Here is a 55939-nt window from a genome sequence, read left to right on the forward strand (position 1 = left end):
AGAGCTGGCCGTACCCAGTATCGACAGCCCCGAGTACCAGCGGCCCTATGTGGCTGTCTGGGTGGAAGATGCCCGGCAGCAGCCGGTACGTACCCTGGAACTGTGGCGAGAGCAGGACGACTGGCTCAAGGATCTGCGCCGTTTTTGGCGCAAAGTCGGGCGGCGCGACAGCCAGGTGGTGGATGCCGTCACCTCGGCCACCCGTCTGCCCGGCACTTACCAACTGCATTGGGACGGCAAAGACGACCAGGGCCAGGCCCTGGCGGACGGCAACTATGTCCTGCACCTGGAAGCGGCCCGGGAACACGGCGGCCGCAGCCACCTGAGCCAGCCCCTGCACTTTGACGGTAAAGCCTTCACCTTGACCCTGGCTGCCGAACCCGAATTGGGGCCTGTCACCCTTTCTTATCCTGCAAGGAGCCACTGAGATGAAACTGCGTCACCTGATCGCCTCCCTGGCACTGGTCAGCGCCACGGCCAGCGCCCATACCATCTGGGTCCAACCCAGCCAGTACACCCTGTCCAGCAACAACACCTGGATTGAAGTGGAAGTGTCGGCCGGTAACATGACCTTCGTGGTGGACAAGCCGGTCAGCGCCAACAACCTCAAGCTGTTTGGCCCCGACGGCAAAGCGCGGGACATCGCCTCAAGGCATCAGGGCAAGCGCCAATCCCTGGCCGAGGCCCTGCTCAAGGAAGACGGTACCTACCGTCTGGAGCTGTCGGGCGCTCCCCGTTATATGACCTTCTACAAGGAAAAGGGCGAGCAGAAACGGCTGTTCGCGGACAAGGTGGCCGCCAAAGGCCAGCTACCCAAAGACGCCACTGAGGTGCGGTCGTTGATGGTCAACGGCAAGTCCCTGGCCTTTGTGACCGTCAATGGTCCAAGCGACGCAGCCTTGGCCACCACCGGTCATGGCCTGGAAGTGACTCTGGGCACCCATCCGGCCGACCTGGTGGAAAAGGAGCCTGTGACCTTCACTTTCACTCTGGACGGCAAACCGGCCAAGGGCCTTGAAGTGACTATGTCCCGAGGCGGCGAGCTGTACCGCAACGAGCCGGGCCGCCAGCACCTCACTACCAATGATCAGGGCCAGCTGACCCTGACTCCGGCCGTTGCCGGCCGCTACCTTTTGGAAACCGGTCTGGCAAGCCAAGCCGACGGCGTCAAGGCCGACCAACGCCGTGACAACCTGACCCTGACCTTCGAAGTGGGTTTGCAATAAGGCAGATAAAAAAGGCGCCTAAGGGCGCCTTTTTTATCTGCTGAGCCTGGCCTATCTAAGGCCCAGTGCCGTGCCTGTTGCTCGATTATGCCAGGCAGGCCGTTCGCTCATGCTTCGTTATCCAACCGGCGAGCAGGGCCAGCAGCAAAGCGCCGAGGGACAGCAGGGCACCGGCCCAGTTAGGGGAAGCCAGGCCAAAGCCGGCCGCGATGGTGGCGCCGCCAGCCCAGGCGCCAAGGGCGTTACCAAGGTTGAACATACCGATATTGACTGAGGCCGCCATGGTCGGAGCGCCTGCCTTGTTGGCCCTGTCCATGACCAATTTCTGAATTGGGGAAACCGTAGAAAAGCCAAAGGCGGCCATCAGGAAGATGGACAAGGAGGCCACAACTGGGTTGTCGGCCCAAAGCCAAAACGCGAACAGTACCGCAGCCTGTGCAGCCAGCGAAATGTAGAGTGTTTTAAACAGCGCCCGGTCAGCAAAGCGACCACCAATGCTGTTACCCACCACCAGGCCCAAACCGAACAAGATCATTAGTTTGGCGACGCCACTTTCACTAAAGCCAGCCTGCTCCATCATCATGGGAGCAATGTATGTAATAGAGGTGAAGAAGGCTGCAGGGCCAAGCACCGTAATGCCCATGGTCAGTAGCACCTGCGGATCGGTGAAGGCACTCAACTCTGTTTTTACCGAGAATCGTTCGCCATTTTTGATATTCGGAACCAGCAGTAGCACACCCAGTATGGTCAGTAGGCCGATACCGGCAATGATCCAAAAAACCAACCGCCAGCCTGCTACCTGAGCCAACCAGGTACCCACCGGCACACCCACCAGATTTGCCAGCGTAAGCCCTGAAAACATCAAGGCAATGGCACTGGCTTGGCGGTTGGGGGCCACTAAAGATGCGGCAATGATAGAGCCGATACCAAAAAAGGCGCCATGGTTGAAGGATGTCAATAGCCGCCCGGCTAATGCGATAGTCAAGGTCGGGGCTATCGCGGTGATGATGTTGCCAAGGGTGAAAAGGGTTGCCAGACCAATGAGCATCTTCTTACGTGGCACCCTGGAACCGAGCACCGTTAACAAGGGGGCTCCCACAAATACACCCAAGGCATAGACGGTAGCCATCATTCCAGCCTGAGGAATGTCGATGCCGAATCCCGATGCTACCTGGGGTAGGATGCCGGCGATGACGAACTCCGTCATGCCGATACCGAAAGCGCCTACCGCTAAAGCCAATAGAGCAATGGGCATGAATAACCTCCAATAGAAACTTTATTTAAGCTAACCAAATTCTGTATTTTTCGAATTATCCAGAATAAGGTTCTGCTGTGAAGGAGGTGTTTTGATGTCAGATAAAGAAAGAGATGAGGTTCGGCAAAGACGCCACAAACCGGTGGAACTGGATGACATTGACCGAAAAATATTAAGGGAGCTGGCAAAGGATGCATCCCAGAGTTATGCCGAACTGAGCCAGTCAGTGCATTTGTCTACCGCTGCCGTTCATGATCGGGTGAAAAGACTCAAACGGGATGAAGTGATCACCGGCACCGTTGCTCGCCTCGATGGATGCAAGCTAGGCCGTACCTTGTTGACCTTTGTTCTAGTTGATACCAGTAGCTATGCGGCAACCCGTGAACTTCTGGCATTCAACGTCAGGCCTGATGTGGAGGAGATCCACAGTGTCGCCGGCGACTCGAGTGTGATGATAAAGGTGCGTGCCAACGACACAGAATCATTGGAAGCCTTTCTGATGGAGGTACAGCGCTTGGAAGGGGTGCGGTCGGTACGAAGCTATATCGCGCTTTCTACCTTTCTCGAACGCGGCCCAATACCGGACTGATGACCTTCAATCACGCTTAGTGGCGGTGAGAAGACGAGGCTGCTTGGACTATTTCATTAGCGGTGGGCTTCGGTGACAATAGCGCCCCTTGCTCGGGTGCGGGGTGTTACTGGCCGATGCAGCGAGAAAAATGGCGGGTATCGTTTTCTATTTTTGATATTTTAATTTAATTAAATCAATGTTTTAGGCGTGATATGCTACTGGTTATCGACAACTACGACTCCTTTACCTTTAACCTGGTGCAGTACTTTCAGGAACTGGGGCAGGAGGTGCAGGTGGCGCGTAACGATGCCTTGAGCCTGGCCGATATCGAGGCCATGGCGCCGGCGCGGTTGGTTGTTTCCCCTGGCCCCTGCACCCCCAACGAAGCGGGCATTTCCCTGGCCGCCATCAGCCATTTCATGGATAAGCTGCCTATCCTCGGGGTCTGTCTTGGCCACCAGGCCATGGCTCAGGTGCTAGGGGCTAAGGTGGTGCGGGCGCCCCAGGTGATGCACGGTAAAACATCCCCCATCCGCCACGACGGCAGTGGCCTTTTTTCCGGCCTGCCCAATCCCCTGACGGTGACCCGTTACCATTCGCTGCTGGTGGAGGCGGACAGCCTACCGGCCTGCCTCAAAGCTAATGCCTGGACCGAAGACGGCCTGGTGATGGGCTTTGCCCACCAAAGCCTGCCCCTGCACGGGGTGCAGTTCCACCCCGAAGCCATTTTGACCCAGGCCGGCCACCAGTTGCTGGCGAACTTCCTGGCCTGCTAGTCGCTGCCCCGTTTGGCGTCGAGGCTCCATTGGCCAGGGCCATTGGCCATCAGCAGCAAAAAGCCCCCGGCCATGGCCAGGTTCTTCAGGAACATGATCTGCTGCATCTGATCGCCACTGCTGTGGAACATAAAGGCCGATACCACGCAGAACAGCGCCAACAGCAGGGCCAGCCAGCGGGTGAAAAAGCCCACCACTATCAGTATGCCGCCCCCCAGCTCCAGCAAAATCACCAATGGCAGCAGCATGCCTGGAACCCCCATCTGTTCCATGTAGGCCTGGGTGCCGCTGTAGCCGGCGATCTTGCCGTAGCCGGAGATCACGAAGATCAGGGCCAGCAGGATGCGGCCCAATAGGGGAATGAAGGGATGTTTCATAACAGGACCTCTTCGGTTTTTATTCAGTCTAGTCAAGCGGTTTGCAAATGGTGCTTTGCCAGACTGTTATCGAATTAGCCTTGCCAATGTTTCATTATCTTGGATAAGTAATTTTTTTTGCGACAATCGGCCAGGCTGTATATCTAACGGTTAGACGAGAAAGACAGTCCCCGAACCTTCTGAAATAATCGGGCCACCGTCTAGCTGTAACTGGCGTGCGGGCATCATGCCCCTTTTGCGCATTCCTCTTTCCGTCCCGCACGCCCCAAATTCATTGGAGAATGACCATGTCAGAGCAAATGTCAGTAAGCCGTGCCACTTTCGACGAAGTGATGGTTCCCAACTACAACCCGGCCGCCATTATCCCGGTGCGGGGCCAAGGTGCCCGGGTCTGGGACCAAGAAGGCAAAGAGTACGTGGACTTTGCCGGTGGCATCGCCGTTAACGTGCTGGGCCACTGCCACCCGGCCCTGGTATCCGCCCTCAAAGAGCAGGGTGAGAAGCTCTGGCACCTGTCCAATACCATGACCAACGAGCCGGCCCTGCGCCTGGCCAAGAAGCTGACCGACGCCACCTTTGCCGAGCGTATCTACTACGCCAACTCCGGTGCCGAGGCCAACGAAGCGGCCTTCAAACTGGCCCGCCGCTACGCCCTGGATCACTTCGGTGCAGGCAAAGACCAGATCATCTCCTTCAACAAGTCCTTCCACGGCCGCACCTTCTTCACCGTGACCGTCGGTGGCCAGGCCGCCTATTCCGACGGTTTCGGGCCCAAGCCCGGCGCCATCGACCACCTGGATTTCAATGACCTGGCCGGCCTGGAAGCCCTGATCAGCGATAAGACCTGCGCCGTGATCATGGAACCCATGCAAGGGGAAGGCGGCATCATTCCCGCCGAGCAGGCCTTTATCGAAGGGGTTCGTGCCCTTTGTGACAAACACAATGCCCTGCTGGTATTCGACGAAGTGCAAACCGGTATGGGCCGTTCCGGCTACCTCTACGCCTACCAGAAATACGGCGTGACCCCGGACATCCTCACCTCTGCCAAGTCCCTGGGCGGCGGCTTCCCCATCGGTGCCATGCTGACCACCGCCAAAATTGCCGCCAGCCTGAAAGTGGGCACCCACGGCTCCACCTACGGCGGCAACCCCCTGGCCTGTGCCGTAGCCGAAGCGGTAATGGACGTGGTCAACACCCCCGAGGTACTGGACGGCGTCAAGCAACGTGAAGCCTGGTTCCGTGAGCACCTGGCCGCCATCAACGCCAAGTACGACGTCTTCAAGGAAGTGCGCGGCATGGGCATGCTGCTGGGCGCCGTGCTCAGCGACAAATACCAGGGCCGTGCCCGCGACTTCCTGACTGCCGCCGTCGACGAACAACTGATGGTTCTGGTTGCCGGGATGGACGTGGTCCGTTTCGCCCCCTCTCTGGTGATCAGCGAAGCTGACATCAAAGAAGGTATGGCCCGCTTCGAGCGCGCCGTGGCCAAGGTGGCTGCTGCCTAAGCCCCTGGACGGCCCGCCGCCGGCGGGCCGGACTCGCGACTTAACAAGACAAAGGAGCCATCTATGCTGGTTATTCGTCCTATTACCAGCCGAGATTTGGGTGCCCTGCTGCGCATCGCCGAGGAATCCGGCGTTGGCTTCACCTCCCTGCCGGTCAATGAAGAAAGGCTGGCGGCCAAAATCGCCTATTCAGAAGCCTCGTTTGCTCTGGGTGACGACGATTGCCAAAGTGGTGAACAGGGTTACCTGCTGGTCATGGAAGACACCGAAACCGGTGAGGTGGTGGGTACCACGGCCCTGGAAGCCCGGGTTGGCCAGTCCGACGCCTTCTGGCATTACCACCTGGGCAGCGCCGTGCATTCGTCGCCGACCCTGGGGGTCCACAAGGAACATCAGCTGCTGACCCTGTGCAACGACTACAGCGGCGTGTCGGAACTGTGCACCCTGTTTCTGAGCGAAAGCCATCGCCAGGGCCATAACGGCCGCCTGCTGTCCAAGTGCCGCTTTTTGTTCCTGGCCGAGTTTCGTGACCGTTTCGCCGAAGTGGTGATCGCCGAGATGCGCGGCGTGTCCGACACCGAAGGCCAGTCGCCTTTCTGGAGCTGGCTGCAAAAGCATTTCTTCGACATGGAATTCCCCCAGGCCGACTATTTGTCCGGCCTTGGCAAGAAGACCTTCATTGCCGAGCTGATGCCGCGCCATCCCGTCTATGTGGATATGCTGCCCAAGGCCGCCCAAGCCGTGATTGGCCAAGTCCACGACAAGACCCGCCCCGCCCTCAAATTGCTGACCGCAGAGGGTTTTCGCTGGCGCGGCTATGTGGACATCTTCGATGCCGGCCCCACAGTGGAATGCGACATCGACCATATCCAGGCCATTCGCGAGAGCGAGCGGCTGCAGGTAGCCATCGGCAACACCGACGACGGCATCAAGACCATGATCGCCAACACCAACCTCCAGCATTTTCGCTGCACCCTGGCCAACGCCCTGCACCGCAAGGGCGACCTGGTTCTGGACCGGGCCACCGCCGACGCCCTGGGCGTCAAGGCCGGGGACTGGGTGCGTGCCATCGCTTTCGAGAAGGAGTAATCCATGAGCCTGTTTATCAATGGTCAATGGCTGGCCGGTGAAGGTCCTGCCTTCCAATCTTTGAACCCGGCCGACGGCAGCCTGGCCTGGGAAGGCCGAGGCGCCAGCCCGGCCCAGGTGGACGCCGCCGTAGCCGCCGCCCGCCAGGCCTTTGTGGCCTGGGCCGACAAATCCGTCGAAGAGCGCCTGGCTATCATCAACGCCTTTGGCGAGCAGCTTAAGGCCAACAAAGAAGCCTTGGCCCGCACCATCGCCGAAGAAACCGGCAAGCCGTTCTGGGAAACCCAGACCGAAGTGGCGGCCATGATCGGCAAGATTGCCATTTCCAGCCGCGCCTACGAAGAGCGCACCGGCCTGGTGGAAAACGACGTGGCCGGTGGTCGCGCCTTTATCCGCCACAAGCCCCACGGCGTGGTGGCGGTGTTCGGCCCTTACAACTTCCCGGGACACCTGCCCAACGGCCATATGGTGCCGGCGCTGATCTCCGGTAACGTGGTGGTGTTCAAGCCGTCCGAACTGACCCCGAAAACCGCCGAGCATACCCTCAAGCTTTGGGAAGCGGCCGGCCTGCCGGCTGGGGTTATCAACCTGGTGCAAGGTGAGCTGGAAACCGGCAAGGCCCTGGCTGGCCACGCTGGGATCGACGGCCTGTTCTTCACCGGCTCGTCCAACACCGGCCAACTGCTGCACAAGCAGTTCGGCGGCCGCCCGGAGAAAATCCTGGCCCTGGAAATGGGTGGCAACAACCCGCTGCTGGTGCGTGACGTGGCCGATATCAAGGGCGCCGTGCACGAGATTTTGCAATCAGGTTATATCTCTACCGGCCAGCGCTGCACCTGCGCCCGCCGCCTCTTTGTGCCCAAGGGTGCCAAGGGCGATGAGCTGGTCAATGCCCTGGTGACGGCGGTCAAGGCCATCAAGGTGGGCGGCCAGTTCGATGAAGAGCAGCCCTTTATGGGCCCGCTGATCTCTGAAAAAGCGGCCCTTGGCATGGTGGCGGCCCAGGACAAGCTCAAGGCCCTGGGCGGTGAAGTGCTGGTGGAACTCAAGCACCTGCAAACCGGTACCGGCCGAGTGAGCCCGGGTTTGATCGACGTCACGGCAATCAGTGACCTGCCTGATGAAGAATACTTCGGCCCGCTGGTGCAGCTGATCCGCTACGACGATTTCGATGCCGCCATCGAGCAGGCCAACAACACCCGTTACGGCCTGTCTGCCGGCCTGTTGTCTGATAGCCGCGACGACTGGGACTATTTTTTCCGTCGTATTCGTGCTGGTATCGTCAATTGGAATAAGCAGACTACCGGTGCCTCCGGTGCCGCGCCCTTCGGTGGCGTAGGAGCCTCAGGCAACCACAGGCCCAGCGCTTATTATGCAGCCGATTACTGTGCTTACCCTGTGGCCAGCGTCGAGGCGGAGGCGGTTAGCGCCCCTGCCAGCCTGGCCCCCGGCCTGAGCCTGTAATGACAACAGACGGCAGCCTTTGGGCTGCCGTCTTTACTACGAGAAGAGGTTCGTATGCACAAGGACATCAATACCCTATTTGAGTGCCTCTGGAAGAACTACCTGGAGGTCACCCCCAGCGCCAAGAAGGTGCACCAGCTGCTGGCCAGCTCCGAGCAGGGTGATGACATCATCAACGACCATGTAGCCTTCCGTACCTTCAACATCGCTAAAGTGGGCCTGGACAAGCTGGCTGCCCACTTCCTGGCCCTGGGCTACCAAGAAAAAGGCGAGTACCACTTCGAAGCCAAGAAGCTCTACGCCAAGCATTTCGAGCACCAGGACGATACCAAGCCCAAGGTGTTTATCTCCGAGTTGCTGGTAGAAAAATGCAGCCCGGCGCTGCAGGCTCTGGTGCACAAGATGGTGGAGCAGGTGGATGAGGCCGCAGTCAGCGCCGACGACTTCCTCTACTCCGGTACCCACTGGCAGGTGTCCCACGGCGATTACGAAGCCCTGCTGGCCGAAAGCGAGTATGCGGCCTGGATGGCGGCCTACGGCTACCGCGCCAACCACTTCACCGTGTCCGTCAACCACCTGAGCAACTTCGAGACCCTCGAATCGGTCAACCAGGCGCTCAAGGATGCCGGTTTTACCCTCAACACCTCCGGTGGCGAGATCAAGGGCAGCCCCGAAGTGTGCCTGGAGCAGTCTTCCACCATGGCCGACAAGGCCGAGGTAAGCTTCACCGACGGCAACTTCGCCATCCCCAGCTGCTTCTACGAGTTTGCCCGCCGTTATCCCCAGGCTGACGGTAAGCTCTACACCGGCTTTGTGGCGGCCAGCGCCGACAAGATTTTTGAAAGCACCAACGCCAAGGTGCAGTGCAACGCCTGATAGGTCTTGCCCATCAAAAAGGCCGCATTCGCGGCCTTTTTTGTCAGAGCAGGTGATACTTCTTCTTCAGTTCCTGCCATTTGCCTGATTTCATCAGGTCCAACTCCCCTTGGTTGAGCCAATCCAACCAGGCGGCGTTCTTTTCCTTGTTGCCACAGGCCACGTACAGGGGCACCGGATCGGTAAAGCGGCCCACGTCCCGCACCAGTTTGCTGAGGTTGTTGTCTGCCAGATAGTGGGTCATCTCGGCTTCGGGGGCGGCAATAACGTCCAACTCACCGATACGCAGGCGCCTTACCAACTCGGGCAGCCCCTTATCTTCGGGCACCAGCACCAGCTGCTTGGGTTTGAACTTTTTCAATGGCGCCAGGGCTGCTTCCATACGGGAGTTCTTCAGCACGCCGACCCGGCGGTTCTGAAAGCTGCTCAAGTCCTCATACTTGAGGGGATCGGCGGGCCGTACAAAGAGGTGCGGTGACATCACCACCCAAGGGTCCGAGGTGAAGTTCAGTTCAGGGGCCTCAGAAGGGTGTATGCCCAGCAGGCAGTCGTAGAGGCCACTCTCGCCGCCGGCGATCATGGCATTCCAGGGCACCACGTTGTAGTCCACGGTCAGCTGGTGCTGGGCAAAAATAGCCTGGGCCGCTTCTACGAAAAAGCCGGGGCTGTCGGTGCCGGGAGGGGCTGTGTAGGGGTAGCTGTCCGGGCCGCGCAGCCGCACGTCATCGGCCTGGGCCAGGCCGGCGGCCATCAGCAATGCCAGGGAAAATAGCTTAGTTTTCATTTGTGTACTCCTTGAGCCACTGGTCTGCTTTATCTTAGGCGATGGCGGGCCCCCTGCTCAAACGAGGCGTGCATTTACCATGCTGCGCCAAGGGGCCGGTCCAGATGCCTTGGTACTTTTTCTTTAAAGTCGTAGGCTTAAGAAAAACATAAGAGGTTGCTTGCGTGTCTCTTGCCAATCATATCCTGCACCAACTCAATGCCGTACTGCTGGGTAAGGAAGGGCCGGTCAAACTGGCCCTGTGCTGCCTGCTGTCCCGGGGCCACCTGCTGATAGAAGACTTGCCGGGGACTGGTAAAACCACCCTGTCCCATGCCCTGGCTGCCACCCTGGGCCTTGGCTACCAGCGGGTGCAGTTTACCTCGGACATGCTGCCGGCCGATCTTATCGGCGTGTCCATCTACCGCCAGGAAAGCGGTCATTTTGACTTCCAGCCCGGGCCTTTGTTCAGCCAGGTGTTGCTGGCAGACGAGATCAACAGGGCCAGCCCCAAGACCCAAAGCGCCCTGCTGGAGGCCATGGCCGAAGGCCAGGTCAGTACCGACGGCCACACCTACGGCCTGCCCCAGCCCTTTTTCGTTATCGCCACCCAAAACCCGGTGGACCAGGCCGGCACCTACCCGCTGCCAGAATCCCAACTGGACCGCTTTGCCATGCGCATCGCCCTGGGATTTCCGCCCAAGGAGGCGGAAAAGGCCCTGCTCAAAGGCCAGGCCAGGGCCCACCAAGAGCTGCAAGCCCTGCTGGACACCGAACGGCTGGCTGAACTTCAGGCCGAGGTGGACCAGGTCCGGGCGTCGGACGATCTGCTGGACTACCTGCTGGCTCTGCTCAAGGCGTCCAGGGAACTGCCGGATGTGCCAAGGCCCCTGTCGCCCCGGGCCGGTAAGGCATTGCTGGCGGCAGCCAAAGCCTGGGCCTGGCTGGCGGGGCGGGACTATGTGTTGCCGGAGGATATCCAGGCCATTTTCGCCTCTGTGGCAGAGCACCGGCTCAGCCCGGTGGCCCAGGGCGGCCAGCAAGCCTATGCCAGCCTGGTGCTGGCGGCCGTGGACCCGGTACTGTCATGACCAGTTGGCGCCAGCGCTGGCTGGGGCACTTCCTGGCCCGCCGTCAGCCCCCGGCCAGCCACTGTCAGCTCAGCAATGCCAATATCTATATCCTGCCCACCCCTTTCGGTTACGCCTTTTTGGGGGTGGTGATGGCCATCTTCCTGCTGGGCACCAATTACCAGAACAACCTGGTGCTGCTGCTGGCCTTTTTCCTGGTCAGCCTGTTTACCACCTGCATGTACCTGACCCACCGCAACCTGGCCGGCCTGAGCCTGAGCCGGCTGGCCCTCAAGCCCCAGGTGGCAGGGGATGACTTGCGTCTTCAGGTGCAGGTGGACGGCAAAAGCCACTGGGGCATAGAGCTGCGCTATGGCAAGGGGCCGGTGCGGCTGGCGGATGTGACCGGCCTGGAGCGCTTGGTTCTGCTGGCGCTACCTGGGCGGCGGGGCCGTTACAGGCCGGGGCGGCTGACGGTAGCCTGCCGTTACCCCCTGGGGCTTTTTCGGGCCTGGAGCTACCCGGACCTGGACCAGGAACTGCTGCTCTATCCCAAGCCTGAGCCCTGGCCAAAGGGGGCCCAGGACAGTAACAAGGAAGGGCAGGGCCAGGACCCGGGCCGGGGGGAAAGCGACTGGCAGGGGCTGAAGAGCTACCAGCCCGGTGAACCCTTGCGGCGGGTGGCCTGGAAGCAGCTGGCTCAGGGGCGGGGCATGTGGTCCAAGGAATTTGCCAGTCCCCAACAGGACAACCGTTGGTTGCGCCTGGCCGAGGTGCCCGGCAACCACCTGGAGCAGCGCTTGTCGCGCCTGGCCTGGCAGGTGCTGGACGCCAGCCGTCGCCAGGACCTCTACGGCTTGGACCTGGGGGGCCAGCTATTGCCCTTGGGGGCGGGGCCGGCCCATCGCGACCAATGCCTGGCAGCCCTGGCCTGTTACGGGGAGAAGCCATGAGGTGGTATCTGCCCAAGCGCACCCTGGTACTGCTGATCCTGGCCCAGCTCAGCGCCGTGCTGCCCACCTGGAACCAGGTGGGGCCGGTGCTGGTGGTGCTGAACCTTTTCTGCCTGGCCTGGTGCACAGGGATCTGCCTTGGCCGTTTCGGCCAGCCGCCCCGCTGGCTGCTGGTGGCCCTGGCCCTGGGGGGCGCCGTGGCTCTGGCCCTGACCCTTCCGGGTAAAGGGGTGTACCTGGCCATGGTGTCGCTGCTGGTGTTGGGGTATAGCCTCAAGGTGCTGGAAATTCGCGCCAGCCGTGACCTGTACGCCCTGGTGCTGTTTGGGCTCTTCCTGCTGGCCACCGACTTTGTGCGCTACCAGTCCATGGCCATGACCCTCTACCTGTTGCTGGCCAGCCTTCTGCAACTGGCGGTACTGCTGAGCCTGCTGGGGCCCAAGGGCAACCTGGGCCTTGCACGGCGCATGGGGCGCATGGCGCTGCTGAGCTTGCCCCTGACCCTGCTGCTGTTCTTATTGCTGCCAAGGCTGTCGCCCCTTTGGCAGATGCCTGACGCCAAAAGCGGCACCACAGGCCTGTCCGATACCCTGAGCCCCGGCGATTTTGCCAGCCTGGCCCAATCCACCGAACTGGCCTTCAGGGCCGAGCTGCCCTGGCGGCCGTCCGCCGACGGTCTTTACTGGCGGGCCTTGACTTTGGAAGACTTCGACGGCAGGGCCTGGCACCAGGCCCGCTTTCGCCAACAGGAAGAGCGTGATGCCCCCTCCCTGCTGGCCGGGCCCGGTCGTGACTGGACCTTGATGATGTCCCCCAGCCCCAAACGCTGGTTGCCGGTGTTGGAAGGTTCCAGGCCCAGGTCAAGGGAGCAGCAGGTCACCCGTGATAACCGGGTGTTGGCCCGCCAACCCCTGTTGCAGACGGCCCGTTTCCCCCTGCGCCTGGAGGACAGGCCGCAGCGCCGGGAAGAGGCCAGGGTGCTGGCTTTGAACCGCCAGCTGCCCGCTGCCGGCAACGGCCGCAGCCGCGCCCTGGCCCTGTCCTTTCGCCAGCGCTTTGGCGACGACAAGGCCCTGGCCCAGGCCCTTAACCGGCACTTTGCCACAGGCTTTCGCTACAGCCTGACCCCGCCGCCCCTGGGCGAGAATGCGGTAGACGCCTTCTTGTTCGATACCCAGGTGGGCTTTTGCGGCCATTACGCCTCGGCCATGGCCTTTATGCTGCGCGCTGCCGGTATCCCGGCCCGTATCGTCGCCGGCTACCAGGGCGGCCAGTTTGTCCCCGAAGGCAACTTCTACGCCCTTTACCAGTACGACGCCCATGCCTGGGTGGAAGCCTGGCTGCCTGGCCAGGGCTGGACCCGCTTTGATCCCACCGCCCAAGTGGCCCCAGAGCGGGTGGACAGGGGCTTTAGCAGCCTGGCGGCCAGCCCTCAGTTCAGGGGCGATGCCGGCTGGTTCTGGCAACTCAAGCAGCAACCGGCGCTGCGTTGGCTGCGTTACCAGGCGGCACTGATGGATTACCGCTGGAGCCGTTGGGTGCTCAACTACGACGGCCAGCGCCGGGAGCAGCTGTTGTCCAGGCTGCTTGGCACCAGCGACTGGCTGCCGGCGGCGTTGCTGTTCGGGGGGTTACTGTTGGGGGCACTCTTGTTGCTGCACTGGTGGAGTAACCGCCGGCAGGCACCGGCCATGACCGCCGCCGCCCGCCTCTACCTCAAGGGCTGCAAGAAAATGGGCTTGGCGAGGCTGCCGGGGGAGGGGGCTCAAGCCTATGCTTTGCGGGTTGCCGAGCATAGGCCGGAGCTGGCGCCCCTGTGGAACCAGCTGACCGGCCTTTACCAGCAGCTGCGCTACGGGGACCAGGACCCGGAACGCCTCAAGGCCTTGAAAAGGCAGGTGCGGGCCTTGCCGCGATCCGCGACAATAGCCCCATGAACATCATCGATCTCAAAGGGCAGGCCAAGGCCAGTTGGCAGCGGCGCCTGTTGCTGTTGACCGACCCGCCGGAACAGGCCCGCGCCCAGGCCCGCCGCCTGGTAGCCGAGGCCCGCCAGCCCCTGTGGCTGGGGCCGGACGGCATGGGGGCCAAGGAGGCTCGTCATCACCTGGGCCAGGAAGCCGACCTGCTGGTGGTGGACTGGCACCAGGAGATTGCCCTTGACGCCCTGGGTGCCCTGGCCGGTTGCCTGGTGGGGGGCGGCCTGCTGGTACTGTTGAGTCCGCCCCTGGAGGAGCTGGCCGCCCGCTCCCCCCTTGGCCAATGGCTGGCTCACTGCCTGCAAGGCTATCGCCAGCATCCCAGGGCCAGCGCCGATCCAGTTCAAGGCCTCACCGATGACCAAGCACAGGCCTTGGACGCCGGCCTCAGGGTGCTGACCGGCCACCGTGGCCGGCCCTTGGTGCTGACCGCCGACCGGGGCCGGGGTAAAACCGCCACCTTGGGGCTGCTGGCGGCCGAGAGCCTCAAGCTTGGCCGCAGCCCGGTGCTGGTCACGGCCCCCAGGGTCGAGGCCCTTGGGCCTTTTTTTGCCTTCGCCCAGCAGGCCTTGCCCGGCGCCCGCCGCGACGGCCTGAGCCTGGTCAGCGACCTTGGCCGCATCGATTTTTGGGCCCCGGACGCCCTGGTGGCCAAGCTCCCCGAAGCGGCCCTGCTGCTGGTGGACGAAGCGGCGGCTATACCCACTCCGCTGCTTGACCGCCTGGCCAGCCACTACAAGCGGCTGGTGTTGTCCACCACCCTGCACGGCTATGAAGGGTCGGGTCGGGGCTTTGCCCTGCGCTTTTTGCCAAGGCTCCAGGCCCTGTACCCCGATAGTCGCCAATATCACCTCAAAGCGCCGGTGCGCTGGGCAGCGGGCTGCCCGGTGGAAGCCCTGGTCAACGCCCTGTTGCTGCTGGACGCCGAGCCAGACCCAGCCCCGGCCGGGCCCCTGGCCCTGCACTGGCTGGACGCGGCGCAACTGGTGGCAAGGCCCCATTGGCTGCGGGCCACCCTGGGGCTCTTGGTGAGCGCCCATTACCAGACGGCCCCCGGAGATATCCAGCATTGGCTCAGTGACCCGGCGGTGACCTTCGCCCTGGCTACTTGCCAGGACAAGGTGGTGGGGGTGCTGGCCCTGGTGGCGGAAGGGGGCCTGGACCCGGCGCTGGCCCAGGCCGTGTACCTGGGGCAGCGCCGCCCCAAGGGGCACTTGGTGCTGCAATCTTTGGCCAGCCACTTGGGGTTGCAGGCGGCGCCCTGTCTTCGGGCCCAGCGGGTGATGCGCATCGCCGTCAGCCAGCAGGGGCAAGGCCTTGGCAGCTGGCTCCTTGAAGAGCTGGAAAGGCAGGGGCAGGGCAACCTGCTGGTGGTGAGCTACGCCGCCGATCCGGCCCTACTGCGCTTTTGGCGCCGCGCCGGCTGGCGGCCGCTGCGCCTTGGCCACAGCCTGGACGCCGCCTCTGGCCTGGCGTCGGTGATGATGGGCAAGGCCCTGGACAGGGCCGGTGCGGCGCTGCTGGAGCAGGGCAGCCAACGCTTCTGGGAAACCCTGCCTTGGCAGCAGGGGCTGCCGGCCGGGCTGATAAACGGCCTTTATCAGGGGGCGGTGAGCCCAGAGCTTAGCGATTGGGACAAGAGTGACTTGGCGCGCTTTACCAAGGGGGCGGCGGGCCTGGAGGCGGTGCGGTTGGCACTTTGGAAGCTGGCCTGGGGCTGGGCCAGTGATGGGAACTGCCCGGCGCCGTTACTGGCTTGGCTGACCGGGGAAGTGCAGGGCCCGCGTAAGGCGGTGCTGGCCGAACTGCGGGCCCTGGTTGCTCAGCGGGTACCGTAGACCACTATGGTCTTGCCACGGGCGTGGATCAGTTCCTGCTCTTCGAGCATCTTCAATACCCGGCCCACGGTTTCGCGGGAACAGCCGACGATCTGGCCGATCTCCTGACGGGTTATTTTGATCTGCATGCCGTCGGGGTGGGTCATGGCGTCGGGCTGCTTGGCCAGGTTCAGCAGAGTCTGGGCAATGCGGCCAGCCACATCCAGGAAGGCCAGATCCCCTACCTTACGGCTGGTAGAGCGGATCCGCTTGGCCATCTGGGCACTGAGGCGCAGCAATATCTCAGGGTCCTGCTGGATGGTTTGACGGAACTTCTGATAGCTCATCTCGGCTATCTGACACTGGCTTTTGGTGCGGATCCAGGCGGTACGCACCGGATCGTCCTCAAAAAGCCCCAGTTCCCCGAAGAAATCCCCCTGATTAAGGTAGGACAGGATCATCTCCTTGCCCTCGTCATCCTTAATCAAAACCACCACTGAGCCTTTCACCACGTAATAAAGGGTGTCGGCTTTCTCACCTTGGTGAATGATCGGCGCTTTGGCGCCGTATTGTTTGACGTGGCAGTGGGAGAGAAACCTTTCCAGCACGGGATCGTTTGGTACGCGACCAAGGATTGCCATGGTTTTTCCTCGCTTCTACCCATTGAATTTTTGGACGTTATCACACTTTGGCAGGGTCCCCTCGGAGCATCAAGTACAAAATGATCCTTTAAAAGGCCGGTTGTTGTGGTATCGTTGCCGCCACCTTGAAGACCCCATAAGGGAAAGCCATGCACGCTAAGGTCAAATGGCTCGACGGCATGCGCTTCGTCGGCACCACCGAGAGCGGCCACGCCCTGGTGATGGACGGCGACAACCCGGGGACGGCCCCCAGCCCCATGGAGATGATCCTGCTGGCGGTGGGTGGCTGCAGTTCGGTGGACGTGGTGTCCATCCTCGAAAAGGCCCGCCAGGACGTACAGTCGGTGGAAGTGGAGATCCAAGGCCAGCGCGCCGAGGACTACCCCAAGGTCTTTACCGACATTGAACTGGTCTTCGTGGTAACGGGCAGGCAAGTCCAGGCCAAGCATGTAGAGCGGGCCGTGAACCTGTCCATGGAAAAATACTGTTCGGTGTCGAAGATGCTGGAGCAGGCGGCGACAGTGCGCCACAGCTTCCGTATCGTCGAACTCCCGTAACCTGGCGTCGGACCGCCGACGTTATACCGCGACCAGCCTCCCGGTGGGGCCGGTTGCGGCGTTGTTGTTTTTTGCACAGGCGAATGCATATCAAGGCGCTTCAATGCTCTAGCGCCTCGACATGCAGGTCGGCACGACTTAGCAAGCCGCATGGCGGCAAAGTGTGAGGTCCACCAATTGGGGTGGGGCCAGTGTTAAAACAGGTCGCATGGCGGCCAGGTAGGTGAGGATACCGATAAGTGGAAGAGTCCAAGCTCAAGCTGCACGGCTTCAACAATTTGACCAAGAGCCTGAGTTTCTGTCTGTACGACATTTGCTATGCCAAGACAGAACAGCAGCGCCAAGAGTACATTGAGTACATTGACGAGCAGTACAACGCGGATCGTCTGACCGACATCCTGACCGAAGTCTGCGACATCATCGGTGCCAACATCCTGAATGTGGCCCGCCAGGACTATGATCCCCAAGGCGCTTCCGTCACCATCCTGGTGTCCGAAGAGCCGCTCAAGGACTCCCAGAAGGTCGACACCTCCGAGAAGCCGGGCCCGCTGTCCAGTGACTCCGTGGTTGCCCACCTCAACAAATCCCATATCTGTGTACACACCTATCCGGAAGTGCACCCCGATGACGGCATCTGTACTTTCCGTGCCGATATCGAAGTGTCTACCTGTGGTGTGATTTCGCCCCTCAAGGCGCTTAATTACCTGATCCACACCCTGGAGTCCGACATTGTCACCGTCGACTACCGGGTGCGCGGCTTTACCCGCGACGTACGTGGCACCAAGCACTACATCGACCACGAGATCAACTCCATCCAGAACTTCCTGTCCGAAGACACCAAGGACATGTTCCAGATGCTGGATGTGAACATGTACCAAGAGAACATCTTCCACACCAAGATGATGCTCAAGGAATACGATCTGGACCATTACCTGTTCGGGGTCACCAAAAAAGACCTGACCGGGACCGAAGTCGAAGAGATCACCGAGAAGCTCTGGAAAGAGATGCAGGAGATCTACTACGCCCGCAACCTGCCGGACGTAAAATAAGAAAAGGCCCTTCGGGGCCTTTTTTCATGCCTTGAGCCGGGCCACCAGAAAGTCTACCGCCTCGCGGATCTTGGGAATGTAATAGCGGCTGTGCTGGTACAACAGATAAACCCCCAACTGGCTGCCCGGGCTTATGGACACCTTCAGCGCCAGCGCCTCCAAACTGCCCTGGGCCAACTCCTTCTCCACCGCCCAGCGCGGCAGCATCAAGATACCCCTGCTGGCCAGGGCCTGGCCGATAAGCCAGGCACCGTCGTTGCTCACCGCCGCCACCTGGGGGCTAAGCCGCTGCCATTGGCCTGCTTCTTCCCCCATCCAGGGTACAGGCCCCATGGGGGTACGGTAGATAAGGGCCTGGTGGCCGGCCAAGTCCTGGGGCCGGGCCGGGCGGCCCTGGCGGTCCAGGTAGTCGGGGGAGGCCACCGGGATAAAATTGTTGTCCCTTAGGCGCACCGCCACCAGGCGCTTTTCCGGGGCGGTGCCGCCGCGAATGGCGATATCCACCCCGTCCGGGCCCAAGTCCACCAGGTCATCGCTGAGGGTGATGTCCAGGGTGATATGGGGAAAGGCCTGCTGGAAGTCGTCCAGCAGCGGCAGCAGGCATTGCTGGCCAAAGTCGGTCTGGCAGCTGATGCGCAGCACCCCCACCGGCCTGGCGTGGTACTGGCCTACTGCCTCGTCGCTCTGGGCCAGGCGGGCCAGTATCTCCTTGGTGTCCCTGTAGTAACGCTCCCCCACTTCGGTCAGCCTTACCAGGCGGGTGGAGCGCTCCAGCAGGGCCGCCCCCAGCTGCCGCTCCAGATCGCTGACCCGCCGCGACAATGAAGATGAAGGGACCCGCAGCAGCCGGGAGGCCTCGGTAAAGCTGCCGCTTTCGGCCACGGCGATGAAATAGCGGATAGCCCGCAGTTGATCCATGTTTATTGCTTTAATGGCAAAACTTATTCCTATTTTAGGGGGTAACTATCCCATTATCGATGGGGAATAATCCGGTAACTGCTAGTTGCCCGGAGGCCCCATGTCCCATTATCACGCCGTCAAACTGGTTCGCCGCCCCGAAAAGGCGCTGGATGCCAGCCTCTTTGAAAAAGTCAGCCTGCCCATCCCTGAACCAGCCGAAGGCCAGTTGCTGGTGCGCCAAAGCCACATGTCATTGGACCCGGCCATGATCGGCTGGATGTCCGCCGACACCGAAAGCTACATACCGCCTGTGGCCCTGGGTGAGGTGATGCGCTCTTCCGGGGTCGGTGAGGTGGTAGCCTCCCGGCACCCGGACTTTGCCGTGGGTGAGCGGGTGATGGGCATGTTCGGCTGGACCCAATATGCCCTTAGCAGCGGTGCCGGTATCACCAAGATAGACGCCGCCCTGCCGGCCGAAATGGTGCTGAGCGTGCTGGCCCTGCCGGGACTGACCGCCACTCAGGGTCTGCTGCGCCTGGGCAAGCCCAAGGCCGGTGAAACCCTGGTGGTCACCGGCGCCGCCGGCTCGGTGGGCTCCCTGGTGGGGCAGCTGGCCAAGGCCGAGGGGCTGAGGGTCATAGGGGTGGTGGGCAGTGAAGACAAGGCCCAATGGGTTGTTGATACCCTGGGCTTTGACGGCGCCATCAACTACAAGACCGACGATCTGGCGGCCAAGTTGGCAGAACTGACGCCAAACGGCGTGGATCTCTTCTTTGAAAACACCGGTGGCCCCATCCAGCAGCATATCTTTGGCCGGATGAACGCCCATGGCCGCATCATCGTCTGCGGCCTGATTGCCGATTACCTCAGCGACACCCCGGCGCCGGGCCCCAGCTGGCTCAACATCATCAAGAAAAGGCTGACCATCCAGGGCTTTACCATGCCGGACCACTGGCATGAGATCCCCGAACTTATCGCCACCCTGCTGCCCTATGTGCAAAGTGGCAAGCTACAGTATCGGGCCCACGTGCTTGAAGGCCTGGATGCGGCAATGGAGGGGCTGCCGCTGCTGGTGAACGGCGGCAACCAGGGCAAGTTGATGGTGGCCCTTTAGTGAAAAATCCCGGCCTTTGGCCGGGATTTTTGTTGGTCAGCGCCGGTACTGGGCGTTCTTCATGGAGATCTGGTCGTTGAGGGTCCAAAAATCGTAGAGCAGCCCGATGCCAAACAGGCCCACCGTCAGCAGATAGAGGATGCCGGTGATGATTTTTCCCTGGTAAAAGCGGTGGATACCGAAGATCCCCAGGAAGGTCAGGAACAGCCAGGCGATGTTGTAGTCGATGGGCCCAGGGGTGAAGCGCTGGTCCGCTTCCCGGTCCATGGCCGGGATCAGGAACAGGTCGATGATCCAGCCGACAAGGAACAGCCCAAAGGTGAAGAACCAAATGGTGCCGGTAATGGGTTTTCCGTAGTAAAAACGGTGTGATCCGGTGAAACCGAACAACCACAGCAAGTAGCCGAAAACCTTGGAATGAGTGTCAGCAGGTTGCATCCAATGACTCCTTTTTACCTTTTATTAATAAGTGCCAGCAGAAGCTGAGCCCCTCACGAAAAAAAGTGCGCACTGCGCAAAAAATACCCGTATAATGCGCGGCCTTTTACGCTACAGAGAGCCGCTATGACCGCGACCTTTACAGAGCTTTCCTTGCCTCAGCCGATCATGCAAGCCTTGGATGACCTGGGTTTCGTAACTCCATCCCCCATTCAGGCCAGTTGTATCCCGCTGCTATTGGAAGGTCGCGATGTCCTGGGTATTGCACAGACCGGTACCGGTAAAACCGCTGCCTTTGGTCTGCCGCTGCTGGCGGGTATCGACACCCGCCAGGGCGTACCCCAGCTGCTGGTGCTGGCCCCGACCCGTGAGCTGGCCCAGCAGGTAGCTGCGGCCCTGGTCGACTTCGGCCGTCACATGACCGGCCTGAAAGTGGTCACCCTGTACGGTGGCTCTCCTTTCGGTCCCCAGCGCAACGATCTGCGCCGTGGCGCCCAGGTGGTGGTAGCGACCCCTGGCCGGATGATCGACCACCTGGACCGTGGTTCCCTGACCTTGGACACCATCCAGGCGGTGGTCTTGGACGAAGCCGACGAAATGCTGCGCATGGGCTTTATCGAAGACGTGGAACGCATCCTGGGTGAAACCCCGGACGACCGCCAGACCGCCCTGTTCTCCGCCACCCTGCCGCCGATGATCCGCAACCTGGTTGCCAAGTTCATGGGTGACTACCAGGAAGTGAAGGTGTCTGCCCCGGCCCAGACCGTGGACCGCATCACCCAAAAAGGCATCATGGTGTTCGAAGAGCACAAGCCTGCGGTGCTGACCCGTGTCCTGGAAGCCGAAGAGTTCGACGCTGCCATCATCTTTGCCCGCACCAAGGACGCTACCGTTACCCTGGCCGAGCACCTGAACCAGAACGGCTTCAAAGCCACCGCCATGAACGGCGACCTGGGCCAGAAAGAGCGTGAAGCCGCCGTTGAAGCCCTCAAAGATGGCCGCCTGGACATCGTGGTTGCAACCGACGTTGCCGCCCGTGGCCTGGACGTAGAGCGTATCGGCCTGGTGGTGAACTACGACATCCCCCGCGAGCCTGACGCCTACGTACACCGTATCGGCCGTACTGGCCGCGCCGGCCGCACCGGTACCGCCGTGCTGCTGTATACCCCGCGTGAGCGCTTCCTGCTGGGCCGTATCGAGAAGGTGACCCGCCAGAAGGTGGACGCCATGGAACTGCCGGGCAGCGACGCCATCTTCGAGCGCCGCCTGGGCAAGCTCAAAGAGAACCTGGCTGCTGCTGACCGTGACGAGCGCCTGGCGCTGGTTGCCCGCCTGGGTGAAGAGCTGGAACTGAGCCCGGCCGAACTGGCCGCCAGCCTGCTGGCCGTGCTGGAAAACCACCTGCCCCTGGCAGTGGGTGCCGATCCCAAGATGCCGTCCGACCGTGGCCCCCGTGACGACCGTCCGCGCCGCGAGTTCGACCGTGACCGCCGTGGCAACGACCGTGGCGAGCGCCGCTTCGACCGTGGTGAGCGTTCCGGCGAGCGCCGTTTTGACCGTAACGAGCGCAGTGGCGAGCGTAGCGGTGAGCGCCGCTTCGACCGCAACGACGAGCGTCCCCGTCGTGACCGTGCCGAGCGCCCCGAGCGCAACAACGCCGACATGGAAGCCTACCGTCTGGACGTGGGTCGCAGCCACGGCGCTACCCCGCGCCACATCGTCGGCGCCATCGCCAACGAGGCCAAGATCAGCTCCAAGTACATCGGCCAGATCAAGATCCATGACGAGCACAGCGTGGTGATGCTGCCCAAGGGCATGCCCAAGGACATCGAGCGTCAGTTCCAGCGCGTGTTCATCTGCTCCAGGCCCATGAAGCTGCGTCTCGACAGCAACAACGGCTAACAAAAGAGCCCGCGCAAGCGGGCTTTTTTATGCCTGGGATTTGGGCCTGTGCCCTTGCTCTGCGGCCATTGCCCTAGGCGTCCAAGCCGTAGCGTTCCAGCTTTTTCAGCAATCCCTGACGTGACAGCCCCAGCTGGCGGGCCGCCGCCGAGCGGTTGCCCCCCTGGGCCGACAGGGCCTGGCTAATCAGCCGTATCTCCAGGGCCCGTACTTGTTCGTCCAGGCTGTCCCCGGTGGCGGCAGCCTGGGCCTGGGTGGGGTAGAGCAGGGCGATGTCGTCCAGCTCTATTTGCTGGCCCTGGGCGATGGCTGCCACCGATTCCAGGGTGTTTTTCAGCTCCCGCACATTGCCGGGCCAAGGCTTGCCCAAAAACCATTGGCGGGCGGCGGCGGACAACCGCAGCGGCCGCCCCTGGCGGCGGCACCAGGCCCCCAGTAGGGCTTCGCACAACAGCGGCAAGTCCTCGGGCCGGTCCGCCAGGGCCGGGGTTTGCAGGTTGACCCCCTTGATGCGGTAGTAAAGATCTTCGCGAAAGCGCCCCTCTGCCACCCGGCTGGGCAGGTCGGCATTGGTGGCGGACAGCACCCGTACGTCGATGCGCTGCTGCTCGCGGCCCCCTACCGGGTAGAAGGTGCCCTCCTGCAATACCCGCAGCAATTTCACCTGCATCGACAGGGGCATGTCGCCAATCTCGTCCAAGAACAGGGTGCCGCCATCGGCCATGGCCAAGAGCCCAGGCCTGTCCCGGTCGGCGCCGGTAAAGGCGCCTTTCTTGTAGCCGAACAGCTCGCTTTCCAGCAGCTCGGCCGGAATAGCGCCGCAGTGCACCGACACGAAGGGCCCCTGGGCCCGGCGCGACAGCTGGTGCAGGGCCCGGCTCACCACTTCCTTGCCGGTGCCGGAAGGGCCGGTAACCAATACCGGCACGTCGGTGGGGGCGATGCGGTGGATAAGGGCCTTTAAGGTATTCATGGCCGGGCCGCTGCCCACCAGGGCGTCCAGCGGGCCGCTGCTGGCGCTGTCTTTGAGGCGAGACAGCTCCCGGGTCAGGTTCTGTTTGGTCAGGGCCCGGCGAATCACCACCGCCAGCATGTCCGGGTCCACCGGCTTGGCCAAGAAATCCCAGGCACCGGCGGCCATGGCAGTCAGTGCCAGCTGCCGCTCGGCATGGCCGGTAAGGATGATGACCGGCCTGTCTCCCAGGCTCGGCAGGGCCGCCAGGGTGTGGTTGGGGTCCATCTGGGGCGGTAGGGCCAGGTCCAGCAGGATAAGGTCGGCGTCAAAATCGGCCAGGCACTGCTGGGCGCCGGCCAGGCTGTGGGCGCTTTGCACCTGGTAGCCATCATCGCTGAGCCAGTCGCTGGCCAGTTCGCAAAAGGCGATTTCGTCGTCCACCAGCAAGATGCGGCCGCTCATAGGGGAAACTCCAATTCAAAGGTGACCGGCCAGCCCAGGTCGGTACGTAGCCGGGCGTCGCCGCCGTGGGCTTTCATGATGCGCGCCACTATCGCCAGTCCCAGCCCGGACCCGCCGGGGCGCTTGGACACAAAGGGCCGAAACAGCCGCTGGGCCAGTTCCGGGGCTATGGGGGGGCCGTCGTTGTGGACCCGCAGGCAGCCGGGGCTGGCCTCCAGGCAGATGCGGTGCCCGGCGAAGGCCCTGGCGTTGTCCAGCAGGTTCACCAGCAGCTGGGTGAGGCGGTGGGGGTCGGCCATCAGGGTCAGGTCCGGGGCCAGCTGCAGCTCGACACCGCTGGCCTGGGGCAGGCTTTGCAGCAGCGGCAGCAGGGCCAGTTCTTGCTTATCCACCTTGAGGTTACCGCCGTAGCTGAGCAGGTCCTGGATCAGGCGGTCGGCCCTTTGCAACTGGTCCTGGATATGGCGGCGGGTCTTTTCATCGGTGCGGGCCGAGGCCATGGCGATGATGTTCAGGGGGTTGCGCAGTTCATGGGCCATGGCGGCGGCCAGGGCCCCCAGTTCCACCAGGTGCTGCTGGTCGAGGCGGCGCTTTTCCTCTTCGGCCAGGGCCAGGGTGCGCTCCAGATTGTCGGCGGCGCTGGCCAGCAGGGACGCAAAGATCTCCAGCTGCAGGCGCTGGCCCGGCAGCAGCTCTTCACCGCCCGCCAGTTCCACCTGCCAGCCCTGGGGCTGGCGGCGACATTGCAGGTGCGGGCCGGTACGGGCCTGCTCTCCTACCGGCAGGGCCAACCCCAGTTGGGCCTGGACCAGGGCCTGGGCCTTGGCGAACAGGGCCGGCCAGTCATTGGCGTCCCGCAGCTGGCTGCGCCAATGGCTGAGCAGCTGCTCGTCCAGACGCACCCCGGGGTAGATAAGCTGGCGCACCCAGCGGTTGAGGAGGGGGTAGAGCAGGGCGCTGGCGGTGAGGATCAGCAGCGAGTAGCTCCATAGCAGCCAGCCGTCCCGGGCAAAACCCAGGCCGGCGGCCAGGGCCGACAACAGCCCAGTCATGGCCGCCAGGCCCAGCCACAGCAGGATGCGGCTGGCCCAGAGGTTGACCTCCAGCATCCGGTAGCGCAACACAGCAAACACCAGCAGCAGCACGTAGCTGGGCAGGGCCAGCATGGAGTAGGGGAAATGACCTACCCCAAGGGACGGGAACACGAAGCTCGACGCCAGCAGCAGGCCCCAGCCCCCCACCAGGAAGATGGCGAGAATGGAGCGGCGCACATTGTGTTTTTGCTCACCCCAAGCCTTTAAAAGCACGGCGTGGGCGCAAATGCCCAGGGCCACCGTCCAGGCCAGGTTTAGCCAGCCAAGGCTGTGCAGTTGGATAAAGCCGGCGAAGGGCGGCCAGGGTTGGATGCTGGCGCCGCCGGCCAGGCTGGTGGCGAATACCAAGGCCGATGTGCCATAAGTAACCAGTAACAGGCGGCGTTTGCGGGGGGCCGGGACTGTCAGGTAGCCCAAGGCAAAATGCAGGAAGGCATTGGGCATAAAGGGGTTGGCCAGCAGCAGCGGCAGGGCCAGGCGGGGCTCGAAGGGGCTAAGCAGATGGCCGAGGCACCAGAGCCCCATCATGGCCACAAATCCGGCCAGGGGGCGTAGGTCGGTTTGGCGCCAAAGCCATAGGGCTGTGGCCAGGCCGCTCAGCAGGGTGACCAGCATGGCCACCTCGAATACCACCACCAAGCCGGGTGTAAACATCGTTGACAGTTTCCTTCTCAATACCGTCAACAGCGTTGACGATCTCTGGGCAGCTTAGACTGCGCTATTGATATGAATCAAGGCTTGGCGCGATTGGCACGACCTTTGCGAAATGTTGGCACGAGATGTTTGCAAGGAGTGAGCCATGAGCCAATTTGTCCCCGATGTCGTATTCGTTGTTAGCTGCCTGATACTGGCGGGCCTGCCCTGGGCCCTGTGCCGCTGGATGAGGAGGTAACAGATGGACGTGGCGCTATTGTCACGGATCCAATTTGCTTGGACCGTCAGCTTTCATATTATTTTCCCTACCATGACCATAGGCCTGGCGGTGCTGATCGCCCTGTGGGAAGGCCTCTGGCTCAAGACCCGCGACCCCCGTTACCTGCAATTGGCCAAGTTCTGGATCAAACCCTTCGCCATCACCTTTGGGTCCGGGGTGGTGACCGGCATAGTGCTGTCTTACGAGTTCGGTACCAACTTCAGCGAGTTCTCCCACCTGGTGGGGCCGGTGCTGGGGCCCTTGATGACCTACGAGGTGCTGACCGCCTTCTTCCTGGAAGCGGGCTTTCTGGGGATCATGCTGTTCGGCTGGCAGCGGGTGGGGGAGAAACTGCACTTCTTCGCCACTGTGGTGGTGGCCATAGGCACGGTGATCTCCGCCTTTTGGATACTGGCAGCCAACTCTTGGATGCAGACCCCGGCGGGCTACGAGTTCGTCAACGGCCAGTACATACCGGCCGACTGGTTCAAGGTGATTTTCAATCCCAGCTTCCCCTACCGCCTGGCCCATATGCTGCTGGCCACCTTCCTGACCGCCAGCTTCCTGGTGGCGGGGATCAGCGCCTGGTACCTGCTCAAGGGCCGGGACCAGGAATTTGCCAAGCGTGGCTTGTCCACGGCGCTGTGGGTGGTGCTGTTTTTGGCCCCCCTGCAAGCCTGGGTAGGTGACGAACATGGCCTCAACGTCAAAGAGCACCAGCCCATCAAGCTGGCGGCCATGGAAGGGATCTGGCCTGCGACGGAAAGCCATGCCGGCCTGCGCCTCTTTGCCTGGCCTGATGAAGAAGCGGAGACCAACCATTTCGAAGTGGAAGTGCCTTACCTGGCGTCCCTGATCCTGACCCACAGCTTCGACGGTGAGCTGCAAGGGCTCAAGTCGGTGCCCCCCGAAGACAGGCCGCCGGTCAAACCTGTGTTCTTCAGCTTCCGGGTCATGGTGGGCTTGGGCCTGCTGATGGTCGTCATGGCTTTCTGGGCCAATTGGCGGCGCCGTGGCGGCAAGCTTTGGGAAGACCGTTTTACCCTGCGAGTGCTGACCTGGATGACCCCGGCGGGCCTGGTGGCCACCCTGGCTGGCTGGTACGTAGTGGAAATTGGCCGCCAGCCCTGGCTGGTCAACGGCCTGGTGCGCACCGAACAGGTGGTGTCCGACCTGCCGGTGGAAAGGGTAGCCCTGTCTCTGGGGCTGTTCGTGGTCACCTACCTGCTGCTGAGCTGGGCCTTCCTGCACTTCTACCGCAAGCTTATTCGCAAGGGGCCGCCTGACATGGCCAAGCTGGAGAAACAGCTGATCGGCATGGAAGCGCCGGGTTATGCCCTCAATTGGGTCCGTGAACTGAAAAGGGAGGGCTTCTGATGGAACTCTTTTATTTCCTGCTGTTGGGCTTTGCCATTCTGATGTACGTGGTGCTGGACGGTTTTGACCTGGGCCTTGGCATACTGTTCCCGGTCTTTCCCGAACAGCACGACAGGGACATGATGATGCGCTCGGTGTCCCACGTCTGGGACGGCAACGAAACCTGGCTGGTGTTCGGCGGCGTTATCCTGATGGGGGCCTTCCCGGCCGCCTACGCCACCCTGCTGCCCATTCTCTACCTGCCCATAGTGCTGATGTTGGTGGCCCTTATCTTCAGGGGCATCGCCTTTGAATACCGCTTCAAGGCCAAGAGTTCCCGGCGCTGGTGGGACCTGGCCTTCGGCCTGGGCTCTTCAGTGGTGGCCTTCTGCCAGGGGTTGATGCTCGGTTCCCTGGTGGAAAGCGGCGGCCAGACCCTGCTCAGCCCCTTCAGTGTGCTCACCGCCTTTGCGGTCATGGCCGGTTACGCCTTGCTGGGGGCCACCTACCTGGTGGTTAAATCCAGCGGCCAACTTCAGGCCAAGGCCAGGGCGGCCAGCAAACCGCTGCTGGTGGCGGTGATGCTGGCCATGGTGGCGGTCAGCCTGTGGAACTTCGCGTCTGTGCCTTCGGTACAGGCCAAATGGCTGGCCAACCTGGGCTGGCTCTGGCCCATCCCCCTGATCACCGGTGCCATTGCCCTGGTGCTTTGGCAGGGGCTGAAGCGGTCGGAAGTGCTGCCGTTTTTCTGCACCATCGCCTTGTTCGTGATGGGCTTCCTGGGGCTGGTGGTGGGGCTCTTCCCGCAACTGGTGCCGGGCCAGCTCAACCTCTTCGAGGCCGCAGCCCCTGTGCAGAGTCTCAAGTTCATGTTGCCCGGGGTGCTTATCTTCGTGCCGCTGATCCTCGGCTACACCCTGTGGGGCTATCGCATCTTCCGTGGCAAGGTCCATGATTTCGAGGAGGGTTACTGATGAAAAAGTTGGCTTGGTTTGGCGGCCTCTACCTAGGGGGTCTGCTGACCCTGACGGTGGTGGCCTTTGCCCTGCGCTGGGTACTGAGTTGATTCGGAATAGTCGATGAACAAAGGCTAACTTGCACGGTTTTCTTGAACGTCTTGTGGTGCTAGCATTGTTAGCAGGATAAAAAAGCGTCAAGGAGCACTGTTGTGAGTAATGCCAATGCCTCGTTGGATAGCTTCAAGGCCCGTAAGTCTCTGGCAGTTGATGGCCAGTCCTACGACTATTTCAGCCTGACGGCAGTCGAGCACCTCGGTGAGGTTGCCAGGCTGCCGTTTTCGTTAAAGGTGCTGCTGGAAAACCTGCTGCGCTTTGAAGACGGCGACACCGTCACCCAAGACGACATCCGCGCCCTGGTCGATTGGCTCAAGACCAAACGTTCCGACCGGGAGATCCAGTACAGGCCCGCCCGGGTACTGATGCAGGATTTTACCGGGGTACCGGCGGTGGTGGACCTGGCCGCCATGCGCGACGCCATGGCCAAGGCCGGTGGCGACCCTGAACGTATCAATCCCCTCTCTGCCGTTGACCTGGTGATCGATCACTCGGTGATGGTAGACGCCTTCGCCAGCCCCCAGGCCTTTGCCGAGAACGTGGCCATAGAGATGGAGCGCAACCAGGAGCGCTACCAGTTCCTGCGCTGGGGCCAGCAGGCCTTCAATAATTTCCGGGTGGTGCCGCCGGGCACCGGTATCTGCCACCAGGTCAACCTTGAATACCTGGGCAAGGCGGTGTGGAGCCAGGACGGCCTGGCCTACCCCGACACCCTGGTAGGCACCGATTCCCACACCACCATGATCAACGGCCTGGGAGTGCTGGGTTGGGGTGTGGGCGGCATAGAGGCGGAAGCGGCCATGCTGGGCCAACCCATCTCCATGCTCATTCCCGAAGTCATCGGTTTTCGCCTGACCGGCAAGCTCAAGGAAGGCACCACCGCCACCGACTTGGTGTTGACCGTCACCCAGATGCTGCGCAGTAAAGGGGTGGTGGGCAAGTTCGTAGAGTTCTATGGCCCGGGCCTGGACGACCTGCCCCTGGCGGACCGCGCCACCATTGCCAACATGGCCCCGGAATACGGCGCCACCTGCGGCTTCTTCCCCATCGACGGCGAAACCCTGCGTTACATGGAGCTGTCCGGCCGCGAACCCCAGACCATCAAACTGGTGGAAGCCTATGCCAAGCAGAATGGCTTCTGGCGCGACTCTGGAGCCCCCGAACCGCTCTTTACCGACAGCCTGGAACTGGACCTGGGGACTGTGGTGCCGAGTCTGGCCGGTCCGAAACGGCCCCAGGACAGGGTGGCCCTGCCGGAGCTGGGCCAGACCATAGACGGGGTGCTGGAGTTGGCCGGTGCCGACAAAGAAAAGCGGGTGCCGGTGGCGGGAGAAGCCTTCCAGCTTTGCCACGGCGACGTGGTGATTGCCGCCATCACCAGCTGTACCAACACCTCCAACCCCAGCGTGATGATGGCCGCCGGCCTGGTGGCCCAAAAGGCGGTGGCCAAAGGCCTCAAGCGCAAGCCTTGGGTGAAGTCGTCCCTGGCCCCTGGTTCCAAGGTGGTGACCGACTACCTGGCCAAGGCCGGCCTGCAAGACAGCCTGGACGCCCTGGGGTTCAACCTGGTGGGCTACGGCTGCACCACCTGTATCGGTAACTCCGGGCCGTTGCCCGACGCCATAGGCAAGGCGGTGGAAGAAGGGGATCTGACCGTCAGTTCGGTGCTGTCCGGCAACCGCAACTTCGAAGGACGGGTCCACCCCCTGGTGAAAGCCAACTGGCTGGCGTCGCCGCCGTTGGTGGTGGCCTTTGCCCTGGCCGGTACCACCCGTATCGATCTGCAAACCGAACCCCTGGGGGAAGACATGGACGGCAATCCCGTCTTCCTCAAGGACATCTGGCCCAGCTCCGAGGAGATCCAGGCCGTGGTGCGGCTGGTGGATGAAGGCATGTTCCAAAAAGAATATGCCGAGGTGTTCGAAGGGGACGCCGACTGGCAGGCCATCAAGGTCAGCCCCGGCAAGACCTACAACTGGTCCGGCGATTCCACCTATGTGCAGAACCCGCCGTACTTCGAGCACATCACCGAACCGGTCAAGCCCCTGGAAGACATCGAAGGCGCCCGCATCCTGGCCTTGTTCGGGGATTCCATCACCACCGACCACATCTCCCCGGCCGGTAACATCAAGGCCGACAGCCCGGCTGGCCGTTACCTGCAAGAGCATGGCGTGGCGCCCAAGGACTTCAACTCCTACGGCTCACGCCGGGGCAACCACCAGGTGATGATGCGCGGCACCTTCGCCAATATCCGCATCAAGAACCAGATGCTGGATGGGGTGGAAGGGGGTTATACCCGCCACATTCCCTCAGGGGAGCAACTGGCCATCTATGATGCGGCCATGCGCTACCAGCAGGAGGGCACGCCGCTGGTGGTGATTGCCGGTAAGGAATACGGCACAGGTTCGAGCCGCGATTGGGCCGCCAAGGGCACCACACTGCAAGGTATCAAGGCGGTGGTGGCTCAGAGCTTTGAGCGCATCCATCGCTCCAACCTGGTGGGTATGGGCGTGCTGCCGGTGCAGTTCCCCGAAGGGGTGTCCAAGGAGAGCCTCAACCTCACCGGTGACGAGAAAATCAGCCTGTTGGGCCTGGGTTCCCTCAAGCCCCGCGCCAGCCTCAAGCTGGTGATCGAGCGCCCTGACGGCGCGCGCCAGGAGCAGGAGGTATTGGCAAGGGTGGATACCAACACCGAGCTTGAGTACCTCAAGAGCGGCGGCATTTTGCACCATGTGCTGCGCACCATGATCGGCTGAAAAGGGGACCCCGCTGCGGCGGGGTTTTCTTACTACTTGATAAACAAAGGCTTGTAATAAAGCGCCAAGGGCGTAACCCTGTTCTAGACTGGTTTTTGCACAGGTCACAAGGAGTGCCTATGAAAGGGATTATCGGGCTGTTGATCCTCATCGCCGACATCTACGCCATAGTGCAGGTGATCAAGAGCGGTGCCAAACCCGTAGAGAAGCTGCTTTGGATCCTGCTGATCCTGATCCTGCCGCTGATGGGGCTCATCATCTGGTTTTTTGCCGGACCGGGCCGCAAATAGGGATAGCCAAATACAAGGACGTCATCATGCTTAGGGATATTTTCCAATCCATGCGGGCCCGCCGTTTGCTGCGGGCTACGCCGCAACTGCTGGTCAAGCAGTTTTCCAGCCTGCCGTATTACACCCCAGCCCAGGTGGACTGGGCCTTGAAAAAAGCCATGGGCAAGCTGCCCAACCACCGTTACCTGGCCTATGCGCTGTTTTGCGACAAGCGTGACTTCCTGCATGTAACCGGGGAAACCGCCGCCACCTGGGAAAGCTGCCGGCGCCAGCTAGGCAGGGCTTTGTTTGCCGGGCGAAGCGACTTTACGGTCGGTGAAGTCATGGCCCTGGCTGAGGAAGAAGCCGAGCTCGAGTCCAGCCACTGAGGCTGGCCTGGCCTTGCCGCCAGGGCTGCTACACTTTCGGCAACATCGCCGCCGCAGCAGGTTAGCCTTGGTTGTGGCGGTTCTTCTGTCGAGGGCCTGACAGTTATGCTGAGAAAATTCCTGTGGGCTGGCCTGGGGTTAGGGCTGGCCTTGCTGATCGCCGCAGGGCTGGCGGTGGCCAAAGCTGGCCAGTTCAACGCCATGGCCCAGGCCGGGGCCAATATGCAGATGCCCCCCACCAAGGTCAACGCCGTAGAGGTACAACAAACCCTTTGGCACAACCGGCTGTTAGCGGTGGGCTCTGTGGTGGCGGTGCAGGGGGCCCAGCTCAGGGTAGAAGCGGAAGGGCGGGTCGAGCGTATCGCTTTTGAAGCGGGCGCCCAGGTACAGGCCGGGGCGCCCTTGTTGTATCTGGATGACGATCTGGAACAGGCCCAGCTCAAGGAAGCCCAGGCCGCCGCCGCCCTGGCCCAGATCACCGAGAAGCGGGCCAGGGAGCTTATCCACAGCCGCAATATCTCCCAGGGGGAGCTGGACCAGGCCAAGGCCAATGTCCAGCAGACCCAGGCCCAGGTGGCCTATATCCAGGCCCTTATCGACAAGAAGACCCTGCGCGCCCCCTTTGCCGGCCACCTTGGCATTCGCCAGGTGAGCCTGGGCCAGTTCCTGGACAAGGGCAGCGCCGTGGTGTCGCTGCAGTCTTTGGACCCGGTCTATGTGGAGTTTTCCCTGCCCCAGCGTTACCTGGCGCAGCTGGCCGAAGGGCTGGCGGTGGGGGTCAGCAGTGATGCCTTTCCCGGCCAGCCTTTCGAGGGCAAGGTCAGTTCCCTCAACCCCAATGTGGACCCCGCCACCCGCAACCTGCGGGTCCAGGCCACCCTGGCCAACCCACAGGGCCTGCTGCGCCCGGGCATGTATGTCACCGTCAGCCTCACCGAGGCCCAGAGCCAGGAGGTGCTGATCATCCCCATCACGGCGGTGCAGCCCGGTGCCTATGGCGACTCGGTGTTCGTGGTGGAAAGGGCCGAGGGTAAGGACAGCGTCCGCCAGCAGCCGGTGACCCTGGGGGAAAAACGCGGCGACTTCGTGGTGGTGACCAAGGGCCTGGCCGCCGGCCAGCAGGTGGTCAGCACCGGGGTGTTCAAGCTGTTCCCCGGCATGGCGGTGGAAGTGGACAACAGCCTGGCTCCCGACTTCCAGTTAGAACCTCAGCCAGACAACACCTGACCCGGGGCCGCCATGAAAGCCTTGACCGACATCTTCGTTAAGCGCCCCGTATTGGCCCTGGTGGTCAACATCATCGTCATCATCGCCGGTTTGCAGGCGGCCAGCTCCCTGTCGGTGCGCCAGTACCCGCGCAGCGAAAACGCCTCGGTGACCGTTGCCACCCCCTATATCGGTGCCAGCGCCGATGTGGTGCGGGGCTTTGTTACTACCGCTATCGAAGGGGCCATCGCCTCGGCGGACGGCATCGACTATGTAGAATCGAAAAGCCTGTTGGGGCTGTCCCTGGTCACCGCCCGCCTCAAGCTCAATGTGGACACCACCAAGGCCTTGGCGGACATCACCGCCAAGGTCAACCAGGTGCGCAACCAGCTGCCCCCCGAGGCCGAGCTGCCGGCCATCAGCGTGCAGTCGGCAGACTCCGAGTTCGCCGCCGCCTACCTGAGCTTTGCCTCCGACAGCCTGTCCCAGAGCCAGATCACCGACTACCTGGTGCGGGTGGTGCAGCCCAGGCTGTCGGCCCTGACCGGGGTGCAGCGGGTGGAGATCTACGGCGCCCGCACCTATGCCATGCGGGTCTGGCTGCAACCGCAGCAGCTGGCGGCCCTGAACATCAGCCCGGCCCTGGTGTTTGACGCCCTGGGAGCTAACAACTTCCTGTCGGCGGTGGGCCAGACCAAGGGCGCCCTGGTGCAGACCTACCTCACCACCAATACCGACCTGCACACAGCCGAGGCCTTCAAAAGACTGGTGGTGCGCCAACAGGGCGACACTCTGGTGCGCCTGGAAGACGTGGCCAGGGTGGAGCTGGGGGCCGAAGACTACGACACCGAGGCCAGTTTCAACGGCCAGACGGCGGTGTTCATGGGCATATTCCCGCTGCCCAATTCCAATACCATTTCGGTGATCCAAAGGGTGCGGGCCGACATGGACGCCCTGCAGGCCGACCTGCCCGCCGGCATGAGCGCCCATATCGGCTACGACGCCTCCGAATACATCGCCAGCGCTATCCAGGAGGTGCTGGGCACCCTGCTGGACACCCTGGCCATCGTCATCATCGTCATCTTCCTGTTCTTGGGATCGGTGCGCTCGGTGCTGGTGCCCATAGTGGCGATACCGGTCTCTTTGATCGGCGCCGTCTTTTTGATGCAGATCTTCGGCTTTACCCTGAACCTGCTGACCCTGCTGGCCATAGTGTTGTCGGTGGGCTTGGTGGTGGACGACGCCATAGTGGTGGTGGAAAACGTGGAGCGCCACCTGCGGGAAGGGCGCACCCCCAGGGAGGCGGCGCTGATTGGGGCCCGGGAGCTGGTGGGGCCGGTGATCGCCATGACCCTTACCTTGGCCGCCGTCTACACCCCCATTGGCCTGCAAGGGGGCCTGACCGGCGCCCTGTTCCGCGAGTTTGCCCTGACCCTGGCCGGGGCCGTGACCATCTCCGGCATAGTGGCCCTGACCCTGTCGCCGATGATGAGCGCCAAGCTGCTGCGCAGCGCCGACAAGGAAGAAAAGGGCTTTACCGGCTGGGTTAACCACAAGTTTGACCGGCTGCGCCTGGCCTATGGCCGGGCCCTGGCCGGGGTACTGAAGCGGCGCAGCGCCGTCTACGCCCTGTGGGGCGGGCTGAGCCTGATGGTGGTGCCCATGTACATGTTCTCTCCCAAGGAGCTGGCGCCCCTGGAAGACCAGGGCTTTATGTTCGGCATCCTCTATAACGCCGCCAACGCCTCGGCGGACCAAAAGCGCCACTACGGGGAGGCCGCCCAGCAGGTGTTTCTGGACACCCCAGAGTGCGATCTGACCTTCCAGATCCTGCTGTCCCCTTCCGATCCTTTTGCCGCCGCCCTGGACGTGGGGGGCTTTTCCGGCATGGTGGTCAAACCCTGGGACCAGCGCAGCCGTTCGGTGCGGGAGATACTGCCAGGGGTGCAGGCGGGACTGTCGGACATTCCCGGCATGCAGATCTTCGCCGCCCAGCCCCCGGCCCTGCCGGGGGGCTCCAACTTCCCCGTCGAATTCCTGCTGCTGTCCACCGACGAGCCCAAGCAGATGCTGGCCTACGCCCAGCAGCTGCAACAAAAGGCCATGGAAAGCGGGCTCTTTTACTTCCCGCCGCAGATTGATCTGAAAATCGACCAGCCCCAGGCCAGCATCGCCCTGGATCATGAAAAGCTGGCGGCCATGGGCCTGACCAACAGGGATCTGGGCCGGGATCTGGGGGCGGCCCTGGGGGGCAACTACGTCAACCGCTTCAATATCGACGGCCGCGCCTACAAGGTGATCCCCCAGCTGGCCAGGGCCGAGCGCCTCAATCCCGAGCAGCTGGAAAACCTCTATGTAACAGGCCCTGACGGCCAGCTGGTACCGGTCAGCACCTTTGCCCAGATTGAAAACAGCACAGTGCCCCGCAGCCTTAACCGCTTCCAGCAACTGAACGCCATCAAGCTGTCCGGCCTTACCGGCCGCCTGGACGAGGGCCTGAACGCCCTGGAGCAGGCCGCCGCCGAGATCTTGCCCCCCAACTACAGCATCAACTACACCGGTGAGTCCCGGCAGCTGCGCACCGAAGGGGGGAAATTCCTGCCGGCCCTGGGCATGGCGATATTGATGATCTTCCTGGTGCTGGCGGTGCAGTTTAATTCTTTCCGCGATCCCCTGGTGATCCTGCTGGGGTCGGTGCCCCTGGCCATGTTCGGCGCCCTGCTTTTTACCTTCTTGAAGATCCCCAACCCCGATATCGCCTTCTGGACCAACGGCTGGACCACCACCCTCAATATCTACGCCCAGGTGGGCCTGGTAACCCTGGTGGGGCTGGTGGCCAAGAACGGCATTCTTATCGTCGAGTTCGCCAACAAGCTGCAGGAGCAGGGCAATGCCAAGCTCGACGCCATCCACGACGCCGCCATGACTAGGCTAAGACCGGTGCTGATGACCTCGGTGGCCACGGTGGCCGGCCACTTCCCCCTGACCCTGGTCGACGGCCCCGGCGCTGCCGCCCGTAACTCCATCGGCTTGGTGCTGGTGGGGGGCATGGCCCTTGGCACCCTCTTCACCCTGTGGGTGGTGCCCAGCCTCTATATGCTGATCGCCAGGGACCACAGCAAGGACCGGGTGGCGGCAGAGGGGGTAGCGGCTTAGGCTGATGTGAGGCGCCTTGCTTTATTGGCAGGCAGGGTAGGGCGCACCCAGCGCCCCAACACTCACCCTGATAGGGGAAACGGCATGAAGATCCAGATAGTCACCATCTGCGGCAGCGTCAGACCCGGCAACTACAGCAACATGGCCCTGGCCTTGGCCATAGACGAGCTCAAAAAGGACCCCAAGGTAGAAGTGACCTCCATCCACCTTGAGGATTTGGACATGCCACTGCCCGGCTTGCCGGCTAAAAAGCCCGAGGCCATCAAGGCCTTTCAAGACAGCGTCAGCCAGGCCACCGGGGTACTGCTGGCGTCCCCCGAATACCATGGCGGCATCAGCAGCCCCATGAAGCTGGCCATAGACAACCTGGACTTTCCCTCCAAGCTGGCCGGTAAGCCGGTATCCATTCTGGGGGTAGCCGCCGGCACCATTGGGGCGGTCAAATCCAGCGAACAGCTGCGGGCCATCTGCGCCCACGTCGGCGCCGTCCCCTTGCCGCTGGCGGTCTCCATACCCCATGTCCATCAGGTCTTCGACCAGAATGGCCATTGCCAGGACCCCGCCATGGAAGCCCTTATCCGCCGCAGCGCCACCAGTCTGCTGGACTATATCAACAACGCCGTCTGCCCCAAACTGAGCCTGGAAGCCATATTGCGGGAAAAGGAGTCGGATTAGGGATTTTAATCGCCTGGCTGGATAGAGTGCCTGGGGACTCGGAATTAGAACCGGTGCTCTCCTATTCCAGATGTTTCCAAACGGCAAACTGGTTTATTTGTCGGGACTCGCCCCGGCGGGCGGCGTACTTTCTGGTTACGGCGGCCACCCATGGCATACGCCTGGGCTGAAAATAATCTTCGGCCTTACGGTCACATCCGTGCTTGAAGCAGCTCACTACATTCAACAGCGCCTACTAGCGTAGTGTTAAGGACGCTGACTAAAGTTGGTCATGAGTATATTGAGATGTGGGTATTGGCATATTCAGTTCTGACTGAAAATCAAGCTTCTTGATTCTTGCAGTAATGATTATAAGAGCTATTCTTCAATGTGAATGTATAACTTGTTGAAATCTAAGCAGGGTCTCAGAGGATATTCACATGGCTGTGTCACTTCAAGAGCTTGGCGATCAAGTTAAGGCGGCTAGGAATGATAAAGGAGTATCGCAAGAGGCTCTGGCGCAGACTTTAGGAGATGGATTTAATCGCTCTCAAATAGCCCATCTCGAACAGGGAATTCGAGTTCCACCCGAAGGTGTGCTTGCTGATATATGCACTAAGTTGGGTGTTCCTAAGAGATACTGGGAACCCTTTACGGACCCAGAGTTCAGGCTGAGGCTAGATTTTGAAGAAGCTATTTCGGAGTTGGTTGGTGAGCCAATTACTCTAAGATTCGTAGATGAACATGCTGATAAGGTTGCTAATAAGTATGTACAAATGTATTTCTCAAAAGGTCGAAGCGAGCAGCAGTCATTAGATTTTATAAATTCAATATTAGTTTTCTATGATGTGACACCGATGTCACGAGAGTTCTTTACCAAGTATTTGAAGGTCGATTCGACCAAATCACCCAAGGATCTTTTGGATGGTGTGAGAGAGTTTCAAAAGGAAGCTATAAGATTGTTTAGCACCTTCAGAGAAGCATACCGAGAAATGAACAAAACAGGTGGGCTTGAACTTCATCGTAAGCCTCTTGAGCCAAGGGATCTTTCTGAATATCACAGCAGAGAACCGTGGGAGGAAATAGAGTTAGTTCCCGAAGTAAGGCTTCCTGATTTAGGATATATTTCGGCGAAAGCTGCCAGGGAGGAAGCAAACGAAAGGCGGGTGATTTCTGACTTCTTGAGAGAGACCGCAGACAGAATAGAGCAGGAAGGAAAACAGATAATAGAGCAGTATTCGACTAAGAAGAAACTGAAGATGAGCTCGCTTTTAAGAAAATTTGAATCTCATCTGGAACACGATTTTATGTCTACTCTATTTAGTCCCGATCCTAATATGCTGCGTCGAGAAGCAGATGTTATTGCTCCAAAGGATACTAAGGACTTGGATCGTATAGCAAGTACGCAAGCACAAGCCCAGAGAAATCTCGCGAGGTACTTGGCTGCTGACTATTTAGACGTCTATGTAGCTACCTCAATGAGGGTCGATGCAGATTTCATATCTGTGAATAGATTCACTCAGAATTTATTTTGTCATCCAGATGTGAAAAAGCTAAACCTAAGATTCTTTAACCCAACTCAAAGTTGGATTGACGATCGAGTAGCAAAAGGATTAGTCGAAGCATTGATGTTGAGGCGCTCTCAAATGACCATATATATGGCTCAGAAAGGAGACACATTTGGTAAAGACTCTGAGGCATCAGTAGCTTTAGGCCAGGGTAAGCCCGTGATTGTTTATGTTCCTAAACTGACATTTAAGAATATAGATTCTGAAATAATAGGGGCATTACCTAGGAGTGAACTAGAAAGATTCATAACTAGTGAAGGAAGTGCTGATGACGTTGAGTCTGACCCTACTATGGATCAAGATGCACTAGTTTCGAGACTGTTAACAATAAGGCTTGAGAAAATTAATGACTCTTCACTAACAACTATCGTGAAAGAGCATTGGGCCGACTTTGATCTTTACGGGGAAGACTTACGTGTTGGTAAAGAAGAAAGTAGTAAAGGAAAGCTTAGGGAAGTTTATCGTTCCTGGTTGGATGATATTATAAAGCATGATCGAAATACGCCCGTTCCAACGGCGATAAAAGCTGATGTTGTAGGTATTCTCGTTGCTACATCTATGCGTTTCGAGGGGCGAGCTAAAGTTTTCCGGGATGTTCATCCTCTAGCTTTACAAGTTATTGTTAGTACAGGCGTTTTGAATGGTATTCTCGTTGCTAGGTCTGTTGATTCTTGTGCGAAGTTAATTGAAAACTTAATTAAAAATGACCTTGAGTTTGAGTTGTGCCCTGAAGCAGAAAACTATCGGTTGGTTGAGCGTAGTACAATGTCAACTGCTCGAGTCATTTCAAGGCACACATTAATTAAAAATTCGTTTTCGTCATTTTATTCAAGAGAAAACAAATAGTCTGATTTTATTCTGTGGTCTTAAGCATATCTATATGCGCTATCCCATCCTCAAGATACTCCTCACCCTCCGCCACAAACCCATAGCGCCCATAAAACCCCTGCAAATGGGCTTGGGCCCCTAATTTCACGGGTAAACCGGGGAAGCGCTCGGCGATAAAAGCCAGGGCCTTTTCCATCATGGCGTGGCCCAGTTTGCGGTCCCTGGCCGAGGCGTCGGTTACAACCCGGCCTATGATCACCCGGCCTTTATTCAGAGCCGGGTCGAGGATGCGCAGGTAAGCGAGGAGCTTGCCTTGCTCCCAGGCCAGCAGGTGGTAGGTGTCGCCGATGAGATCGCTGCCGTCCACTTCCTGGTAGGGGCAGTTTTGTTCCACCACGAAAACGGCGGTACGAAGGGCCAGGGCGGCGTACAGCTCGGCGGCACTCAATTGCTGCTGGTGCTTGATATCCCAGTTCATAGGTAGGGCAAAAATCCTTTAAAACGGCCAAAGGCGTCGAGGCTGTCGGGGGTAAAGGCGGGGCCGGGGCTGGCCAGCACCTTGTCGAGGGCCAGCCATTCATAGCCGGTCACTTCGTCGTCCTGGGGGCTGATGGGGCCGTCATGGCGGCAACCGTAGACAGTGGCAAAGCTGTAGTTGCCGGCGCTTTTATGGCGAAACTTGCCCATCAGCACCAGGGGGGCTTCTATACCCAGCTCTTCGGCCAGTTCCCGTTTGGCCGAGTCCAGGTAGCTTTCCTGCCAGTCCACCACGCCGCCGGCGGCGAGATCCCTTAGGCCCGGACAATATCCCTTGTGTGGGGAGCGGGTCTGCACGCAGAGGCGATGCTGGCTGTCGAGGACAAAGATAAAGGTGGTGCGGTGGATGTCGCGGCCAAAGGCGAACTGGCTGCGCAGCACCCGGGCCAGGGGCTGGTCGGTGTCGTCCACCTGGACCATCCATTCCTCATGCATAGCGCTGCTCCAAAATCTTGCGCACCAGCGGCCTTAGGATCAGCTCCATGGCCAGGCCCATCTTGCCGCCGGGCACCACCAGGGTGTTCATGCGGGAGATGAAGGAGCCGTGGATCATCTGCAGCAGGTAGGGAAAATCCACCTGGGGCATGTTGCGAAAACGCACCACCACCAGGGTTTCGTCGGCGGTGGGAATGGCCTTGGCCGAGAAGGGGTTGGAGGTATCCACCATGGGCACCCGCTGGAAGTTGATATGGGTGCGGGAGAACTGCGGGGTGATGAAGTTGAAGTAGTCGTCCATGGAGCGAACGATGGACTCGCGCACCTTCTCGCGGCTGTGGCCCCGTTCCTCGGTGTCACGGATGATCTTCTGGATCCATTCGAGGTTGACGATGGGCACCATGCCGATCAGCAGGTCCACATGCTGGGCCACGTCCACATGGTCGGTCTTCACGCCGCCGTGCAGCCCTTCGTAGAACATCAGGTCGGTGTTCTCCGGCAGGCTCTGCCAGGAGGTAAAGGTGCCGGGCAGCTGGTTGTGGGGCACCGCTTCGTCAAAGGTGTGCAGATATTTGCGGGTCTCCCCTGAGCCTTGCTTACCGTACTGGGCAAACAGGTGTTCCAGGCGTTCCAGGTCGTTGGACTCTTCTCCGAAATGGCTGATATGGCGCCCCTCGTCCCGGGCCCGGCGCACCGCCGCCTGCATTTCCTGGCGGGTGTAGCGGTGAAAGGCGTCGCCGTTGACGAAGGCGGCATTGACCCCTTCGGCGGCGAAAATGTGCTGGAAAGCCAGGCTGGTGGTGGTGGTACCGGCGCCGCTGGAGCCGGTAACCGCGATGACAGGGTGGCGTTTAGACATGGGGCACCTGATCCTTGGAGACGATGTTCAACGTTTCGTGATGCTCAGACCACAGCAGCACGGCCTCACCCCTGGCCAGTTGGGCCTTGACGGCCTCTACCTTGGCGGCCAGGGACACTTCCTGTTCCCCATAATCGGTGCCTTCGCGGAGCACGAAGTGCTCCAGTATGTTTTGCAGGGTGTCGGCGTCCAGGGCCTGCCAGGGCACGATCATGGTTGTTCCTTATAAGGGGCCGGGCTCCCCAGTGTAGCAAGAAAGCCGTTGCTGCCAATGGCCCTAGAACACCAGCATCAGGGCCAGCACCGTCATCAATACCGCCGTGAAACCGTCCACCAACTGCCAGGCCCTTGGCCGGGCCAGCAGCGGCGCCAGCTTGCTGGCCAGCAGGCTAAGCCCGAAGAACCACAGCAATGAGGTGCTCATGGCGCCGAAGGCAAAGGCCCATTTGGCGGGGCCTTGGTCCCCGGCCAGGGTGCCGATGATAAAGGCGGTTTCCAAGAACACCTGGGGGTTGGCCAGGGTCACGGCCAGGGCGGTGACCAGGGCCTGGCGACGGCTCAGGCGCCGCTCGGGCAGGGCGTTGAGACTGTGCATGTCCCTGACCCGCTTGGCAGCCTGCCAGGCCAGGTATAAGAGGTAGGCGGCCCCCAGCCATTGCAGTCCTTTGACCAGGGCCGGCATCTGGTTGAGGAAACTGGCCAGCCCCAGCACCCCCAGCAGGATAAACAGCAGGTCGAAGAAGCTGCATACGGCGGCCACCAGCCAGTGGTGTTCCCGTTTCAGTCCCTGGCTGAGCACAAAGGCATTCTGGGCGCCGATGGCGATGATCAGCCCCATGGCGGTCAGCAGTCCCTTGAAGAAAACAAGAATAAACATGCGAAATAGCCTGAAAAATATTCTGGCTGCCAGCCTAATGGCCTTGCTGTATTATAAAAAGAAATAATATCTCATAAGTTATTAAATTAAATCATGCAGCTGGATCCCAAACACCTGGCGGCCCTGGCCGCCGTCGTCGAGCAAGGTTCCTTCGAACAGGCCGCCCGTTGGCTAAGCCTGACCCAAGGCTCCATTTCCCTGCGTATCCGCGCCCTGGAAGAACGGCTGGGTGGCCCTGTGGTGGTGCGCAGCCAGCCCATACGCCTGACCGAACTGGGCCAGGTGCTCTACCGTCATTACCAGGAGCTGCAGCTGCTGTCGGCGGAGCTGGCGGCGCGCCTGCCCCAGCTTAACGACGAGCGGCCCCGCATCCGTATTGCCCTTAACGCCGACAGCCTGGCCACCTGGTTTTTGGACGCCGTGGCCCAGGTCAAGGACAAGCTGCTGGTGGACCTGCAGGTTTCCGACCAGGACGTGACCCACGAGAAGCTCAAGGACGGGGAAGTGCTGGCGGCGGTCAGCGCCTTCGGCCAGGCGGTGCAGGGCTGCAACGCCAACTTCCTGGGGGCCATGCCCTACACCGCCATCGCCAGTCCCGACTACGCCAGCGAATATTTCCCCAAGGGCCCCACCAGCGACGCCTTTCGCCAGGCCACCGCCATGGTCTACGGCCACCATGACCGCCTGTTGTTGCAGTTCCTCAACCCCTGGCAGCTTAAAGACGGCGACTTCCCGGTGCACACCATGCCGGCGGCCCAAAGCTTTGTGGACGCCGCCATCAAGGGCCTGGCCTGGACTTTGGTACCGGTCTGGCAGGCTCAGGAGGCCCTGGACAGCGGCAAGGTGGTGGAACTGACCCCCAAGGACCGCATCAAGGTGCGGCTCTATTGGCATCATCGCCGCCTGGACGCCGGCCCCTTGCAGTCCCTGACCGAGGCGGTGATGGCCGCTACCTTGCCCCTGCGTAAATAAGCATTAACTGTAACGTCACAAACTGGTCTGCCCTGTTGCCGCTCCTGAGAGGGCGGCAACCTGAACGTCCCTCTCCCATCACGGATAGATGGAGATAACAGATGAAAAAGACTGTGCTTTTTTCCCTGGTGGCTGCCCTGTGCACCGCCCCCGCCCTGGCGGCCAACGCCGACCGTCAGTTGGCCCTGGATCTGGCCCAAAGCCTGCCCCAATGGCAGCCGGCCAAGGTCAGTGCCGACTATGCCGTTCCCCTGACTAGCCTGGTGAAAAACCGCCACCTGGACAGCCTGGCCGCCCAGGCCCAGAGCCGCGAGCAGGCCAGCTTGCAGCGCCGTGGCCTGCAAGGGGAGGTGGACAACCTGTTGCAGGTGCGCCTGGCCCATCCCAGCATGAAAGCCGCCCTGGACAAGGGCCAGCAGCCGCTGGTGGCTTACGTGCCGGACGGTGACGAGTCCCAGTGGAGCGCCGTTGAGGCTTTTGCCGCCGACGGCACCAGCCGCATGCTCGACGTCCACCAACTGCCTGACCAGCCGGTATTCGTGCTGGGCCAGGACGGCCGTAAGGCCCAGCAGGCTGGCCTCAAACTGGTGCGCCGGGCCCTGGCGGACGCCGGTCTTAGTGCCCCTGTGAGCACCCAGGCCACGGCGCCCCTGTCCACCACCCTTATCCAGTCCATCAGGGCCAAGGACGACCAGGAGCCCTGGCTGCTGGGCAACGCCGAGGTCTTTGCGGTGGTAGCGGGCATAGACCCCTTCGCCGACGAGCCCCAGGTGGACATCGTCGACCTGCCCTATCTGGATGACGAGGACAAGACCTACTACCCCAACCAGATCCTGGTGTACTGGGACAGGTACCGCTGGGGTGCGGCGGACGTGGTGTTCTTCGAGCAGGACTCGGACTACAACTTCCAGGAACTGGCCGGCCTGCTGGTCAATGTCCTGGGCCAAGCCCTGGCTGCCGGTGGCGTGCCCGAAGCGCTGCCCTTCGCCCAACTGGGCCAGCAGATCATCAAGGCCATGCCGGCCAATTGGTTTACCAATGACGATGACTACATGGACGCCTTCTACACCCTGGAGCAGAACCAGGTGTACAGCAACTACCCCGGGGCCTCGGGCAACATCACCCTCAACCTGGTGCCCAAGACCATCAACCCCACCCAGTAATAAAAAAGCCTGCGAAAGCAGGCTTTTTCTTAGCGGTGTTGGTCCAGGAAGGCGGGGATCCGGCTTTCCAGCCAGTAGCGGGGCCGCCACAGGCTGCCGGCCACAAAGCCCACATGGCCCCCTTGGGCGCTCAGCTCCAGCTGTACCGCCGCGCTCAGCTCGGCTTCGCTGGGAATGGCCTTGGTGCTGATAAAGGGGTCGTCCTTGGCGTGCAGGATAAGGGTTGGCCGGGCGATATGGCGCAGCAGCGGCTTGCTGGAGGCCCGGCTGTAGTAGTCGGCCACGCCGTTAAAACCGTGCAGGGGCGCCGTCACCTGGTTGTCGAACTGGTGGAAGTTGCTAAACAGCGCCGGGTTGTTCAAGTCCGGCATGGCGCTGGCCAGGGCCGGGTCGACGGCCTTGCGGGCCAGGCTGCCCTTGAGGCTTTGCAGCAGGTGGCGCTGGTAGAAGCGGGACAGGCCGCTTTGGATACGCTGGGAACAGGCGGCCAGATCCATGGGCGCCGATACCGCCACCGCCGCCTTGAGCAGGCCCTGCTGGCCGTCTTCCCCCAACCATTTGAGCAGCACATTGCCCCCCAGGGAGTAGCCCACTGCCATCAGCGGGGTCCTGGGGTAGCGCTGGGCCAAGTGCCCGGCCAGCCAGCGGGGGTCTTCGCTGTCGCCGCTGTGGTAGGCGCGGGGCAGCTTATTGGGCACACCGCCGCAGCCGCGAAAATGCATCACCGCCACCTGGTAGCCCTTTTTCAACAGGGCGTCCATCAGCCCCTGGGCATAGGGGGAATTGACCGAGCCTTCCAGGCCGTGCAATACCAACACCAAGGGCTTGTGGGGGTCGTCAACCAGAGGCTTGGGGGTGCAAAGGGCCAACTGATCGCCGTCCGGAGTGGCCAGCCACTCGCAGCGGGTCGCCACCCAGGGTTTGGACCTGTGCAGGGTGGGAAAGACGGTCTGGGCGTGGCAATTGCCCAGGCCCAAAGCGGGCGAAAAATGGCTTTCCGAGATCATAAAAACGCATCAACTCAAGCGAAGTGCTGCACACCATACTTGGCTTTTTAACCCAGGCCAAATGCCATTAGCCGATTGTTCTGTAAGCCAAAGCCCCGCCTTGGCTAAGGTGAGGAAAACAGGAGGGAAACCATGAAAGCATTGTTTTGGGCCTGGCTGGCCCTGCTGCCGGGACTGGCCCAGGCCATCACCACCGAGCAGGCTGAGGTAGAGGTACAGACCCTGGTTGAGGGCCTGGACCACCCCTGGGGCCTGGCCTTTATGCCGGACGGGCGCATGCTGGTTACCGAGCGCAGCGGCCAGCTGCGGCTGGTGGACAAAGACGGCAAGCTGAGCGACCCCATCAAGGGCCTGCCCCGTATCGCCGTGGCTGGCCAAGGAGGCCTGTTGGACGTGGCCTGGTATCAGGGCCAGGTCTATTTCAGTTATGCCGAGCCTGGTCCCAGGGCCGGCACCAACTCTACCGCCGTAGCCAGGGCCAGGCTGGAGGGGGACCGGCTCACCGGTCTTGAGGTGATCTTCCGCCAGGCTCCCAAGTACGGGTCCAACGCCCATTTCGGCTCAAGGCTGGCCTTCGCCCCGGACGGCAACCTCTTTATTACCTTGGGTGAGCGCTACAGCGCCAGGGACGACGCCCAGCGCCTGGACAACCACCATGGCAAGGTGGTGCGCATTGCCCCCGACGGCAGCGTTCCCAAAGACAACCCCTTTGTGGGCAAGGCTGGGGCTTTGCCGGAGATCTGGTCTTATGGCCACCGCAACATGCAGGGGGCGACCATCCACCCGCAAACCGGCGCCCTTTGGACCCACGAACACGGCCCCCAGGGAGGCGACGAGGTCAACCTGGACCAAGGGGGGAACAACTACGGCTGGCCTGTGGTGACCTTCGGTGAGGAATACGGCGGCGGCAAAATCGGCCAAGGCCAGCATCAGGACGGCATGACCGACCCCTTACATGTCTGGGTGCCGTCTATCGCCCCTTCCGGCATGGCGTTCTACACCGGCGACAAGTTCCCCCAATGGCGGGGTGACCTCTTTATCGGCTCCCTCAAGTTCATGCAACTGGTGCGCCTGGAGTTGGACGGCACCCAGGTGGTGGGAGAAGAGCGGATGCTGATGGTGCCCATAGGCCAGCGCATTCGCGACGTGGTGCAGGGGCCGGATGGCTACCTCTATCTGGTCACCGACCACAGCAACGGCCGCATCCTGCGCATAAAACCGGCGAACGAGGCCTGATCCGCTGACGGCTTACTGAATAAAATCAACACTTTCTTTGTCAGGTCCGGGGGCTGTTTGTCAGGCTGAAAACAGGCGGCCCAGGGCCGCCCGGCCGGACAAAGGAGGACCCCGTGACAGCCGTGCAACCTGGCAAACCAGTGATCCTGATCCCCGCCTATCAACCGGACCAGACCCTCTACCAACTGGTGCTGACCTTAAGGGGGCGGGGGCCCCGCTACCCGGTGTTGGTGGTCAACGACGGCTCCAACCCCAACCTCAAACCCCTGTTTGACGCCCTGGCCGAGATCCGGGGGGTGACGGTGCTGCACCACAGCCGCAACCAGGGCAAGGGGGCGGCCCTGAAGACCGGTATGGCCTGGGTGGAAGAACACCTGGCAGAGGCCTGCCCCGGTATTGTCACCGCCGACGCCGACGGCCAGCACCTGCCCAAGGACATCCTGGCCCTGGCCCAGCGGCTGGAAGCCTACCCCAACAAACTGTGGCTGGGGGTCAGGGCCTTTGAGGAAGGAACGGTCCCCCTGCGCTCGCGCTTTGGCAACAAACTGACCCTCAAGGTGTTCGCCCTGGCCACCGGCCAGCAGCTGACCGACACCCAGACCGGCTTGCGGGCCATCCCCTACCGCTACCTGGCAGCCCTGACGGCGTTGCCGGCCAAGGGCTACGAGTTCGAACTGGACATGCTGCTGGGTGCAAAGGACCAGGGCCTGGCCATAGGGGAGCTGGCCATCACCACCGTCTATGAACCCGGCAACCCCAGCAGCCATTTTCGCCCGCTCTGGGATTCCCTGCGGATCTACAGCCGCTTCCTGCGCTTTGCCGGTGTGGGCCTGGCCTCGGCTGGCCTGGATTACCTGCTTTTCAGTGCCCTTTACCTGGTCAGCGGTGAGATCTTGCTGGCCTTGATACTGGCCCGGCTGTTCTCGGCGCTTTTCAACTTCGGCGCCAACCGCTTCTGGGTTTTTCAAAGCCGGGGCAGCCTGGCCAGGGAAGCGGGCCGCTACGGCGCCCTGGCCCTGGCCCTGGTGGCCTTGAGCTACGCCCTCACCAAGGGGCTCTATGGCCTGGGCCTGTCGCCCTTCCTGGGTAAACCCCTGGCAGACGCGGTGATACTGGCGGTGAGCTTCCTGGCCCAGCGCTACCTGGTATTTGGCCGGGAAAAAGAGGCATGATGGGCTGACACCATTGCCGACAGGGACGGTTCCATGAGCCTGAGTTGCCTGCTGATCCTGGCTGCCGCCAGCCAGGAGCCGGAGCATATCGAAGTGCTGGGGAGCCGCCTGGGAGCGGCGCCCCCTTCCACCGCCAATGCCAGCCCAGCCCCTGGGCCCTGGCTCGACAACGGCGATTGGCTCAAGGGTATGCCGGGCCTGCAGGTGGACAGCCGCGCCAACCTGGCCCAGGACACCCGCCTGGTGGTGCGGGGCTTTGGCGCCCGCTCCAGCTTTGGGGTCAGGGGGCTGCGCCTGGAGCTGGACGGTATTCCCCTGTCCAGCGCCGACGGCCAAGGCCAGCTGTCGGCCCTACAGACTTCTGCGGTTGCCGAAGCCAGCCTGATCAAAGGGCCCCTGGCGGCCCTGTATGGCAATGCCAGCGGCGGGGTACTGCGTTTTCGCAGCCAGCAGGTGGCAGAAAATGGTGCCAGCCTGTCGGCCATGGCCGGCGATGACGGCCAGCGCCGCCTGGGTGCCAGCGGTCAGTGGCATGGCAAAGACAGCTGGCTGCGCCTGGATGGCCAGCATCTGGCGCTGGATGGCTTTCGCCCCCACGGCCAGGCCAGCCGCAACCAGTGGCGCCTGGCCGGCGGCAGCGGCGATTTCTGGGCCTTCAGCCAACAGAGTGTCGAGCCGCGCCTGGAAGATCCCCAATCCCTGACCCTGGCCCAATGGCAGGCCGACCCAAAACAGGGCAGCGCCGCCGCCTTGCGCTTCGATACCCACAAAAGTGTTCGTGACCGCCTCAGCGGCCTTGGCTGGCAAGGGGGGGATTGGGCAGCATCGGCCTGGTTGGGGCGGCGCCAGGTGGTGCAGTACCTGCCCTTTGTGGGGGACAGCAGCGCCGGTGGCATTGTCGATTTGGACCGGCAAAGCCAGGGCGTCCGCCTGGAATGGCGCCCCCAGTGGCAGGGCCTGGCCTGGACCCTGGGCAGCGAGTACCAGCGCCAGCAAGATGATCGCCTGGGCTTTGCCAACCGTTTTGGCCAGCAAGGGGAGCTGCGCCGGGACGACACCGGTACGGTGCGCAGCCTGGACAACTACCTGATTGCCGAGGCCGGGGGCCTGACTGCCGGCCTTCGCCACAGCCAGAGCCGGGTCCAGGTGGCGGATCGTTTTGGCAGCGATGACAGCGGTGCGGGGCGTTTCGGGCAATGGGCCTGGGCCCTGGGTTACCGCCAGCCCCTGGCCGAAGGGCTGGACGGCTTTGTCAGCCTGGGCCAGGGCTTTGAAACCCCCACCCTGACTGAGATGGCTTATTCCCTGGACGGGGGCGGCTTTAACCGGGACCTGGACAGCAGCCGCCACCGCCAAGGCGAGCTGGGCCTTGCCTATGAGGGTGGGCCCTGGCGGGGCACCCTGACCGCCTTTGCCATCGACAGCCGCCGCGAACTGGTGGTGGTGCAAAGCGACAATGGCCGCACCGTCTACGGCAACGGCCAGGACAGCCGCCGCCGGGGCCTGGAAGGGGCCCTTTCCCGCCAATGGGGGGATTGGCAATGGTCAATGGCCGCCACTTGGCTCGATGCCCGTTTCGACGACGGCCGCCGGGTCGCCGGGGTGGCCAGGTTGGACATGCGCCAATCCCTGCGTTGGCAACTGGACGGGCAACAGGCCCTGGTGCTGGCTTGGCAGCACCGCAGCCGTACCCCGGCCAACGACGACAACAGCCAATACGTACCGGGGGGCAATCGCTGGGATCTGGGCTGGCAGGGGCAATGGGGGCCGGTGCAGCTTTGGGCCAGGCTGGACAACCTTTTGGATAAGGACCTGGCCGGGGCCGTGGTGGTCAACCAAAGCGCCGGGCGCTATGTGGAGCCCTTGCCGGGGCGGCAGGGCTCAGTGGGTTTTGGTTGGGCCTTTTAGGCGGCGTACCCAGAGTTTAAAGCGGGTCCAGCGGGGCAGGGGCTCGGCCTGGTCGCGCAGCTGATGCAGCACCTGGCTCAGGAACTGGAGTTCCAGTTGCTCCCGGCTCAAGTCGGTGTTTGGCTTCTCCCCTTCGCCGGGGACAGTGCTTGAAGTGCTCATCAGTGATGTCATCGCCATGTTCTCAGCTCCCTGCCGTGATGTGGTCTTCCTAGTTAGCCCCGATCACAACAGGGCCACCTTTCACTATGGCCTGCTGATAATGCGGGTTCTGGCGACAGCGTTCAATAAAAGCTTGAATATTGCGGTATTGATTTATTTCGATCCGGGTGCTGGCGGCTTCAAGGGGGAAGCTCATCTGGATGTCGGCGGCGGAAAAATCCCCGGCAAACCAGGTGTTGTCGGCCAGGTAACCGTCTATGTAGGCCAGGTGGGTATGGAGCTGGGGCGCCAGGAATTTTTGCTGCACTTTGGCCATAAGGCCCTTGGCGATGGGGCGGATGAAAAAGGGCATGGGGCCCTTGGGGATCCTGGCAAAGACCAGCTTCATCAGCAGCAGCGGCATCAGGGAGCCTTCGGCATAGTGCAGCCAGTAACGGTAATCCAGCAGGGCCTGGCCCTGGGTGGGGCGCAGTTGGCCTTGGCCGTAGTTATCCAGCAGGTATTCGATGATGGCGGCGGACTCGGCCACCAGGGTATCGCCGTCGGTCAGCACCGGCGACTTGCCCAGGGGATGTACCGCCTTGAGTTCGGCCGGGGCCTGGTAGGTCTTGGGGTCGCGCCGGTAGGTTTTCAGCTCATAGGGTAGGGCCAGGGCTTCGAGCAGCCACAAGACCCGGGTGGAGCGGGACAGTTCCAGGTGGTGAAGGGTTAGCATGGAGACTCCTATTTTGACCCTAGGCCTACGGTCCAACCGCCAATAGGGATCGCCAGTAGTGACATTTATGCCAGCCTGCCCGTCCTACGTCTGTATAAATTGGTGACAGCCTCTGAGCAGCCCAGCCCCAAGAATCTGCAGTGCAATAGGCTTCAGGACGCTTCCAACAGGAAATCCACAAAGGCGCTGTTAGCCCGGGACAGGTAGCTGTCCTTGCGCCAGGCAATGGACAGCTGTAGCCACAACGGGTCCTTGAAGGGCACCGACACCAGCTCGGGTTCGTCCGCCACCGCCATGCGCAGCAGGGTGGATATGCCAAAGCCCTGGCGCACTATGGATTTGATCAGGGGGATGAGGTTGGTCTGGAAGACGATATTGGGCCGCCGTCCGGCCTCTTTGGCCAGGCGGTCCACTATCTTGCGGTGAAAATAGCCTTCCTGGAACATCACCAGCTCCTGGTCGAAAAAGGCCTGGGTGTCCACGGCGGCCAGGGCAGCAAAGGGGTGATCCTTGGCTACCGTCACCAGCATTTCCTCGGTGAGAAACACCCTGGCCTCCAGTTCCGGGGGCAAGAACTCCGAGACGATCACCGCCAGGTCCAACTCCCCGGCTTCCAGCATCTGGCGCAGCTGCCAGGTGCCCCCTTCAATCACCGACAGGTTGAGGTTGGGGTAGCGGTTGCGAAAGGCCATCAGGATAGGCGGGAAATAGTAAGACCCCAGCATGGACGGAATACCCACCCGCACCTCCCCGGTGCTAAGCCCCTTGAGCTCTTCCATCTCCAGCTCGGCGTCGCTCAGGGCCTTTAAAATACGCTCGGCATGGGGCAGCAGCCGGCGGCCTTCATCGGTGAGGTTGACCCTGCGGTCCTGGCGGTGAAACAGGCTCAGGGCCAGGCTGTCTTCGAGTTTGCGCACCGCCATGCTCACCGCCGGCTGGGCCACCCCCAGCAGCTGGGCGGCCTGGGTGAAGCTGCCCAGCCGGGCCACCTGGTAGAAATAGCGCAGGGCTTTGATATCCATGTTTATCCTCGATAAAGCGCCGCTCCGGGTCGGCCGGGGCACTGGCATAAAGGTGCGGCAACCGGGCACCGCCAACCCAGCCCAGACGACCACTCAGGTATTTCCTTCGCTTTTTGCCGCCCTGGCCCATGATAAAAGAGGGACCGCTGCCAATGTAGTGCCGTAATGCCCCGCTTCGGGTGGTAGCAACGGCTTACTTCGCGGCAGCTTCTAAGCTGAGCAATAGTGACAACAACAGGGCCATAGGCCCCCAGAAAAGAAGATCGCAACCATGCCCATGAAAAGATCCCTGGTCGCTGCCTCTGCCTTGTGGCTGCTGACCGGTTATGCAGCCCAAGCCGCCGATTTTGCCAAAGACAACTACCTCTTTGGGGACTGGGGCGGCACCCGCACTAAATTGCATGATGAGGGCATCGACGTCAGCTTGAGCTACGGCTTTCAAACCGGTGGCAACCTCAGCGGCGGCCAGCGCCACGCTACCAGCTATGCCGACCAAACGGTACTGGCCCTGGACTATGACCTGGACAAGTTGCTGGGCCTGTCCGGCGGCAGCTTCCGCTTCTCCCTGACCAACAGGGGCGGCCAGGCGCAGAACATCAACAACAAAGCCGAAATCGGCCAGCTGATGCAGTCACTGGAAGTCTACGGCCGTGGCCGCGTAACCCGTATCTCCGAATTTTACTACCAGCAGGACCTGCTGGACGGCGACCTGCGCCTGAAGCTGGGCCGCATGAATGTGGGCGCCGAATTCGGCAGCTTCCAGTGCGAGTTTGCCTACCTGGGTTTCTGCGGTTCCCAGCCCGGTAACTTCAACAGCACCATCTACAACTGGCCCATCAGCCAGTGGGCCGCCGTGGCCAGGTACAACCTCAATGAGGAGTGGTACCTCAAGGGCGGTGTTTACCAGATGAATCCCAGCTGGCTGGAAAACGAGCAGCGCCTCAACTTCGGCAACCCTCACGGCACCGTCGGCATGACGCTGCCTGTGGAGTTGGGCTGGACCCCCAAGCTCAACGGCCTGGACGGTACCTATAAGCTGGGTTACTGGTACGACACTGCCGGTGGCAACGACCTTTATTTCAACAGCGACGACGGCGTGCTGCTGGTGGACGGCGGTACCCCACGCCAAAAAGATCACAAAGGCGGCGCCTACTTGGTGGCCGAGCAGCAGCTGACCTCAGTGGGCGGTGATAGCAGCCGTGGCCTGAGCCTTTTTGCCACCGCCACCTTCAACGACCGTGACCTGACCACAGTTGACCGCTCACTGGCCCTCGGCCTGACCTACAAGGGCCCCTTCGCGGCCCGTGCCCAGGACCAATGGGGCCTGGCGGTCAAGTACCTGCATGTGAGCGATCGCCTTAGCGATGGCCAGCGCGCCCTGGCCCTGGCTCTGAACAGCGAGGTACCGGTGCAGGACAGCGAAACTGTGGTAGCCAGCTACTACAAGTTCCAGGTCACCCCCTACCTGGCGGTGCGCCCCGAACTGCAATACATCCACAACCCCGGCGGTTTGAGTGAAAACGACAACGCCTGGGTGGCGGTCCTTAAAGGTGACATCGCCTTCTGATAAAAAGCCGGGCTTAGCCCGGCTTTTTCATGCCCCAAGCTAGGCCGATTAGGGCGGCCAGGGCCACCAGGTTCAGGTGCAGGCTCTGGGTCAGCCCCGGTTCGGCCAGCAACAGCCAGTCCGGCTCCAGGGCGAAGCGCAGGCCACTGCCGCTAAAGCTGCCATACCACTGATACCAGAGATCCAGGGTCAACAGCCCCTGGTAGTGGTATTGCCAGCCGCCGAGGCTATCCCCAAGGGCCAAGCCCGGCACTTGCAGAGCCAGGTTCAGGGCCGACCACCACAGGCCCCGGCCTTTGAGGAGCCAGGCTCCGGCCAGCAGGTTGACAAGGGCCGCCAGCAGCCAGGGGGCCAGCAAGGTCAGATCCGGTGCCTGGTCCTGCCAGAGGCCGAGGGGAATAAGGGCCACAAAGGCCAGGGCGGTGAAGATCTGGTAGAGGGCAACCAGGTGATGGGCTCGGTTCATGAGAAGGGCTTGGGCTAAAAGGGTCAGTCTAGGGCCTGGGGCGGCCCTGCCAAGGGGAAAAAGGTTACAAAGCGTATTTGGCCTTGAAGGCGTCCCGCTCTTTTTTCTTTAACCCCGCCACTACCAGGGCAAAGGAGGCGTCCACCTGTTGCTGCAGCTCCCCCTGGGGCAGGCTGCCGTCCAGCAGCACCGTGTTCCAGTGCAATTTATTCATGTGGTAGGCCGGTTTGACGGCGCTGAAGATGTCCCTAAGAGCCATGGCCTGGTGCGGGTCGCATTTGAGGTTGACCGCCTCGCCGCCCAGGAAATGGCCGGTCAGGGCGAACATCTTGCCCCGCACCTTATAGACGGCGATCTCCGGGCCGAAGGGGAAGTCTTCCACCGCTTCGGGTTTACTGAGCAGGTACTGGCGAAGGGCTTTGCTATCCATGGGCCTTATCCTTGACTGGCAAGGCCCCATCTTAGCGGGGGCCTTGCCGGGATAACAGCCGTCAGGGCAGGGTGCGGCTGGTGGGGGGGTAACAGAGGCCGGCGTCGGCGCAGCCCCTGAACCGCACCTTCAGCTGCTGGCCCTGGGCCAGGGGCACCTTCAGGCGCAGCTGCTGGCGGTAGATGCGGCTGGTGCCGAAGTAGGGATCCTGGTGGCTGATGGCCTTGGGATAGCTGATGGGCAGCGGCTTGCCGCCGGCGCTCAGTTGCAGCTGGTCCTGGTAGAGGTAGTAGCCGTCGGCGATTTTCCAGGTCACCACCAGTTGGTCACCGTCGCGCTGGCTGCTCAGGGTAAAGGCCTTGTCCACCGGCAAAAAGGCCGGCTTGGTGGCGCTGAGCTGCTTGACCAGGGCGGCCTGGTCGTCAAAGTCGGTGATCCGGGCCAGCACCTGGCCGTCCTTGACCCATAGCAGGGTGGGGATGTCGCGGATGGCAAAGTGGTTGAACAGCAGACCCAGTTCATCGATCTGGATCGGCTGGCGCAGCTGGAATTTTTCCCGGAATTCGTCCACGGCGGCCTGATCGGTCCACAGGTGGTTGACCAGGATTTGCCAGGGGCGGTTGGGCAGGGCGGCGGTCAGGTCGTTGAGCCCTTTTTGCACCTTGGTGCAGCGCTGGGCCATGGCCGGGCGGGTGTCTGCCAGGTACCAGTCACACCAGGTGGCGGTGAAGAACAGCAGTTTTTCCCCTTGCAGCCAGGGCGCCAGCTGCTGGTTGGCCTGGGTGTCGTCAAGGCCGGTGGAAGCCAGGGGCGGCTGGGCCTTGCCTTCGGCCAGCAGTTCCAGCTGGCGGTCCAGCTCGGCGTCCGCCTCATGGGTGGTGTAGACCACCTGGCCCTGGGCATTGATCAGCACGTGGTAGGGAGTGCCTACCAGGCCAAGGGCAACCCCGAGGGCCCCTTCGTTGTCCAGCCAGATGGGGATATGCAGGCCGTAGTGCTCCACCACCTTATCGATGGCTTCCTTGGACTCGTTGATGTTGATGTTCAGGGCCAGCACGTTGACCTTGTCCTTGTAGCGCTGGTAGGCGTGCTCGAAGTGGGGCATCTGCTCCATGCAGGGCTTGCACCAGCTGGCCCAGAATTTCAGGTAGATGGGCTTGCCTTGGGGCAGGCTGGCCAGGGTCACGGGGGCCTGGTCGGTGAAGCGTTTGAGGGGGATATGCTGGTAAGCATTGTCCTGCGCCAGGGCTGCTGCACTGCACAGCAGGCAGAGGGCGGTCAGGAGGCGTTGCCAAATTACCATGGGAGTGGCCTCGTTTCAGTTTGGGATAGCCTAAGGATCGCACTAATATTGGTACCCTGAGAGTGCCAATACTGAGCAAAGTCATGGATCCAATTTTCGGCCTGCAATTGCGGGTGGACCGCCAGGGGCAAGAACCGCTGCGGGTGCAGCTGCAACGCCAGCTCAGCCACGCCATCTTCGAGGGTCGCCTCAAGGCCGGCACCCTGCTGCCCCCCAGCCGCCAGTTGGCGGCGCTGTTGGGGGTGTCGCGCAATACCGTGATGCAGGTCTACGAGCAGTTGGCCAGTGAGGGACTGCTGCTCAGCAAGCCCGGCAGCGGTACCGAGGTCCGGGACTTGGCCCTGCCCGCCAGCCAGGAACCGGGACGCCCCGACGCCGGCCGTTGGCTCAAGGGCCTGTGGCATGATCTGACCCTGTTTGCGCCCCCCGAGCGGGCCCTTCCCTACGATTTTGCCCTGGGGGCGGCGGATCTGTCCCTGTTTCCCTTCGACCACTGGCGCCGGTGCCAGGTCAGGGCCCTGCGCCAATTCGAAACCCAGGGCCTGGACATGGACTGGGCCGGCTACCCGCCCCTGAGGGCCCTAATTGCCTCTTTCGTGTCCCAGTCCAGGGCGGTGTCCTGCAACCCGGGCCAGGTGCTGGTGTGCAGCGGCGCCCAGCAGGGCTTTAGCCTGATTGGCTCTGCCCTTATCGAACCGGGCAAGACCCTGGTGGCCATGGAGTCTCCCGGTTACCCCATGGCCCGCCGTGCCTTCTTGGCGGCCGGGGCCAGGGTGGTGGAGGTGCCGGTGGACGCGGAAGGGCTGATGGTGGACGCCCTGCCCGGCGGGGTGGACCTGGTCTACGTGACCCCGTCCCACCAGTTCCCCACTACGGTGGCCATGTCGGCCAGCCGGCGCCTGGCTTTGCTGCAACAGGCCAGGGCCCGGGACTTTTTGATCATCGAAGACGACTACGACGCCGAGTTCCAGCTGGGGGGCCAGCCCATCGACGCCTTGCAGACCCTGGATAAGGACGGCCGGGTGCTGTACGTGGGCACCTTTTCCAAATGCATGTTCGGGGACTTGCGCCTGGGCTTTGTGATAGTGCCGGACTGGCTGGTCCAGC

At 61.6% G+C, this 55939-nt stretch carries 52 protein-coding genes (2 of these 52 running past the window's edge); 32 read left to right on the forward strand and 20 right to left on the reverse strand.

Annotated elements, in window-relative coordinates; all coding sequences use genetic code 11:
- Both B3C1_RS02845 and B3C1_RS02850 read left to right on the forward strand, forming a co-directional pair.
- Positions 1 to 427, forward strand: the 3' portion of a protein-coding gene (locus B3C1_RS02845) for a DUF2271 domain-containing protein (protein WP_008482774.1). 74 nt of this gene lie to the left of the window's left edge; 427 of the gene's 501 nt are visible here — the last part of the coding sequence; its start codon lies off the left edge, out of view; the stop codon is at positions 425 to 427.
- Position 428: 1 nt separating this feature from the next.
- Complete coding sequence (locus tag B3C1_RS02850) at positions 429 to 1226, forward strand: DUF4198 domain-containing protein (protein ID WP_008482775.1); 798 nt, start codon at positions 429 to 431, stop codon at positions 1224 to 1226.
- An 85-nt stretch (positions 1227 to 1311) separates the two neighbouring features.
- Here the strand turns inward: B3C1_RS02850 and B3C1_RS02855 are convergent, their stop codons facing one another.
- On the reverse strand, positions 1312 to 2481 hold the full coding sequence (locus B3C1_RS02855; protein WP_008482776.1) for an MFS transporter: 1170 nt from the start codon (positions 2479 to 2481) through the stop codon (positions 1312 to 1314).
- A gap of 94 nt (positions 2482 to 2575) precedes the next feature.
- On the opposite strand from B3C1_RS02855, the gene B3C1_RS02860 reads away from it, so the two are divergent.
- Together B3C1_RS02860 and B3C1_RS02865 are read left to right on the forward strand one after the other, a co-directional pair.
- Positions 2576 to 3070: an Lrp/AsnC family transcriptional regulator gene (locus B3C1_RS02860; protein WP_008482778.1), complete on the forward strand. Its 495-nt coding sequence runs from the start codon at positions 2576 to 2578 to the stop codon at positions 3068 to 3070.
- Between the two features lie 194 nt (positions 3071 to 3264).
- Positions 3265 to 3828: an anthranilate synthase component II gene (locus tag B3C1_RS02865; protein ID WP_008482780.1), complete on the forward strand. Its 564-nt coding sequence runs from the start codon at positions 3265 to 3267 to the stop codon at positions 3826 to 3828.
- On the opposite strand, the gene B3C1_RS02870 is transcribed toward B3C1_RS02865, so the two are convergent.
- Positions 3825 to 4205, reverse strand: coding sequence for a DoxX family protein (locus tag B3C1_RS02870; protein ID WP_008482782.1), 381 nt, complete (start codon positions 4203 to 4205; stop codon positions 3825 to 3827). The two genes, B3C1_RS02865 and B3C1_RS02870, sit on opposite strands and share 4 nt — an antisense overlap.
- A gap of 287 nt (positions 4206 to 4492) precedes the next feature.
- Here B3C1_RS02870 and B3C1_RS02875 point away from each other — a divergent pair, with 287 nt between their 5' ends.
- The 4 genes from B3C1_RS02875 (at position 4493) to B3C1_RS02890 (ending at position 9139) form a co-directional block, all read left to right on the forward strand.
- Complete coding sequence (locus tag B3C1_RS02875) at positions 4493 to 5710, forward strand: aspartate aminotransferase family protein (RefSeq protein ID WP_008482783.1); 1218 nt, start codon at positions 4493 to 4495, stop codon at positions 5708 to 5710.
- Positions 5711 to 5773: 63 nt separating this feature from the next.
- Entirely contained in the window at positions 5774 to 6799 is a 1026-nt protein-coding gene (astA, locus tag B3C1_RS02880) for an arginine N-succinyltransferase (protein ID WP_008482784.1), read from the forward strand.
- Between the two features lie 3 nt (positions 6800 to 6802).
- Positions 6803 to 8263, forward strand: a complete 1461-nt coding sequence (astD, locus tag B3C1_RS02885) for a succinylglutamate-semialdehyde dehydrogenase (RefSeq protein ID WP_008482785.1) — start codon at positions 6803 to 6805, stop codon at positions 8261 to 8263.
- 54 nt (positions 8264 to 8317) lie between these two features.
- The gene (locus B3C1_RS02890) at positions 8318 to 9139 is read left to right on the forward strand and encodes a DUF1338 domain-containing protein (protein ID WP_008482786.1); all 822 of its coding nucleotides are present in this window, start codon (positions 8318 to 8320) and stop codon (positions 9137 to 9139) included.
- Between the two features lie 43 nt (positions 9140 to 9182).
- Here B3C1_RS02890 and B3C1_RS02895 read toward each other — a convergent pair whose 3' ends face one another.
- On the reverse strand, positions 9183 to 9923 hold the full coding sequence (locus B3C1_RS02895) for a substrate-binding periplasmic protein (RefSeq protein WP_008482787.1): 741 nt from the start codon (positions 9921 to 9923) through the stop codon (positions 9183 to 9185).
- A gap of 164 nt (positions 9924 to 10087) precedes the next feature.
- On the opposite strand from B3C1_RS02895, the gene B3C1_RS02900 reads away from it, so the two are divergent.
- Genes B3C1_RS02900 through B3C1_RS02915 form a run of 4 tightly spaced genes read left to right on the forward strand, consistent with a single transcriptional unit; the run spans position 10088 to position 15742 of the window.
- A complete protein-coding gene (locus B3C1_RS02900) occupies positions 10088 to 10993 on the forward strand; it encodes an AAA family ATPase (protein ID WP_008482788.1) in 906 nt (301 codons plus the stop codon).
- Positions 10990 to 11925, forward strand: coding sequence for a DUF58 domain-containing protein (locus B3C1_RS02905; RefSeq protein WP_008482789.1), 936 nt, complete (start codon positions 10990 to 10992; stop codon positions 11923 to 11925). The genes B3C1_RS02900 and B3C1_RS02905 overlap by 4 nt, the downstream gene beginning before the upstream one ends.
- Complete coding sequence (locus B3C1_RS02910; RefSeq protein WP_008482790.1) at positions 11922 to 13862, forward strand: transglutaminase TgpA family protein; 1941 nt, start codon at positions 11922 to 11924, stop codon at positions 13860 to 13862. Before B3C1_RS02905 ends, B3C1_RS02910 begins: the two co-directional genes overlap by 4 nt.
- A complete protein-coding gene (locus tag B3C1_RS02915) occupies positions 13859 to 15742 on the forward strand; it encodes a tRNA(Met) cytidine acetyltransferase TmcA domain-containing protein (protein ID WP_008482791.1) in 1884 nt (627 codons plus the stop codon). Before B3C1_RS02910 ends, B3C1_RS02915 begins: the two co-directional genes overlap by 4 nt.
- Here B3C1_RS02915 and crp read toward each other — a convergent pair.
- Positions 15727 to 16362 (reverse strand): cAMP-activated global transcriptional regulator CRP, encoded by a 636-nt coding sequence (crp, locus tag B3C1_RS02920; RefSeq protein ID WP_008482792.1) that lies wholly within the window; start codon positions 16360 to 16362, stop codon positions 15727 to 15729. The two genes, B3C1_RS02915 and crp, sit on opposite strands and share 16 nt — an antisense overlap.
- Before the next feature lie 149 nt (positions 16363 to 16511).
- Here crp and B3C1_RS02925 point away from each other — a divergent pair, with 149 nt between their 5' ends.
- Entirely contained in the window at positions 16512 to 16919 is a 408-nt protein-coding gene (locus B3C1_RS02925) for an OsmC family protein (protein ID WP_008482794.1), read from the forward strand.
- A 239-nt stretch (positions 16920 to 17158) separates the two neighbouring features.
- Positions 17159 to 17968, forward strand: coding sequence for an adenosylmethionine decarboxylase (gene speD, locus B3C1_RS02930; RefSeq protein ID WP_008482796.1), 810 nt, complete (start codon positions 17159 to 17161; stop codon positions 17966 to 17968).
- Positions 17969 to 17992: 24 nt separating this feature from the next.
- On the opposite strand, the gene B3C1_RS02935 is transcribed toward speD, so the two are convergent.
- Positions 17993 to 18886 carry a LysR family transcriptional regulator gene (locus B3C1_RS02935; RefSeq protein WP_008482797.1) on the reverse strand — a complete coding sequence of 298 codons (894 nt, stop codon included), beginning with the start codon at positions 18884 to 18886 and terminating at the stop codon, positions 17993 to 17995.
- Positions 18887 to 18986: 100 nt separating this feature from the next.
- On the opposite strand from B3C1_RS02935, the gene B3C1_RS02940 reads away from it, so the two are divergent.
- A complete protein-coding gene (locus B3C1_RS02940; RefSeq protein WP_008482798.1) occupies positions 18987 to 19982 on the forward strand; it encodes an NADP-dependent oxidoreductase in 996 nt (331 codons plus the stop codon).
- Between the two features lie 36 nt (positions 19983 to 20018).
- Here B3C1_RS02940 and B3C1_RS02945 read toward each other — a convergent pair whose 3' ends face one another.
- Positions 20019 to 20420 (reverse strand): NINE protein, encoded by a 402-nt coding sequence (locus B3C1_RS02945; protein WP_008482799.1) that lies wholly within the window; start codon positions 20418 to 20420, stop codon positions 20019 to 20021.
- 126 nt (positions 20421 to 20546) lie between these two features.
- On the opposite strand from B3C1_RS02945, the gene B3C1_RS02950 reads away from it, so the two are divergent.
- Positions 20547 to 22322: a DEAD/DEAH box helicase gene (locus tag B3C1_RS02950; protein WP_008482800.1), complete on the forward strand. Its 1776-nt coding sequence runs from the start codon at positions 20547 to 20549 to the stop codon at positions 22320 to 22322.
- A 73-nt stretch (positions 22323 to 22395) separates the two neighbouring features.
- Here the strand turns inward: B3C1_RS02950 and B3C1_RS02955 are convergent, their stop codons facing one another.
- Positions 22396 to 23739: a sigma-54-dependent transcriptional regulator gene (locus B3C1_RS02955; RefSeq protein WP_008482802.1), complete on the reverse strand. Its 1344-nt coding sequence runs from the start codon at positions 23737 to 23739 to the stop codon at positions 22396 to 22398.
- Positions 23736 to 25487, reverse strand: coding sequence for a sensor histidine kinase (locus B3C1_RS02960; RefSeq protein WP_008482803.1), 1752 nt, complete (start codon positions 25485 to 25487; stop codon positions 23736 to 23738). The genes B3C1_RS02955 and B3C1_RS02960 overlap by 4 nt, the downstream gene beginning before the upstream one ends.
- A 241-nt stretch (positions 25488 to 25728) precedes the next feature.
- Here B3C1_RS02960 and B3C1_RS02965 point away from each other — a divergent pair, with 241 nt between their 5' ends.
- From B3C1_RS02965 to B3C1_RS19675, 9 genes are all read left to right on the forward strand, one after another.
- Positions 25729 to 27123, forward strand: a complete 1395-nt coding sequence (locus B3C1_RS02965) for a cytochrome ubiquinol oxidase subunit I (protein WP_008482804.1) — start codon at positions 25729 to 25731, stop codon at positions 27121 to 27123.
- Positions 27123 to 28076 carry a cytochrome d ubiquinol oxidase subunit II gene (gene cydB, locus B3C1_RS02970; protein ID WP_008482805.1) on the forward strand — a complete coding sequence of 318 codons (954 nt, stop codon included), beginning with the start codon at positions 27123 to 27125 and terminating at the stop codon, positions 28074 to 28076. Before B3C1_RS02965 ends, cydB begins: the two co-directional genes overlap by 1 nt.
- Positions 28077 to 28270: 194 nt before the next feature.
- Positions 28271 to 30931, forward strand: a complete 2661-nt coding sequence (acnA, locus tag B3C1_RS02975) for an aconitate hydratase AcnA (protein ID WP_008482806.1) — start codon at positions 28271 to 28273, stop codon at positions 30929 to 30931.
- Between the two features lie 119 nt (positions 30932 to 31050).
- The gene (locus B3C1_RS19670; protein ID WP_008482807.1) at positions 31051 to 31221 is read left to right on the forward strand and encodes a PLDc N-terminal domain-containing protein; all 171 of its coding nucleotides are present in this window, start codon (positions 31051 to 31053) and stop codon (positions 31219 to 31221) included.
- A 26-nt stretch (positions 31222 to 31247) separates the two neighbouring features.
- Positions 31248 to 31589 (forward strand): DUF6559 family protein, encoded by a 342-nt coding sequence (locus tag B3C1_RS02980; protein WP_008482809.1) that lies wholly within the window; start codon positions 31248 to 31250, stop codon positions 31587 to 31589.
- 105 nt (positions 31590 to 31694) lie between these two features.
- Positions 31695 to 32816: an efflux RND transporter periplasmic adaptor subunit gene (locus tag B3C1_RS02985; protein WP_008482810.1), complete on the forward strand. Its 1122-nt coding sequence runs from the start codon at positions 31695 to 31697 to the stop codon at positions 32814 to 32816.
- A gap of 12 nt (positions 32817 to 32828) precedes the next feature.
- The gene (locus B3C1_RS02990) at positions 32829 to 35951 is read left to right on the forward strand and encodes an efflux RND transporter permease subunit (protein WP_008482811.1); all 3123 of its coding nucleotides are present in this window, start codon (positions 32829 to 32831) and stop codon (positions 35949 to 35951) included.
- A gap of 84 nt (positions 35952 to 36035) precedes the next feature.
- The gene (locus B3C1_RS02995) at positions 36036 to 36626 is read left to right on the forward strand and encodes an NADPH-dependent FMN reductase (RefSeq protein ID WP_008482812.1); all 591 of its coding nucleotides are present in this window, start codon (positions 36036 to 36038) and stop codon (positions 36624 to 36626) included.
- Between the two features lie 419 nt (positions 36627 to 37045).
- Positions 37046 to 39019 carry a helix-turn-helix domain-containing protein gene (locus B3C1_RS19675; RefSeq protein ID WP_008482813.1) on the forward strand — a complete coding sequence of 658 codons (1974 nt, stop codon included), beginning with the start codon at positions 37046 to 37048 and terminating at the stop codon, positions 39017 to 39019.
- A gap of 7 nt (positions 39020 to 39026) precedes the next feature.
- Here B3C1_RS19675 and B3C1_RS03000 read toward each other — a convergent pair whose 3' ends face one another.
- The 5 genes from B3C1_RS03000 to B3C1_RS03020 form a co-directional block, all read right to left on the reverse strand.
- Positions 39027 to 39479, reverse strand: a complete 453-nt coding sequence (locus B3C1_RS03000) for a GNAT family N-acetyltransferase (RefSeq protein ID WP_008482814.1) — start codon at positions 39477 to 39479, stop codon at positions 39027 to 39029.
- Entirely contained in the window at positions 39476 to 39973 is a 498-nt protein-coding gene (locus B3C1_RS03005) for an NUDIX domain-containing protein (RefSeq protein ID WP_008482816.1), read from the reverse strand. The genes B3C1_RS03000 and B3C1_RS03005 overlap by 4 nt, the downstream gene beginning before the upstream one ends.
- Positions 39966 to 40832: a phosphoribulokinase gene (locus B3C1_RS03010; protein WP_008482818.1), complete on the reverse strand. Its 867-nt coding sequence runs from the start codon at positions 40830 to 40832 to the stop codon at positions 39966 to 39968. Before B3C1_RS03010 ends, B3C1_RS03005 begins: the two co-directional genes overlap by 8 nt.
- The gene (locus tag B3C1_RS03015; protein WP_008482820.1) at positions 40825 to 41046 is read right to left on the reverse strand and encodes a YheU family protein; all 222 of its coding nucleotides are present in this window, start codon (positions 41044 to 41046) and stop codon (positions 40825 to 40827) included. Before B3C1_RS03015 ends, B3C1_RS03010 begins: the two co-directional genes overlap by 8 nt.
- Positions 41047 to 41109: 63 nt before the next feature.
- Complete coding sequence (locus B3C1_RS03020; RefSeq protein ID WP_008482823.1) at positions 41110 to 41709, reverse strand: LysE/ArgO family amino acid transporter; 600 nt, start codon at positions 41707 to 41709, stop codon at positions 41110 to 41112.
- Between the two features lie 93 nt (positions 41710 to 41802).
- On the opposite strand from B3C1_RS03020, the gene B3C1_RS03025 reads away from it, so the two are divergent.
- Together B3C1_RS03025 and B3C1_RS03030 are read left to right on the forward strand one after the other, a co-directional pair.
- Positions 41803 to 42681, forward strand: a complete 879-nt coding sequence (locus B3C1_RS03025) for a LysR family transcriptional regulator ArgP (RefSeq protein WP_008482824.1) — start codon at positions 41803 to 41805, stop codon at positions 42679 to 42681.
- A gap of 101 nt (positions 42682 to 42782) precedes the next feature.
- Positions 42783 to 43844 carry a DUF3103 family protein gene (locus B3C1_RS03030; RefSeq protein ID WP_008482825.1) on the forward strand — a complete coding sequence of 354 codons (1062 nt, stop codon included), beginning with the start codon at positions 42783 to 42785 and terminating at the stop codon, positions 43842 to 43844.
- A 29-nt stretch (positions 43845 to 43873) separates the two neighbouring features.
- On the opposite strand, the gene B3C1_RS03035 is transcribed toward B3C1_RS03030, so the two are convergent.
- Positions 43874 to 44851 carry a hydrolase gene (locus B3C1_RS03035; protein ID WP_008482826.1) on the reverse strand — a complete coding sequence of 326 codons (978 nt, stop codon included), beginning with the start codon at positions 44849 to 44851 and terminating at the stop codon, positions 43874 to 43876.
- Between the two features lie 132 nt (positions 44852 to 44983).
- Between B3C1_RS03035 and B3C1_RS03040 the strand changes: the two genes are divergently transcribed.
- The 3 genes from B3C1_RS03040 to B3C1_RS03050 all read left to right on the forward strand — a co-directional run bounded on the left by B3C1_RS03040 (position 44984) and on the right by B3C1_RS03050 (position 49167).
- The gene (locus tag B3C1_RS03040) at positions 44984 to 46087 is read left to right on the forward strand and encodes a PQQ-dependent sugar dehydrogenase (protein WP_008482827.1); all 1104 of its coding nucleotides are present in this window, start codon (positions 44984 to 44986) and stop codon (positions 46085 to 46087) included.
- A 113-nt stretch (positions 46088 to 46200) separates the two neighbouring features.
- Entirely contained in the window at positions 46201 to 47259 is a 1059-nt protein-coding gene (locus tag B3C1_RS03045) for a bifunctional glycosyltransferase family 2/GtrA family protein (RefSeq protein ID WP_008482829.1), read from the forward strand.
- 33 nt (positions 47260 to 47292) lie between these two features.
- Positions 47293 to 49167, forward strand: a complete 1875-nt coding sequence (locus B3C1_RS03050) for a TonB-dependent receptor domain-containing protein (RefSeq protein WP_008482831.1) — start codon at positions 47293 to 47295, stop codon at positions 49165 to 49167.
- Here B3C1_RS03050 and B3C1_RS03055 read toward each other — a convergent pair.
- The 3 genes from B3C1_RS03055 to B3C1_RS03065 all read right to left on the reverse strand — a co-directional run bounded on the left by B3C1_RS03055 (position 49141) and on the right by B3C1_RS03065 (position 51066).
- Positions 49141 to 49347 (reverse strand): hypothetical protein, encoded by a 207-nt coding sequence (locus tag B3C1_RS03055; RefSeq protein ID WP_156804434.1) that lies wholly within the window; start codon positions 49345 to 49347, stop codon positions 49141 to 49143. The genes B3C1_RS03050 and B3C1_RS03055 overlap by 27 nt on opposite strands.
- 31 nt (positions 49348 to 49378) lie before the next feature.
- Positions 49379 to 50044 (reverse strand): glutathione S-transferase, encoded by a 666-nt coding sequence (locus B3C1_RS03060; RefSeq protein WP_008482833.1) that lies wholly within the window; start codon positions 50042 to 50044, stop codon positions 49379 to 49381.
- Positions 50045 to 50196: 152 nt separating this feature from the next.
- Complete coding sequence (locus B3C1_RS03065) at positions 50197 to 51066, reverse strand: LysR family transcriptional regulator (protein WP_008482834.1); 870 nt, start codon at positions 51064 to 51066, stop codon at positions 50197 to 50199.
- 277 nt (positions 51067 to 51343) lie between these two features.
- Between B3C1_RS03065 and B3C1_RS03070 the strand changes: the two genes are divergently transcribed.
- Complete coding sequence (locus tag B3C1_RS03070; protein ID WP_035480976.1) at positions 51344 to 52633, forward strand: carbohydrate porin; 1290 nt, start codon at positions 51344 to 51346, stop codon at positions 52631 to 52633.
- A gap of 13 nt (positions 52634 to 52646) precedes the next feature.
- Here B3C1_RS03070 and B3C1_RS03075 read toward each other — a convergent pair whose 3' ends face one another.
- From B3C1_RS03075 to B3C1_RS03085, 3 genes are all read right to left on the reverse strand, one after another.
- Positions 52647 to 53099: a hypothetical protein gene (locus B3C1_RS03075; protein ID WP_008482836.1), complete on the reverse strand. Its 453-nt coding sequence runs from the start codon at positions 53097 to 53099 to the stop codon at positions 52647 to 52649.
- 64 nt (positions 53100 to 53163) lie between these two features.
- Positions 53164 to 53529 carry an MmcQ/YjbR family DNA-binding protein gene (locus B3C1_RS03080; RefSeq protein ID WP_008482837.1) on the reverse strand — a complete coding sequence of 122 codons (366 nt, stop codon included), beginning with the start codon at positions 53527 to 53529 and terminating at the stop codon, positions 53164 to 53166.
- Positions 53530 to 53590: 61 nt separating this feature from the next.
- A complete protein-coding gene (locus B3C1_RS03085; RefSeq protein WP_008482839.1) occupies positions 53591 to 54832 on the reverse strand; it encodes a TlpA family protein disulfide reductase in 1242 nt (413 codons plus the stop codon).
- An 83-nt stretch (positions 54833 to 54915) separates the two neighbouring features.
- On the opposite strand from B3C1_RS03085, the gene pdxR reads away from it, so the two are divergent.
- Positions 54916 to 55939 carry the 5' portion of a MocR-like pyridoxine biosynthesis transcription factor PdxR gene (gene pdxR, locus B3C1_RS03090; RefSeq protein WP_008482841.1) on the forward strand. It continues 419 nt past the right edge of the window, so the window shows 1024 of its 1443 coding nt (coding positions 1–1024); its start codon is at positions 54916 to 54918; its stop codon lies beyond the right edge, outside the window.

It is taken from the genome of Gallaecimonas xiamenensis 3-C-1, assembly GCF_000299915.1.
GTDB classification, from domain to species: domain Bacteria; phylum Pseudomonadota; class Gammaproteobacteria; order Enterobacterales; family Gallaecimonadaceae; genus Gallaecimonas; species Gallaecimonas xiamenensis.

Bases quoted from the DNA above. Each gene is read 5' to 3' on its own strand.
- B3C1_RS02850 (WP_008482775.1), top strand. From the start codon at position 429: ATGAAACTGCGTCACCTGATCGCCTCCCTGGCACTGGTCAGCGCCACG.
- B3C1_RS02855 (WP_008482776.1), bottom strand. From the start codon at position 2,481: ATGCCCATTGCTCTATTGGCTTTAGCGGTAGGCGCTTTCGGTATCGGC.
- B3C1_RS02860 (WP_008482778.1), top strand. From the start codon at position 2,576: ATGTCAGATAAAGAAAGAGATGAGGTTCGGCAAAGACGCCACAAACCG.
- B3C1_RS02865 (WP_008482780.1), top strand. From the start codon at position 3,265: ATGCTACTGGTTATCGACAACTACGACTCCTTTACCTTTAACCTGGTG.
- B3C1_RS02870 (WP_008482782.1), bottom strand. From the start codon at position 4,205: ATGAAACATCCCTTCATTCCCCTATTGGGCCGCATCCTGCTGGCCCTG.
- B3C1_RS02875 (WP_008482783.1), top strand. From the start codon at position 4,493: ATGTCAGAGCAAATGTCAGTAAGCCGTGCCACTTTCGACGAAGTGATG.
- astA (WP_008482784.1), top strand. From the start codon at position 5,774: ATGCTGGTTATTCGTCCTATTACCAGCCGAGATTTGGGTGCCCTGCTG.
- astD (WP_008482785.1), top strand. From the start codon at position 6,803: ATGAGCCTGTTTATCAATGGTCAATGGCTGGCCGGTGAAGGTCCTGCC.
- B3C1_RS02890 (WP_008482786.1), top strand. From the start codon at position 8,318: ATGCACAAGGACATCAATACCCTATTTGAGTGCCTCTGGAAGAACTAC.
- B3C1_RS02895 (WP_008482787.1), bottom strand. From the start codon at position 9,923: ATGAAAACTAAGCTATTTTCCCTGGCATTGCTGATGGCCGCCGGCCTG.
- B3C1_RS02905 (WP_008482789.1), top strand. From the start codon at position 10,990: ATGACCAGTTGGCGCCAGCGCTGGCTGGGGCACTTCCTGGCCCGCCGT.
- B3C1_RS02910 (WP_008482790.1), top strand. From the start codon at position 11,922: ATGAGGTGGTATCTGCCCAAGCGCACCCTGGTACTGCTGATCCTGGCC.
- B3C1_RS02915 (WP_008482791.1), top strand. From the start codon at position 13,859: ATGAACATCATCGATCTCAAAGGGCAGGCCAAGGCCAGTTGGCAGCGG.
- crp (WP_008482792.1), bottom strand. From the start codon at position 16,362: ATGGCAATCCTTGGTCGCGTACCAAACGATCCCGTGCTGGAAAGGTTT.
- B3C1_RS02925 (WP_008482794.1), top strand. From the start codon at position 16,512: ATGCACGCTAAGGTCAAATGGCTCGACGGCATGCGCTTCGTCGGCACC.
- B3C1_RS02935 (WP_008482797.1), bottom strand. From the start codon at position 18,886: ATGGATCAACTGCGGGCTATCCGCTATTTCATCGCCGTGGCCGAAAGC.
- B3C1_RS02940 (WP_008482798.1), top strand. From the start codon at position 18,987: ATGTCCCATTATCACGCCGTCAAACTGGTTCGCCGCCCCGAAAAGGCG.
- B3C1_RS02945 (WP_008482799.1), bottom strand. From the start codon at position 20,420: ATGCAACCTGCTGACACTCATTCCAAGGTTTTCGGCTACTTGCTGTGG.
- B3C1_RS02950 (WP_008482800.1), top strand. From the start codon at position 20,547: ATGACCGCGACCTTTACAGAGCTTTCCTTGCCTCAGCCGATCATGCAA.
- B3C1_RS02955 (WP_008482802.1), bottom strand. From the start codon at position 23,739: ATGAGCGGCCGCATCTTGCTGGTGGACGACGAAATCGCCTTTTGCGAA.
- B3C1_RS02960 (WP_008482803.1), bottom strand. From the start codon at position 25,487: ATGTTTACACCCGGCTTGGTGGTGGTATTCGAGGTGGCCATGCTGGTC.
- B3C1_RS02965 (WP_008482804.1), top strand. From the start codon at position 25,729: ATGGACGTGGCGCTATTGTCACGGATCCAATTTGCTTGGACCGTCAGC.
- cydB (WP_008482805.1), top strand. From the start codon at position 27,123: ATGGAACTCTTTTATTTCCTGCTGTTGGGCTTTGCCATTCTGATGTAC.
- B3C1_RS19670 (WP_008482807.1), top strand. From the start codon at position 31,051: ATGAAAGGGATTATCGGGCTGTTGATCCTCATCGCCGACATCTACGCC.
- B3C1_RS02980 (WP_008482809.1), top strand. From the start codon at position 31,248: ATGCTTAGGGATATTTTCCAATCCATGCGGGCCCGCCGTTTGCTGCGG.
- B3C1_RS02985 (WP_008482810.1), top strand. From the start codon at position 31,695: ATGCTGAGAAAATTCCTGTGGGCTGGCCTGGGGTTAGGGCTGGCCTTG.
- B3C1_RS02990 (WP_008482811.1), top strand. From the start codon at position 32,829: ATGAAAGCCTTGACCGACATCTTCGTTAAGCGCCCCGTATTGGCCCTG.
- B3C1_RS02995 (WP_008482812.1), top strand. From the start codon at position 36,036: ATGAAGATCCAGATAGTCACCATCTGCGGCAGCGTCAGACCCGGCAAC.
- B3C1_RS19675 (WP_008482813.1), top strand. From the start codon at position 37,046: ATGGCTGTGTCACTTCAAGAGCTTGGCGATCAAGTTAAGGCGGCTAGG.
- B3C1_RS03000 (WP_008482814.1), bottom strand. From the start codon at position 39,479: ATGAACTGGGATATCAAGCACCAGCAGCAATTGAGTGCCGCCGAGCTG.
- B3C1_RS03005 (WP_008482816.1), bottom strand. From the start codon at position 39,973: ATGCATGAGGAATGGATGGTCCAGGTGGACGACACCGACCAGCCCCTG.
- B3C1_RS03010 (WP_008482818.1), bottom strand. From the start codon at position 40,832: ATGTCTAAACGCCACCCTGTCATCGCGGTTACCGGCTCCAGCGGCGCC.
- B3C1_RS03015 (WP_008482820.1), bottom strand. From the start codon at position 41,046: ATGATCGTGCCCTGGCAGGCCCTGGACGCCGACACCCTGCAAAACATA.
- B3C1_RS03020 (WP_008482823.1), bottom strand. From the start codon at position 41,709: ATGTTTATTCTTGTTTTCTTCAAGGGACTGCTGACCGCCATGGGGCTG.
- B3C1_RS03025 (WP_008482824.1), top strand. From the start codon at position 41,803: ATGCAGCTGGATCCCAAACACCTGGCGGCCCTGGCCGCCGTCGTCGAG.
- B3C1_RS03030 (WP_008482825.1), top strand. From the start codon at position 42,783: ATGAAAAAGACTGTGCTTTTTTCCCTGGTGGCTGCCCTGTGCACCGCC.
- B3C1_RS03035 (WP_008482826.1), bottom strand. From the start codon at position 44,851: ATGATCTCGGAAAGCCATTTTTCGCCCGCTTTGGGCCTGGGCAATTGC.
- B3C1_RS03040 (WP_008482827.1), top strand. From the start codon at position 44,984: ATGAAAGCATTGTTTTGGGCCTGGCTGGCCCTGCTGCCGGGACTGGCC.
- B3C1_RS03050 (WP_008482831.1), top strand. From the start codon at position 47,293: ATGAGCCTGAGTTGCCTGCTGATCCTGGCTGCCGCCAGCCAGGAGCCG.
- B3C1_RS03055 (WP_156804434.1), bottom strand. From the start codon at position 49,347: ATGGCGATGACATCACTGATGAGCACTTCAAGCACTGTCCCCGGCGAA.
- B3C1_RS03060 (WP_008482833.1), bottom strand. From the start codon at position 50,044: ATGCTAACCCTTCACCACCTGGAACTGTCCCGCTCCACCCGGGTCTTG.
- B3C1_RS03065 (WP_008482834.1), bottom strand. From the start codon at position 51,066: ATGGATATCAAAGCCCTGCGCTATTTCTACCAGGTGGCCCGGCTGGGC.
- B3C1_RS03070 (WP_035480976.1), top strand. From the start codon at position 51,344: ATGAAAAGATCCCTGGTCGCTGCCTCTGCCTTGTGGCTGCTGACCGGT.
- B3C1_RS03075 (WP_008482836.1), bottom strand. From the start codon at position 53,099: ATGAACCGAGCCCATCACCTGGTTGCCCTCTACCAGATCTTCACCGCC.
- B3C1_RS03080 (WP_008482837.1), bottom strand. From the start codon at position 53,529: ATGGATAGCAAAGCCCTTCGCCAGTACCTGCTCAGTAAACCCGAAGCG.
- B3C1_RS03085 (WP_008482839.1), bottom strand. From the start codon at position 54,832: ATGGTAATTTGGCAACGCCTCCTGACCGCCCTCTGCCTGCTGTGCAGT.